General features: G+C 65.7%; 38 protein-coding genes, 2 tRNA genes and 1 pseudogene (1 of these 41 running past the window's edge). 25 read left to right on the forward strand and 16 right to left on the reverse strand.

From position 1 onward, the window contains the following. From KF791_13285 to KF791_13295, 3 genes are all read right to left on the reverse strand, one after another. The coding region (locus tag KF791_13285) for a PQQ-dependent sugar dehydrogenase (protein MBX3733556.1) at positions 1–1,308 on the reverse strand (1,308 nt) is incomplete at its 3' end. Between the two features lie 738 nt (positions 1,309–2,046). Next, positions 2,047–3,465: a DUF1501 domain-containing protein gene (locus tag KF791_13290; protein MBX3733557.1), complete on the reverse strand. Its 1,419-nt coding sequence runs from the start codon at positions 3,463–3,465 to the stop codon at positions 2,047–2,049. Between the two features lie 6 nt (positions 3,466–3,471). Further along, the gene (locus KF791_13295; protein MBX3733558.1) at positions 3,472–5,349 is read right to left on the reverse strand and encodes a DUF1553 domain-containing protein; all 1,878 of its coding nucleotides are present in this window, start codon (positions 5,347–5,349) and stop codon (positions 3,472–3,474) included. 290 nt (positions 5,350–5,639) lie between these two features. On the opposite strand from KF791_13295, the gene argH reads away from it, so the two are divergent. The 5 genes from argH to KF791_13320 all read left to right on the forward strand — a co-directional run bounded on the left by argH (position 5,640) and on the right by KF791_13320 (position 11,027). Then, positions 5,640–7,097: an argininosuccinate lyase gene (gene argH / locus KF791_13300; protein MBX3733559.1), complete on the forward strand. Its 1,458-nt coding sequence runs from the start codon at positions 5,640–5,642 to the stop codon at positions 7,095–7,097. Next, positions 7,043–7,777, forward strand: coding sequence for a 4'-phosphopantetheinyl transferase superfamily protein (locus tag KF791_13305; GenBank protein MBX3733560.1), 735 nt, complete (start codon positions 7,043–7,045; stop codon positions 7,775–7,777). The genes argH and KF791_13305 overlap by 55 nt, the downstream gene beginning before the upstream one ends. Before the next feature lie 176 nt (positions 7,778–7,953). Next, positions 7,954–9,423 (forward strand): sigma-54-dependent Fis family transcriptional regulator, encoded by a 1,470-nt coding sequence (locus tag KF791_13310; GenBank protein MBX3733561.1) that lies wholly within the window; start codon positions 7,954–7,956, stop codon positions 9,421–9,423. A gap of 25 nt (positions 9,424–9,448) precedes the next feature. After that, positions 9,449–10,933, forward strand: coding sequence for an NAD(P)H-hydrate dehydratase (locus KF791_13315; GenBank protein ID MBX3733562.1), 1,485 nt, complete (start codon positions 9,449–9,451; stop codon positions 10,931–10,933). A 17-nt stretch (positions 10,934–10,950) separates the two neighbouring features. Beyond that, positions 10,951–11,027 (forward strand) — tRNA-Met (locus KF791_13320). A gap of 84 nt (positions 11,028–11,111) precedes the next feature. On the opposite strand, the gene KF791_13325 is transcribed toward KF791_13320, so the two are convergent. Further along, entirely contained in the window at positions 11,112–16,241 is a 5,130-nt protein-coding gene (locus KF791_13325) for a hypothetical protein (GenBank protein ID MBX3733563.1), read from the reverse strand. Positions 16,242–17,012: 771 nt separating this feature from the next. On the opposite strand from KF791_13325, the gene KF791_13330 reads away from it, so the two are divergent. The 6 genes from KF791_13330 to KF791_13355 are packed head-to-tail and all read left to right on the forward strand — an operon-like array spanning position 17,013 to position 24,252. Beyond that, positions 17,013–17,789, forward strand: a complete 777-nt coding sequence (locus tag KF791_13330; GenBank protein MBX3733564.1) for a hypothetical protein — start codon at positions 17,013–17,015, stop codon at positions 17,787–17,789. Between the two features lie 60 nt (positions 17,790–17,849). Continuing rightward, positions 17,850–18,515 (forward strand): acetyltransferase, encoded by a 666-nt coding sequence (locus tag KF791_13335; protein MBX3733565.1) that lies wholly within the window; start codon positions 17,850–17,852, stop codon positions 18,513–18,515. Further along, entirely contained in the window at positions 18,515–19,243 is a 729-nt protein-coding gene (locus tag KF791_13340; GenBank protein MBX3733566.1) for a cephalosporin hydroxylase family protein, read from the forward strand. The genes KF791_13335 and KF791_13340 overlap by 1 nt, the downstream gene beginning before the upstream one ends. Positions 19,244–19,274: 31 nt before the next feature. Continuing rightward, positions 19,275–20,438: a DegT/DnrJ/EryC1/StrS family aminotransferase gene (locus KF791_13345; protein ID MBX3733567.1), complete on the forward strand. Its 1,164-nt coding sequence runs from the start codon at positions 19,275–19,277 to the stop codon at positions 20,436–20,438. Then, positions 20,435–21,520: a glycosyltransferase gene (locus KF791_13350; protein MBX3733568.1), complete on the forward strand. Its 1,086-nt coding sequence runs from the start codon at positions 20,435–20,437 to the stop codon at positions 21,518–21,520. The genes KF791_13345 and KF791_13350 overlap by 4 nt, the downstream gene beginning before the upstream one ends. Then, positions 21,517–24,252 (forward strand): hypothetical protein, encoded by a 2,736-nt coding sequence (locus KF791_13355; GenBank protein MBX3733569.1) that lies wholly within the window; start codon positions 21,517–21,519, stop codon positions 24,250–24,252. The genes KF791_13350 and KF791_13355 overlap by 4 nt, the downstream gene beginning before the upstream one ends. Positions 24,253–24,271: 19 nt before the next feature. Here KF791_13355 and KF791_13360 read toward each other — a convergent pair whose 3' ends face one another. The 6 genes from KF791_13360 to aspS all read right to left on the reverse strand — a co-directional run bounded on the left by KF791_13360 (position 24,272) and on the right by aspS (position 30,240). After that, entirely contained in the window at positions 24,272–25,009 is a 738-nt protein-coding gene (locus tag KF791_13360) for a class I SAM-dependent methyltransferase (GenBank protein MBX3733570.1), read from the reverse strand. A 65-nt stretch (positions 25,010–25,074) separates the two neighbouring features. Continuing rightward, positions 25,075–26,301: a Glu/Leu/Phe/Val dehydrogenase gene (locus tag KF791_13365; protein MBX3733571.1), complete on the reverse strand. Its 1,227-nt coding sequence runs from the start codon at positions 26,299–26,301 to the stop codon at positions 25,075–25,077. 512 nt (positions 26,302–26,813) lie between these two features. Next, on the reverse strand, positions 26,814–27,230 hold the full coding sequence (locus KF791_13370) for a PIN domain-containing protein (protein MBX3733572.1): 417 nt from the start codon (positions 27,228–27,230) through the stop codon (positions 26,814–26,816). Then, a complete protein-coding gene (locus tag KF791_13375; GenBank protein ID MBX3733573.1) occupies positions 27,230–27,484 on the reverse strand; it encodes an AbrB/MazE/SpoVT family DNA-binding domain-containing protein in 255 nt (84 codons plus the stop codon). Before KF791_13375 ends, KF791_13370 begins: the two co-directional genes overlap by 1 nt. A gap of 537 nt (positions 27,485–28,021) precedes the next feature. Then, positions 28,022–28,098, reverse strand: a tRNA-Asp gene (locus tag KF791_13380). A 252-nt stretch (positions 28,099–28,350) separates the two neighbouring features. Further along, complete coding sequence (aspS, locus tag KF791_13385; protein ID MBX3733574.1) at positions 28,351–30,240, reverse strand: aspartate--tRNA ligase; 1,890 nt, start codon at positions 30,238–30,240, stop codon at positions 28,351–28,353. Between the two features lie 159 nt (positions 30,241–30,399). Here aspS and KF791_13390 point away from each other — a divergent pair, with 159 nt between their 5' ends. From KF791_13390 to KF791_13450, 13 genes are all read left to right on the forward strand, one after another. Then, entirely contained in the window at positions 30,400–31,092 is a 693-nt protein-coding gene (locus KF791_13390; protein ID MBX3733575.1) for a serine esterase, read from the forward strand. A 34-nt stretch (positions 31,093–31,126) separates the two neighbouring features. Further along, positions 31,127–33,286: an IPT/TIG domain-containing protein gene (locus KF791_13395; GenBank protein MBX3733576.1), complete on the forward strand. Its 2,160-nt coding sequence runs from the start codon at positions 31,127–31,129 to the stop codon at positions 33,284–33,286. 306 nt (positions 33,287–33,592) lie between these two features. Continuing rightward, positions 33,593–34,183, forward strand: coding sequence for a CDP-diacylglycerol--glycerol-3-phosphate 3-phosphatidyltransferase (gene pgsA / locus KF791_13400; GenBank protein MBX3733577.1), 591 nt, complete (start codon positions 33,593–33,595; stop codon positions 34,181–34,183). Positions 34,184–34,203: 20 nt separating this feature from the next. Beyond that, the gene (locus tag KF791_13405) at positions 34,204–34,719 is read left to right on the forward strand and encodes a phosphatidylglycerophosphatase A (protein MBX3733578.1); all 516 of its coding nucleotides are present in this window, start codon (positions 34,204–34,206) and stop codon (positions 34,717–34,719) included. Between the two features lie 91 nt (positions 34,720–34,810). Then, positions 34,811–37,066, forward strand: a complete 2,256-nt coding sequence (locus KF791_13410; GenBank protein ID MBX3733579.1) for a CehA/McbA family metallohydrolase — start codon at positions 34,811–34,813, stop codon at positions 37,064–37,066. Between the two features lie 183 nt (positions 37,067–37,249). After that, complete coding sequence (locus KF791_13415; protein ID MBX3733580.1) at positions 37,250–38,134, forward strand: hypothetical protein; 885 nt, start codon at positions 37,250–37,252, stop codon at positions 38,132–38,134. Positions 38,135–38,447: 313 nt separating this feature from the next. Further along, positions 38,448–39,275 carry a type II secretion system protein gene (locus KF791_13420; protein MBX3733581.1) on the forward strand — a complete coding sequence of 276 codons (828 nt, stop codon included), beginning with the start codon at positions 38,448–38,450 and terminating at the stop codon, positions 39,273–39,275. A gap of 98 nt (positions 39,276–39,373) precedes the next feature. After that, positions 39,374–41,209, forward strand: a complete 1,836-nt coding sequence (locus KF791_13425; GenBank protein MBX3733582.1) for a DUF1592 domain-containing protein — start codon at positions 39,374–39,376, stop codon at positions 41,207–41,209. 94 nt (positions 41,210–41,303) lie between these two features. Next, positions 41,304–42,734 (forward strand): DUF1552 domain-containing protein, encoded by a 1,431-nt coding sequence (locus tag KF791_13430; protein ID MBX3733583.1) that lies wholly within the window; start codon positions 41,304–41,306, stop codon positions 42,732–42,734. Between the two features lie 158 nt (positions 42,735–42,892). Continuing rightward, positions 42,893–44,248: a ThuA domain-containing protein gene (locus tag KF791_13435; GenBank protein MBX3733584.1), complete on the forward strand. Its 1,356-nt coding sequence runs from the start codon at positions 42,893–42,895 to the stop codon at positions 44,246–44,248. Positions 44,249–44,329: 81 nt separating this feature from the next. Continuing rightward, positions 44,330–45,649, forward strand: a complete 1,320-nt coding sequence (locus KF791_13440; protein ID MBX3733585.1) for a Gfo/Idh/MocA family oxidoreductase — start codon at positions 44,330–44,332, stop codon at positions 45,647–45,649. Positions 45,650–45,715: 66 nt separating this feature from the next. Then, on the forward strand, positions 45,716–46,303 hold the full coding sequence (locus KF791_13445) for a D-alanyl-D-alanine carboxypeptidase family protein (GenBank protein MBX3733586.1): 588 nt from the start codon (positions 45,716–45,718) through the stop codon (positions 46,301–46,303). Positions 46,304–46,396: 93 nt separating this feature from the next. Continuing rightward, on the forward strand, positions 46,397–47,635 hold the full coding sequence (locus tag KF791_13450; GenBank protein MBX3733587.1) for an LL-diaminopimelate aminotransferase: 1,239 nt from the start codon (positions 46,397–46,399) through the stop codon (positions 47,633–47,635). Between the two features lie 10 nt (positions 47,636–47,645). Here KF791_13450 and KF791_13455 read toward each other — a convergent pair whose 3' ends face one another. The 4 genes and pseudogenes from KF791_13455 to KF791_13470 all read right to left on the reverse strand — a co-directional run bounded on the left by KF791_13455 (position 47,646) and on the right by KF791_13470 (position 54,061). Beyond that, entirely contained in the window at positions 47,646–50,639 is a 2,994-nt protein-coding gene (locus tag KF791_13455; protein MBX3733588.1) for a CotH kinase family protein, read from the reverse strand. A gap of 344 nt (positions 50,640–50,983) precedes the next feature. After that, entirely contained in the window at positions 50,984–52,918 is a 1,935-nt protein-coding gene (locus KF791_13460) for a hypothetical protein (protein ID MBX3733589.1), read from the reverse strand. A 165-nt stretch (positions 52,919–53,083) separates the two neighbouring features. Then, a pseudogene (locus tag KF791_13465) lies at positions 53,084–53,710 on the reverse strand (cation acetate symporter). Between the two features lie 18 nt (positions 53,711–53,728). Beyond that, positions 53,729–54,061 (reverse strand): DUF485 domain-containing protein, encoded by a 333-nt coding sequence (locus KF791_13470; GenBank protein ID MBX3733590.1) that lies wholly within the window; start codon positions 54,059–54,061, stop codon positions 53,729–53,731. 133 nt (positions 54,062–54,194) lie between these two features. Here KF791_13470 and KF791_13475 point away from each other — a divergent pair, with 133 nt between their 5' ends. Then, on the forward strand, positions 54,195–55,376 hold the full coding sequence (locus KF791_13475) for a VCBS repeat-containing protein (GenBank protein ID MBX3733591.1): 1,182 nt from the start codon (positions 54,195–54,197) through the stop codon (positions 55,374–55,376). Positions 55,377–55,409: 33 nt separating this feature from the next. On the opposite strand, the gene KF791_13480 is transcribed toward KF791_13475, so the two are convergent. Both KF791_13480 and ligA read right to left on the reverse strand, forming a co-directional pair. Next, positions 55,410–56,933, reverse strand: a complete 1,524-nt coding sequence (locus KF791_13480; protein MBX3733592.1) for a YifB family Mg chelatase-like AAA ATPase — start codon at positions 56,931–56,933, stop codon at positions 55,410–55,412. A gap of 93 nt (positions 56,934–57,026) precedes the next feature. Then, positions 57,027–57,671, reverse strand: the 3' end of a protein-coding gene (gene ligA, locus KF791_13485) for an NAD-dependent DNA ligase LigA (protein ID MBX3733593.1). Its footprint extends 1,434 nt past the window's final position; 645 of the gene's 2,079 nt are visible here — the last part of the coding sequence; its start codon lies beyond the right edge, outside the window — the gene reads right to left on this strand; it ends in the stop codon at positions 57,027–57,029.

The raw sequence follows: 57,671 nt of genomic DNA on the forward strand, positions 1-57,671 counted from the left end.
AGGTGCCGGCGTAAGCGTGGCCAGGTCGGTGAAGGCACCGGTGAGGGAAAGCAGGGGCGGCAGGGCCGCGGCGGGGGTGCCCCCGCGACGCAGTTTGTAGATGCGTCCCGCCGTGCTGCTGAGCTGGCACAGATACAGCTCGTTGTTGTGGTCCAATCCGAAGCCCGACAGGCCGGTATACTCATTTCCAGCGTTGGGGTCCCCGCTCTGAGGCAGGGTGCACAGAAACACCTTCCGCGCGGGTGTGCTCGACTCATCCAGTGCCCAGATGACGTTGGCAACATAGTCCCCAAAGATGTAGTGGCCGCCGAGTTCCGCGGCGAATTCCTGCCCGCGGTACACGTAGCCGCCGATGATCGCCGCGCCATCGCTTTGGGGATAGTCCAGGACCGGCCGCCGATTGATCCCCAAATAGGGCGGGATGAGGTCCCCTCGAAGACCCTCGATGCGATCCCACTGGAAGTTGACTCCCGGAGGATCGCCCGGCTCAATGATGTTCAGTTCGTCCCGGTCCCTCGCGCCCACATCCCCGATGAAGATCCTCCCGGTTGGGGGATCCACGGTCATCCGGTGAGGGCTGCGCAGGCCGATCGCGAAAAACTCCTCGAGCACCCCGGGCTGGCCAACGAATGGGTTGTCGTTAGGGATGAAGTAATTGGCCGTCACGCTGCCCGCCGGGAGCGGTTGCCTGGGAATGGGGTGACTGATGGTCCCGCCGCGCTGATCCACGTCAATGCGCAGCACTCCCGAGTGCAGGCTGTGATGGATGCGCTGGTTATGGGCGGAGATGTTGTCGTCACCATTCGTCAGGTAGAGGAACCCATCCCGAGGGTGGAAAAACATCCCACCGCCGTTGTGCCAGACGGTGTCCGAGACCTGATCTATGAGGATCACCGCGCTGCCGGGGACCGCGATGCCTTCTGCGTCGAGGGTATGGCGCTCCAGTCGGTCACGATTCGGGGTTGCACCCGTGGGGCGCCGGGTGGCGCTGCCCTGCACGGTGCCCGGAGGCACAAAGGTGTAATAGACGAAAAGATGCCGATTGGTCTCGAAGCCCGGGTGGTAGGCAATGCCCAGAAGGCCGGAGTCGCCCCAGCCCTGGCATTGGTTGGACAGATCGAGCACCAAGGTCCTCACCGTGGTGTCGGGATCGCTTGCGATCTGGTAGACGCGCCCCTCCCGCTCGTACACCGCCAGGTTGGAGGTGCCGGGCACGGGCAGGATGCCGATCGGGTTGAGGAAGGTCAGATTGGGAAAGGCAACCACCGCCGACCACGAACTGGAGAGGGTCGGCGCCACTGGGGGCATCCGGCCCCCGAGGAATTCGGAAAATGAGGGCCGTTGCTCCAACCCGTGGGCTGCCTCGGCCGCCAGCCCAAGCCAACCAAAGGCAAACAGGGCGGTGGCTTTGTTCAGGCACCCAAGCCAACGAACCTCCGCAAAACGGGAGTTGGTGAATCGTTTCCTTTGGACAGCCTCCGAAATGCCCTTGCACCGGCATTGGTTGCAGGTCCCCGGCGAAGTCCGGAGTTGGGACTTGGGATGGGGCTGGGGCTGGTTCACATAAATTGGGGTTGGGCTGGCGTGAATGACTGGAGAAAAACAGAACTGGACTAAACTTCAAGCGGAACGCGAAAAGGCTTGCATTCGATGCTATATCAGGTGTTGGAATTCTGTTCCGATGACGTGAGCGAAGCCATCGCGAGCCTTTGGCTGCCCGGAGTGCTATCCGACCGGGAATGGAGAGGGAGGCGTTTTGAAAGTTGTCCGAGATCTGGACGGCTTGCCGGCGTGACTCGCGGGTGATGGCGACAAGGCATGGCCCTGAGATTCAATGCGGCATGAGTCGCTCGGATTGTTCGAAGGAATTCTCACCTGCGGTTTCTGGGGAGGGCCGCTTCTGTACCCTGCAGGGCCGCATGGCTTCAAATCCGAATGCTGGGACACGCTCCCGCGCGTCCGTAGCCGCGTCCGCGACGCGTCTGCGGCGGGAAGCGTTGCATTCGGGACTGACCCTGTAGTTCCCCCGCGAGGCGGGTCTGCTGTTCAGGTGAGAATGGCCCGGATCACGTCGCCGTGAACGTCGGTGAGCCGGTAGTCGCGTCCATCGTGGCGGAAGGTGAGCTTCTCGTGGTCGAGGCCAAGCAGGTGGAGGAGGGTGGCGTGCAGGTCGTGCATATGGACCTTCCCCGTGACGGCGAGATGGCCGAAGTCGTCCGTGGCGCCCCAGGAAAATCCGGGCCTGACCCCGCCACCGGCAAGCCAGGTCGTGAAGCCGCCCGGATTGTGGTCGCGTCCCGTCCCGTTCTTCTCGGCATAGGGGGTGCGGCCGAATTCCGCTCCCCACCACACGAGGGTGTCCTCAAGGAGACCCCGCCGATCGAGGTCGGCGAGAAGTCCCGCCACGGGCTTGTCGGTGGCCCGGGCGTGGAAGGCATGGCGCGGGAGATCCGAGTGCTGGTCCCACCGCGGATTCGCGGTGTTGTCGCCATAGGTCACCTGGATGAAGCGGACCCCCGATTCGCAGAGCCGCCGGGCCACGAGACATTGGCGTCCAAACTCGTCGGTGGCGTCGTCTCCGATGCCATAGAGCCCGCGGGTGGCTTCGGATTCGTCGTCCAGATTCAGCAGTGCCGGCGCCGTGGACTGCAGGCGCCAGGCCAGTTCATAGGCCTGGATCACGGCCTCGGCGGCGTCGGATTCGGCGGCATGAAGCGCCTGTTCCCGGTTGAGACGTTGCAGGAGCTCGAACTGCCGGCGGCGGCCCGCCGGATCCGTGCCGGTCCCGGGGAGCGAGCGCAGGGCCATATCGCGGGCGGAGCGGCCGGCGACGCCGAAGGGGGTGCCCTGGTGGAGGGGCGGCAGGAATGCGGCTCCCCAATTGCGCGCCCCCCCGTTGCCCAGACTGGGGGAGAGCGTGACAAATGCAGGGACGTTGGCATTGGCGGTTCCAAGGCCGTAGCTGACCCAGGCACCGACGCTGGGCCGGATGAAGTTGGTGGAGCCGCAATGGAGGAACAGCGTGGCCGGGCCGTGGGCCACGCCCTCGGTCTGCATGCCGTGCAGGAAGCAAAGCCGGTCCACCCAGCGTGCGGTCTGCGGAAAGAGCTCGCTCACCCAACGGCCGCTGTCGCCATGCCGTGAGAACTTCCAGGGCGACCGCATCACCCGCTGACTGGACCCCGCCATCCCGGTGTTGGCGAACACACGGGCGTCGTCAAAGGGCATCTGCTCGCCGTCATGGCGGTCCAACAGGGGCTTGTAATCGTAGGTGTCCACCTGGCTGGGCCCACCCTGCATGAACAGGAAGATCACCCGTTTCGCGCGCGGACGCAGCCCGGGCAGGGGTTGCGCTCCGGATGCGCCGCGGGCGAGCCCCGTGATCGCGGCCAGCGCCAGGCCGCCAAAGCCGCAGGCCAGTTGACGCAGTGCAGTCCGGCGGGGAATGAGCGGTATCGGGCGCATGCAGCTCTAGTGGAGGTTCCGGAAGTCCACGGATCCCATCAAGGCATGGGCCAGTTCGGCCAGCGCCATTTCCGGTGGCAGGTCCTCCCGATGGAGGAACGCCGACGCCGTGTCGCGTTCCCCCGGGCTGGGCGGTCGCCCCAGCAGGGCGCGCCACAACCGTCCAACGGGATCCGCCGCCTCCCGAACGTGCTCCGCGGCGGCGGCGGCCTGTTCCAGGACGAAAGGGTGGTTGAGCAGGAAGAGCGCCTGGGGCGCGACGATCGCGCGCTCCCGGGCCCCGGTCACCCGGCCGGGATCCGCGAGATCGAATGCGGTAAGCGATTCCGGCAGCGCGTTTCGAAACATGGGCAGATAAACACTGCGCCAGGCCTCCGTGGCGACGTATCCATAATCCGCCGCAAGGCCTTCCGGGAAGGAGGATCCGGGCGGACCCGCCAGGTCGAGCTTGCCGGCGACCGCCAGCATCGAATCCCGCAAAACTTCCGCCTCAACCCGCCGCACCTGCCAGCGCCCCAGCCAGCGGTTCCCAGGGTCTGCCCGGAGCGAGGCCGCCACCGCCGGATCTGCCGGATCCCCCGAGCGTCGAAACGCGTGGGAGGTGACCAACCGACGGATCAGTCGCTTGCTGGACCAGCCGTCGGACATGAATTCCACGGCCAGGGTGTCGAGAAGTTCGGGATGGCTCGGGTGGTCTCCGGTGGTGCCGAAATTGTCCACCGAGGGCACCAGGCCCTTCCCGAAAACCCAGTGCCAGATCCGATTCACCCAGACGCGGGCGGTGAGCGGGTTCTCCGGATCCACCAGCCATGCCGCGAGTGATCGCCGGCCGCTGTCCGACGGGTCACATTCCGGGAAAGGGGTTTCGAAGGCCGCGGTCCACACCCCACGGGGGACGGCTTCGACGGGCTGACGCCAGTTCCCCCGGCGCAGGACCGGCAGGTTGGTTGCCCCGATGTCCGCCGGGGTCATCGCCAGGGGCCGCCGGGCTCCGGCCCGGGCGAGGGCCAATGCGGTTTCCAGGTCGGATACGGACGGTTCGTGAGGGTCCGGATCTTCCGGCAAATCGTTGGCGGAAGGGCCCGGAGCACCGCCGCGAGACCGGGCATCCTTGAGCGCAGCTTCCAGCCGCTTCACCTCCTGTGCGGCCGCCGCCCACGCCTCCTCCTCGGCCGGAGTTCCGGGCAACGGTTGTTCGGTCCACTCGGACACGTTGGCGTGGACCAGCGGGCGCATGCCGGAAAGGATTCCCGCCAGCGCGTGATAATCCCGGGCCGGTACGGGATCGAACTTGTGATCGTGGCAGCGGGCACAGGTGATCGTCTGCGCCAGGAACGCCTTGCTGAGCACATCGAGTTGCTCGTCGAGGACGTCCAGCTCCAACTGTCGCTTGTCCTGCTCCTCCAGGTTGGTGTCGCCAAGCATCCAAAAGGTGGTCGCGACCCGGCCGCGCCGCCGGTCCTCAAGCGTTTCCGCGGGATAGAGGTCCCCCGCCACCTGTTCGCGGACAAAGGCGTCGAAGGGGCGGTCGGCATTCCAACTGGCGATGACGTAGTCCCGGTAGCGCCACGCCTGCCGGAATGGAAATCCGCGCAGCGTCACGGAATCGGCATACCGCACGACATCCAGCCAGTGGCGGCCCCACCGCTCGCCGAAACGTGGTGAGGCCAGCAGGCGGTCCGTCAGGGTGGCCACGGGGTCCGGGGAATCGTCCTCCTCGAAGGCCTCCAGGGCCCCAGGGTCCGGGGGCAATCCGGTCAGGACCACGTACAAGCGACGGCACAGGGTGGCCCGATCCGCCTCGGGCGCGGGACGCAATCCCTCCGCCTCCAGGCGCGCCATCAGGAACCGATCCAACGAATCCTGGCAGGGCGTGGCGTTCACGAGGTCCGGTGGGCAGGTGGCCCGGGGCACCTGATAGGCCCAGTGCCCGATCGGGACGGCATCGGCTCCGCAAGACTGGAGGAGTCCGGCGGACAGAGCGACGGCGGTCAGACAACGAACCCAACGGACGGACACCCCTGCATCTAGGCCCTCTTGAACGACAAACTCAAGGCCCGGACGCCCGTGGGATCGGTGATTTTGCGGTTTTGCATGCCCTGGAGCCAGGGCTTGCTTCCCGGCGTGACTTGGGGGGGGGCGCGACGCAAGGTGTGCCTGCGTTTTTGCAAGGCATGAGTCATTCGAGTCGTTCGAAGGGATCCTCACCCGTGGTGTCGAGGTCGGGACGCTTTTCCGCCGGGCCGGCTGCGGAGGTGGCTGCCTTCTCGGAGTCCATCCATTTTGATTGGCGGCTGTGGCGGCAGGACATCCGGGGCTCGCTGGCCCATGCGGCGATGCTGGTCCGGATCGGGATCCTGACGCAGGACGAACTGGAGGCGATCCGGTCGGGCTTCCAGACCGTCGCGGCCGAGATCGAAGCGGGGACATTCCGATGGGATCCCGGGCTGGAGGATGTGCATATGAACCTGGAGGCCGCCCTGACCCGTCGGGTGCCTGCCGGGGCAAAGCTGCACACCGGGCGTTCCCGCAACGATCAGGTGGCGCTCGACATGCGGTTGTGGCTGCGGGACGAAATCTCCGCACTGCGCGGCGATATTGGAGGGTTGCAGCGGACGCTGGTGACCCTCGCCTCGGCGCATGCCCCGGTGTGGATCCCGGGGTACACCCATCTCCAGCGCGCCCAGCCGGTCTCCTTTGCCCACCATTGCCTGGCCTACGTCGAGATGTTGTCGCGGGACGACGAACGGCTCGCCGACGCCCTCAAGCGGGTGAATGTGTGCCCGCTGGGATCCGGAGCACTGGCTGGCAGCACCCTGCCGTTGGACCGCGAATTCGTGGCCGCCGAACTTGGATTCACCGACCCGTGCACCGGCCGCCCCTGCGTGGCCCGCAATTCCATGGACGCGGTGAGCGACCGGGATTTTGCGGTGGAATTTTGTGCCGCAGCGGCATTGCTGGCGGTTCACCTCAGCCGCCTCGCCGAAGATGTGATCCTCTGGGCGACCTCGGAGTTTGCGTTCATCAGGATTGGCGACGCATACACCACGGGCTCGTCGCTGATGCCGCAGAAGAAGAACCCGGATATCGCCGAGCTGACCCGCGGGAAGACCGGCCGGGTCGTTGGAAATCTCATGTCGCTGCTGACCCTGCTGAAGGGGCTGCCCATGACCTACAACCGGGACCTGCAGGAGGACAAGGAGCGGTTGTTCGATTCCGCGGACACGGTCCGGTCGTGTGTCCGGCTGATGGGGGCGATGCTGGCATCCACGGAGGTTCGGGCCGACGCCTGCCGGGCCGCGGCCTCGGATCCGCAGCTCCTGGCCACCGACCTTGCCGATTACCTCGTGCTGCGCGGCATGCCGTTTCGTGACGCCCATCATGTGGTGGGCGCCGTCGTGGCCCTTGCAGAGCGGTTGGGCCGGCCCCTGGACCGGTTGACAGTGGCGGAGCTCCAGTCGGTCTCGGAACGGTTTGGCCCCGATGCCCCCGGGGTCCTCGACTTGAAGCGGGCGATGTCGCGCCGCACTGCGACCGGGTCGCCGGGTGCTCGCGAAGTGGCCCGGCAACTGGCGGGGTGGCGACGCCGCCTGAAGTTGCCGCGCGGGTCGGCACGCACGCCGGGGCGATGATCGAGGTCTGGGATGCCGACCTTTCCGCGCCCCAGCTGCCGGATGTCCGGCTGGCGGCTTTGCTGTCTCCCGAAGAGCTGGCGAGGTGCGGCCGGTTCCATTTCGAACGGGATCGTGTGCGCTTTCTCCGGCGCCGGGCGTTTCGCCGGCTTTGCCTGGCTGCGCGTCTTGGGCTGGCTGCGCGCGACCTCGAGTTCCGCCTGGGAGCCCACGGCAAACCGGCAGTGGCGGGGGCGCCGGAGGACTTTGAATTCAACGACTCCGGGTCCGGTGCCCGGGCGCTCCTGGCGACATGCTTCGGGGGAAAGGTGGGAGTGGATCTGGAAGAGCACCGGCCCTTCGATGAAGACCTCGCCGCGGTGATCGGGCGGTTCGCATCGGACGAGCAGCACCAGCTTCTGGCGTGCGATCCGCTCCAGCGTGCGCCGCGCTTCTTCGAATGCTGGGTCCGGAAGGAGGCTTTTGTGAAGGCGGTCGGACTGGGACTCCACCTGCCGTTGGAGAGCTTCTCCGTGCCGGTTGCGCCCGATGCGGTCGCCGCTGCGGTCAAGTGGCCCGGGGATCCGGTAAGTGGACGACCGTGGTGGGTGACTTCGATCGAGCTGGGCGTCGGATGGTCCGCAGCCGTGGTGAGCGACCGGCCGGATTGCGTGCGCCGGACGCCGTGGTCCTGGCGGTGAACCGGCTCCGGCGCGAAACCGTCCGGGTTGGGGCCTGGCGACCCCGCCCGGCCCGCCAGCGGGGGCGGTGATCATTCACCCGACTCCGAACCGGTCGGCGGCGGTGGGCGGGTGGCGCCCGACGGCATTTCGCGCTCTTGGCTGGACGCGCACTCCCGCTACGGTCGGACCGCACGATGGACAAGCTCCTCCTGATTGATGACGAAGCGGACGTTCAATACAGCTTCCGGCGCATCTTCGATGCACCGGATCTGCAGTTGTTCACCGCGTCGAGCGGCGAGGAGGGCGTGCGGATGATCGAGCGGGTAAAGCCCGATCTGGTGATCAGCGACATTCGCATGACGGGCATGAACGGGTTGGAGACGCTTCGCCGCATCCGCCAGCTCGATCCCAAGATGCCGGTGCTGCTGATGACGGCCTACGGCACGACGCAGACGGCCATCGAGGCCATGAAGCTGGGTGCCTACGATTATCTGCTGAAGCCGTTTGATGTGCCCCGGCTGAAGGAACTGGTGGCCCGAGCCCTCAAGGCGGCACGGGAATCGCGCCAGGTGCCGGCCGCCCAGCCGATGCTGGAGGCCGAGGACTACGAGCTGGGGGTGATCGGGCGCAGCGAGGTGATGCAGAGCATCTTCAAGCTCGTCGGCCAGGTGGCGGCCACCGACGCCACGGCCCTGATCACCGGGGAAAGCGGCACCGGAAAGGAGTTGGTGGCCCGGGCGATCTATCAGTACGGCCGGCGGTCCGACCGGCCGTTCGTGGCCGTAAACTGCGCGGCAATCGCCGAAACCCTGCTGGAGTCGGAACTGTTCGGACACGAGAAGGGGGCCTTCACCGGTGCCACCGCGCAGCGCATCGGCAAGTTCGAACAATGCCACGGTGGAACGATCTTCCTCGACGAAATCGGCGACATGTCCCAGGCCACGCAGACCAAGATCCTGCGTGTCCTCCAGAATGGCACATTTGATCGCGTGGGCGGCAACCAGACGGTCCACGTGGATGTCCGCGTCATCGCCGCCACCAACCGACCCCTTGAGGAGGCGGTGGCCCGCAAGGAGTTCCGAGAGGACTTGTTCTACCGGCTCAATGTCGTGCGCATCCAGATGCCCCCATTGCGGGAGCGTCGCGAGGATATCCGTCTGCTGGTGGATTACTTCCTCCGGCAACTGGCCGGGCGCGAGGGGAAACCCGTATCCATCGGTCCTGGCACCCTGGAGGCCTTGGAGGCCTATTCCTGGCCGGGCAATGTCCGGGAACTGGAGAACGCCCTCCGGCGCGCCCTCGTGGTGGCCAAGGGACCCGTCCTGCTGCCGGGCGACCTGCCCCCGGAAATCGTTCCCCGCTCGGCGGACCTGGCGGCGGATCGCGCCGCCAGGCCGGCGTCGCCATCGGCGGCGGCCCCGCCCGCCGTGGGGAATCCGACCGTGGACGATCTGCCCGCACTGGCCGCATCCCTGTTTCGACATGCCCGGGCCGACACCCGGTTGAAGGTGATCCCGGCGGTGGAACGGGTGTTGATCATCGAGGCGCTGAAGGAAACCCGGGGCAATCAGGTGCAGGCGGCCCGCCTGCTGGGCATCACCCGGGCCACCCTGCGCAAGCGCGTCGAGAAGTTTGGCATCCGCCAGGAGCTCGCAGTGAACTGAGCCGGTCCGGTCCCGCCGTGATCTCATGAGCGTCCCGATTCTCTCCGTGGCCGAGATGCGCGCCTGGGAACAGGCCACCTGGGCGGCCGGTGTGGCGCCGGACGCCGTGATCCGGCGGGTCGGCGAGCGGGTGGTCGCGCGGCTTCGCGGACTGCGCCGCCCCGGGGATCGCGTCCTCGTACTCGCCGGTCGCGGCAACAACGGGGCCGACGCAAACGCGGCTGCGGCGCACCTGCCCGTGGAGTCCACCGAGGTGCTGCCGCTTGCGGATCCCGCTGCGGGGTGGCCCGCCCTGCAAGCGGCGCTCGCTAGACGCCCGCAATGGATCCTGGACGGGTTGTTCGGCATCGGACTCAACCGTCCGCTCGACCCCGGATGGCAGCGCTGCCTTCATGCGATCAATGGGTCCGGTGCCCGCATCGTGGCGGTGGACGTCCCGTCGGGCCTCGATGCCGACACGGGGCGCGACTGGGGGGCGGTCCTCCGGGCCTCGCGAACCCTTACCATTGGGGCTCCAAAGCGCGGCTTGCTGGCGCCGTCCGCATGGGAGGTGGTCGGAGCGCTGGAGGTGCTCCGTGATGTGGGACTGACCGGGGAACCTTCGGGCTCGGACGATCGGGACTGGGTGTTGCCGGAGGATTTTCGGGACTGGCCGCCGGACCGGCCGGTATCTGCGAACAAGGGACTCTTTGGGAGGGTGGTCGTTCTTGCCGGGTCGGTGGGGTACTCGGGCGCTGCCGTTCTGGCCCTTTGGGGGGCGTCGCGGGCGCGTCCGGGCCTGCTGTCAGCGCTGGTACCCGAGGCGGTGCATGGCGCGGTTTCGGCCGCTGTGCCCGTCGCCATGGTCCATCCTTTCATGCCCCGGCATCCGATCCTCGCCGAGGCCACGGCCGTGCTCGTCGGACCCGGGCTGGCGGCGAAGCCCCCGGCGGTGGATGTCCATGCTGAAGTCCTCCGGTTGTGGCGTGAGTTCCCCGGGGTCGTGGTCGCGGATGCCAGTGCCCTGGACTGGCTGTCCGACGCGGGGCCCGAGGTTCCCGGTGCCGGCCCCCGGGTGATCACCCCCCACCCTGGGGAAATGGCGCGACTGCTGGGGACTTCCGTGGCGACGGTGCAGGCCGACCGTCCCGCGGCACTGAGGGCGTTTGCCGGGCGGGGACCTGTTTGGGTGGTCCTCAAGGGCCATCAAACCCTCGTGGGCGGGGCGCAGGGCCGGTTGCTGGTGAATTCCACCGGGAACCCGGGGCTGGCGCAGGGCGGTTCCGGGGATGTGCTGGCGGGTTTTCTGACGGGCCTGCTGGCGCAGCCCCGTCTCCAATCAGACCTGAGGCGCACGCTGGCCCTTGGCGTTTGGGAACACGGCCGGACGGCGGACTTTTTGGAAGCCCGAAGCCGCAATTGGACCGCGACGGAGCTTGCGGATGCCATCGGAGGGGATGCCGAACCGGGTGCATCGGCGCCCCCTAAAGAAATTCCAACGAAATCTTGCGCCGCCGGCAGGTCCCCGTAGGCTCCCCCTCTCGCGACCGCGGGGTGGAGCAGCCCGGTAGCTCGTCAGGCTCATAACCTGAAGGTCCCAGGTTCAAATCCTGGCCCCGCAACCAGTCTTCGGCCGTCCCGTCACCGGGACGGCCGTTTTTTGCTGCCGCCTCTGGGAATCCGGCAAATCGCGAAGCGAGGTTCGAGGTTTACTCGGTGACCAACCGGTAGAACCGGACGGATTCGGATGTCGGAAGCTCGACGGCGAGCACGGCCGCGCCCAACTCGTCCAGCGTGACCGAACCCGTCGGGGTCCAGGGCCCCTCAATGGACGGCGCGGATTCCACGAGTGCATCCCCATGTCGGGCTCCGCGCAGGACGATGGAGAGGCGGGATTCGCCGGGTGGCAGGAGCGCCGTTGCGACGGCGGGGACGTGGGTGACGGCGAGTTCGATTTCATCCCCCTTCCGCTCGACCTCCACGAGACGGTAGCGGGTGCCGGCACCGGTGCCGGGCGCCTTGTCCGTGAACCCATAGACCTGCGAGCGTTCGCTGGAGCCCAACGCCGGGATCAGCTGCGAGGTCAACCGCTCCCAGGCGCCCGAAGGGGTGCCCCGCTCCACGTGGAAACCGAGCGTGTCCACCTCCACGAGGGTCTCCCAGGTCAATTGCACCTCACCGGACGCCGTCGCGGCACTGCGGAAATGCGCCAGTCGGGCCGCGGTGGGTGGCAACTGCGGGATGGCAACCACGGCCTCATCGAGCACCGAGGTGGTGGCATTCAGGCCGGTGGTGAGGACCCGCGCACGCGCGCGGATGCTTCCCGTTGCCGGCAGCGTCACCCCCGTCAAGGCCCAACCCCCGGGGATTCGGTGACCGGGCCCCAGAAGCGTCCAAGTCGTCCCCTCATCCGCCGAGTGCTCAAACCACGCATACGCGGCCTCCGGACGCGTTCCCTGGCGGTGCCATTCCACCCGTGTCGCACTTGGGATGGCCATGGAGTGGGTCCCGGGGTCGTTGATCAGGCGGGAAATGCGATACTGTGAGACACCGTTCACCTGCTCAAAATCCCCCGTGATGATGATCTGGCCACTGACTTCAAGCACGGCATTCCGGACGTCGCCCGGACTCGTTGCCGGGGCGAAGGTGGAATCCATGGCACCGTCCGGCAGCAGGCGAAGGACCGTGGATCCCCGGGAGGTGCCATCCGCGTCCTTCCGGATGGTTGTCGCAAGAATCCCTCCATCCACCTGCAGCACAAGGCTGCTGGTCATGACGTCACTCCCCAAACCCGGAGCAAATCCGGCATCGAGGGATCCATCGGCATGGAATCGGACCAACCTGTAACGAGTGCCGCCTTCTTCGGTGGTGGAGCCGGCCGCCACGATTTTCCCGTCGGCCTGGATCGCGAGGGCGTGGATGCCGCCGTCGAGTCCGGGGGCCGGCACAAACGCGGCGTCCAACGTTCCATCGGGGTGCAGGCGGGCGATCTGGTTCCGAGGGATCCCGTCGAAGGAGTCAAAGAGGCCGCCAATGATGATCTTGCCGTCGTCCTGAAGGCCCATGCAGAAGATCGTCCCGTTGGCTCCGGTCCCGGGTAGAAAAGTTGCGTCCAGGCTGCCGTCCGCCTTGAGCCGGGCGATGCCGGCCGTCCGGCCGTTCGGCGTCTCGGCGCCATCCCCGGCGACGAGAATGCGTCCGTCCCGCTGAAGGACCATGCCCAGGATCGGCGCAGCGACCCCGTGGATGGCCGTTGACGTCACAAAATTGGCGTCTTCAGTCCAAAATCCGAGGGGGTGGCGGACCAACCGGATGATTCCGGAGTCAACGAAGGAATTCGGGTCCGGCGGCTGAAATCCCCATCCGCCACCGAAGGCCGATATCAATCCGCCATCGGCCTCGAAAGCGAGGATGCGGCCCCCGACGCCGCCTGTTCCGTGAAAATCAAAGCGCTGTCCACTGGAATCAAGTGTGATCGTATCCAGGTAGTAGTCGTACGTGTTGTAATCACCATCAACATCATACCACTGCAAAACAACCAAGCCACCGATGAGGACCGATCCATCACCGAGACCGATGGCGCTATAGACCTCGGCCATTCCGCTACTAAGCAAGTCCCCCGTGCGAAAACCGGTATTCACATCACCGGCCTGCACCGTTGAGGTGAGCGTCACATCGTTGCCATCTCCGCCCCGGTAACTGATCGTCAGATGCTCGCTTTCCGTGCCCGGGGCCTTAAGCCGCGAACCTTCCGGCAGCCCGTCAAAGGAGCCCAAGACGTCGCCGTCTCCGTCATTGCGGATGATCACAAAGGTCCTCTCGAGGTCCTGAAACCAGGGAGTGGACAGCGCAAGCGTTGCACCGCCCAGGCTCACAGTGCCGCTGACCCTGAGTTGATCGTGATCGGTGCCCCCCCCATGGGGTTGCAACTGGATGGCTAGCACCGCGCCCTCCTGAAGGGCCAGGTCGCCCAAATCCAATGTGCCGGGAACGGCTCCGGCGGACAGCTTGGATCCCGCCGGAACCTCCAACGCCCCGGCAACCATCCCATGCCCCTGCAACTCCTGCCCGGGGGAGAGGACAAGCCGTCCGTCGGACAGCCCGGTGACGTCCAGCACGGCCCCGTGTTGAATCGTCAGCCGCGCAGAGGCTTGGAGCGGGTTGTGCGAGGGGTGGACGAGCGCCAGGACGCCGCCGGAAACGCTCGTTTCGCCCTGGTGGGTATTGGCTTCGGACAGCGTCAGAGCGCCGATCCCCAGCTTGCGCAGATACATCCCTCCGGCCAGGGGTCCTGCCTGAATCACGGGACCCTGTGTTTCAATGGTCAGTCCACCCGAGATCAGAGCCTCATGAAGCGTGAACCCGTCGGGATCCACCAACGTCACCGTGGAACCGGCACGGAGGGTGAGGGTATCGGCGCCGGTTCCGCTCTGAATCACAAGGTCGGGCAGGATGGCGGCGAAGGCTTCCACGGCGATCGTGTCCTCTCCCGGACCGCAGCGGATGATGATCTGCGAAATCCCCGCCAGCGGAAAGCTCCCCGACGATCCGAGGACCGGATCCACGGAGGCGGTGTGAAACATTCGTCCCGGCGCGGTGAACTCAATATGTCCCGGAGCAGGTTCCCGGACCGTCAACGAACCGCCTGATCCTGTGTTATCCGTGACGAGGATGATGCCACTGGCGACGGCCACGTTGAAATCGGAGGGGACCACCGGAAGACTGAAATCCAGCGTCTGCTCGACCAGTCCCCAGTCGCTTGATCCAATGCGCGCTCGGGCTCGAAGCGTCCCGGAGGTGGGCAATGTGGCCTCCTCCAGGGCCCAGCCTCCGGGGCACCGGATCCCGGGTCCGAGATGGGTCCAATTGGATCCACTGTCGGTGGAGAGCTCAAACCAGACCTGCGTGGTTTCCGGAGCGGTACCTCCCCGCAGCCAGTCCACCCGCGTCGTGTTGGGTATCACGAGATTCTGGGTGGCCGGATCGTTGAGCAGCCTTGCGGCCCCACCGGTGAGCCAGTTGTATGGTCCCGAGGGAAACGCGCTGGAAGCGATGATCCTGCCGTCCGCCTGGAGGATGGGATTTGTGTGACTCCCGGTTCCCGAGTCAAAACTCGGGTCCACGGTGCCGTCTGGAAACAACCGCAGGATTCGGTTGACCCGACGGCCGCGGACTTGGAAGACAGCGGAGACCAGGAGGTTCCCATCCGCTTGTGCCGCCACGACGGAGCTGTACTGCTCGAATCCTTCCTGATCTCTGACGGAAGATGTGAATTCCAGATCGGGATGGCCATTGGGGAGCAGCCGGATCAGTGTGAATTCTGCGGCCCCACCCGGAGGCTTCGGATCCTGGTGGTCGTAGATCCAACGGCGCCCGCAGACCAGTATCCTTCCATCAGCCTGCACAAGCATGGAGGAGACCTTATCGGCGATGCCGGCCGTCTGGGGATCAAATCCCGTGTCCAGGGACCCATCCGCGTTCAAACGGGCGATGCCGCTGCGGGGGGCCCCGTTGAAATTGTCGAAGTATCCACCGACCAGGATTCGCCCATCCTCTTGAACCAACAGCCTGTGAATGGTCGCCTTGTCCTCGATCCCATAGGACAGCACCGGGCCGAACCCCGCATTGAAACTGTGATCCAGGCTTCCATCGGGATGGATTCGGGCGACCCCGTTCCGCGGTGTGTGCGACACATGGTCAAAGTTGCCCGCAATGAGAATCTTCCCGTCGGTCTGCACGGCAATGGCCGTCAGGCCAAGGGATCGAATCGTCTGATAGTTACCCAGCTCCAAATCGAATTCCGTGTCCAGAGTGCCGTCGGGATGGAGCCGCGCCAACCCTTCAAATGCCACTTTGGAGAAGCTTGGGGCGTCACTGCGAACGACCTCCGCACTGACGAGAGACTTTCCGTCCGGAAGCAATGCCATGTGGGACCCTCCAATGGATCTGAACGCGGGAATTCCTGACGGACGGGTGAATTCGGCATCCACGGTTCCATCCGGGTTCCGCCGCTCCAATCCCCCAACCGCTCCGACCCATAGGACCTTGTGGTCCGCCTGAACGGCCGCACTGGAGTAGCCAATGCGGTGCCCCCCCAGATCGCTGGTTCCAGCGGCGACTCCTGCGATTCCAAAGGAGGGGTCCAGACGGGCATCCGCCCGGGTCAGCAGGGAGCCCCCTCCATCCATCTCCGTCTCGACCGCTTGTGAGCCCGCGCCAAACCAAAGTTCGATCCGGGTCCCCGGATGCGAAAGGATGTACTCGGGTGACGAAACCAACACCAGCAGCGCTGCAACCTTGTCCCGGTTGCCGGCGTCTGCAGGGTCGTCGAAGAAGGGGCCTACCCAGACCTTTCGGACGCTGAAACGTTCCAATTCGGCGAGTTCAATCGGGGCAGCCGCATCCTTCAGGAATTCCTGCGCTCCCACGCTGCTCAAATCAATCTGGGCGGGATCCACGTCGAATTCGACGATCAGGCGATCGGACCCACCGCCCTCAGCAATCGCGACAACGGATCCCTGCTGAATGGCTAATTGCGGATTCGTTTCATTCAGGGGAAACTGGTCCGTGTACAGCCGCCCGGTAACATCGGTGACGGCGTAGACGAATGTTCCCGGGGGGGTGGAAGCCGTTGCGGAGGCTCCGTCCGGCAGAAGGAACGATCCCTCCAAGGACCACGAGAAAAATGGGTCCCCGAACTCGGCTGGCGGGGGCTCAGGGTTATCCGCGACAGCCCATCTGGCGTGGAGTTCTCCATAGACGGCGACGGCGTGGGCTGGTGCGATGGCGAACAGGAGGATGCCCAGAAGGGCGGCTGGAAGGATCGGGCTCTTTTTCATGGGGCGGGCGTACGTTGTTGGGCGCGTCGTGGTGCGGGAGTTCGCGGGGTGACACCGCCGGGAGCGGGGACGGAATCCACGGTCGGGACCGTGGAGATCTCCCTTCCGCAGCGCTCTTGTGATTCACGATCCGTCGGGCATAAAGCGACGACGGCAACGTGCACCGGTGCCGCATCTCCGGCCACACGGATCTTGGCGGCTCCACCACAAAAACTGCACAAGCTTGCGCCGGCTGCGGAGGCTCACCGCTGTGGACGGATGAAGTGACGAACTCTGCGTTTGCCCCGCGGATTCCGCGACCGCGCGGCCTACTTGCCTTCTGGGTTCCGGCTGTATTGCAAGTGTGGAGTCGCTGACCATCGGGCCGGAAGGGACCGTTCACTGGGGAGATTCGGAGCGACCCGATTCGTTGCCCTTCGAGTCGTTGACCGTCCAAAATGGCGGTGTGCTGGTGCCTGGCGGGGCGCTGACGCTCAACGTCGCGGGGGATGTCCGAAATTTCGGCCAGATTTTGTCCAAACCCCGAGGCAAGGAGTCCGCCGGTGGGCCGGCCGGCATGGCCCCCCCCGGATTGGACCAGGCGTCCCCGGAGCAGCGGGTGGGCGGCGGCGGAAGCCTTGGAGAACGTACGTCGTGCTGGAGGATGTCTTCGACCCGGGCTGGCGGCGGTGGTCGGCAGCAGTTGAAAGCGTTTTTTGACCGATTTCTATTGCCGAATCAGGCCGATGTGGTAACACGCGTGAACAGTCCGTTTGCTTCCTCCCAAAAATCATGAAAACCAATCTGTCCAAAACGATGCGACCCACCACCCGTTCATTTACCGCTCCGGCACTTGGTACCATTTCCCTCCTGGCGGGTCTTTCCCTGTCCGGAGCGACCGTGGATCTTCAGAACGCAACGGCGACCTTTTCCCAGACCTATTTCGACAATTTCTCGGTCGCCACTGCGATCAACGGAACGTCGGGCGATGGCCTGGGGTGGGCGATCTACGATGGTGACGAGCAGTTTGGGACGACGTCACCCCAGACGGCGGTTTTCGAGACCGGGCTGGATGTTGGGGCTCCGGGTGGGAGCTACCTGGACTTCACGTTGGAGTTTAACAATTGGAATCCGTACCACTTGCTTGGAAGCTTTCGGCTTTCGGCAACCACGGATTCCAGGGCATCGTTCGCGGACGGCCTATCTTCCGGAGGCGATGTGACGGCCAATTGGACCATCCTGAATGTCGTTTCCGTGGGTTCCATGAATGGGACGACGCTAACCGCGCAGGGCGATGGCTCTGTTTTGGCGTCCGGAGACCTCCCGGCGACGGACACCTACACGGTCCGGACCTCGACCAGCCTGGTGGGCATCACCGGGTTCCGATTGGAGGTTCTGGCAGATCCGACACTTCCGACCGACGGTCCGGGACGCCAGCCGCAGAATGGCAACTTTGTGCTCTCCGAGTTTTCGGTCGCGTTGACAGCAATCCCGGAGCCTCGCGAAACCGCCCTGGTTGCTGGACTGCTGGGAATTGGCGGCTGGCTCGTCCGCCGGCGCCGCGCGTAAGACGGAGGCGAAAGCCCGGCGCTGACATTGAGCGTCAATCGGTTCAGGCTCCCGAAAGGAATGCCCGTACCGGAACCGATCGTCCTTTGGGGTGCCACCGGACAAGCACGAGTGCTCGCAGATTTTCTGCCGGAACTCGGGTTTGTCATTGAGGCGCTGATGGATCGCGACCCGGGGGTGCCATCCCTCCTGCCTGGCGTCCCGGTCTTCCGGGTCGAGGGGGCCTTCCGGGACTGGTTGCGCGCACGTCCAACTCCGCCTGCGGCGCTGGTGGCCATCGGTGGGGATCGCGGTGGCGACCGCCTGGGGAACCAGCAGTGGCTCCGGGACGTCGGGTGCCGGTTGGTGACGGCAATCCATCCGCGGGCGATCGTTGCGGCGACTGCGCAAGTGGGCGCCGGCTCCCAGGTGCTGGCGGGCGCCGTGGTGGGGCCCGGTGCGGCTCTGGGCGAGGGCGTGATTGTGAACACCCGGGCCGGGGTGGATCATGAATGCCGTATTGGCGACGGGGTACATATCGCCCCAGGGGCAACCCTCTGCGGACTGGTGGTGGTGGGTGCCCTGACGTTCCTTGGGGCGGGAGCCGTGGTGCTGCCGCGGGTTCGAATCGGCGCCGGCACTGTGGTGGGTGCCGGGGCGGTGGTGACCCGGGACCTGCCGGACAACGTCGTTGCCTACGGCCAGCCGGCGAGGATCATCCGGACCCGACCGCTTCCGCTCGCCTGATGAACGCGCACGATCCCAAGAATCCCGAGTTGATTGCCCGCATGGCCGCAGACGGCACGCTTCGGCAGTTGTCCCGCCAGTGGTTCGACCGCAGTTGCGAGTACCGTTACTCCTACAATTTCCGCTGGATGGGCCGGCCGATCATTCAATACCCGCAGGACATGATCGCGATGCAGGAAATCCTGTGGGAGGTCCGACCGGATGTGGTGATCGAGACCGGGATCGCGCACGGTGGCTCGCTGGTGTACTACGCGTCGCTGCTGGAATTGATCGGCGGGCCGGGCCGGGTGATCGGAGTGGACATCGAGATCCGGCCCCACAATCGGGTCGCGATCGAGACGCATCCGATGGCCCGGCGGATCACCTTGGTGGAGGGATCCTCGGTGGCATCCGACGTGGTGAACGAGGTCCGGAGGCTGGCCGCCGGAGCCCGCACCGTCCTGGTGGTGCTCGACTCCAACCATTCCCATGCGCACGTGCTGCAGGAACTGGAGGCCTATGCCCCCCTGGTGACCCGGGGCAGCTACCTGGTGGTGTTTGACACCGTGGTGGAGGACATGGACCCGGCGCTCGTTGCGGGGCGTCCCTGGTCCCGTGGCGACAATGCCAAGACCGCGGTGCACGCGTTCCTGCAAACCACAAAGCGATTTGAGGTGGACCGCGAGCTGGAAGGAAAACTGCTGCTGACCGTCGCGCCGGACGGTTATCTCCGGCGTGTCGCCGACTGAACCCCGCGCAGAGCCTACCTGTTTGACGTCCATGACGGCTGCCGTTCCCGAAGCCACGACGCGGATTCCGGTCTCCGGTCCGTGGATCACCGAACGTGAAATTCGATACGTCACCGACGCCGTGACGCATGCGTGGTACAGCAATGCCGGCTGCTGGCATGAGCGGTTTGAAAAGGCGTTTGCAGTTCACCTCGGGGTTCCCTTTGCCACAGCGCTGCCCTCCTGCACCTCCGCGATCCACCTGTCGTTGGCGGCGCTCGGGATCGGACCGGGCGATGAGGTCATCGTACCGGACATCACCTGGATCGCCACGGTGGCTCCGGTGCACTACGTGGGGGCGACTCCGGTGTTTGCCGATGTGGATCCGGAAACCTGGGTGATCACCGCCGAAACACTGAAGGACTGCCTGACATCCCGATCCCGGGCGATCATCCCGGTGGATCTTTACGGCGGCATGCCGGACTACGAACCCCTGCTGCGGGTGGCCGCGGATCACGGATTGCCGGTCATTGAGGATGCGGCGGAGGCGGTGGGGTCTACGTACCAGGGCCGGCCGGCCGGGAGTCTGGGGGCAACGGGGGTGTTCAGCTTTCATGGATCCAAGACGCTGACGACCGGAGAAGGGGGTTTGCTGGGGACGCGGGATGAGGGCCTTTTCCGGCGCGTGCTGCACCTGCGGGACCATGGGCGGGAGCCCGGGGACCGCCACTTCTGCAACACCGCGGTAGGGTTCAAGTACAAAATGAGCGCGATGCAGGCTGCGCTTGGTCTGGCCCAGTTGGAACGGGTGGGCGACCTGGTGGCGCGCAAGCGCGAGATCTTTGGGTGGTACCGGGAGCGATTGGCCAACCTGCCAGGTGTTTCCCTGAACGTGGAGCCGGCCTACTGCCGGAACAGTTACTGGATGGTGACAGCGGTCTGGGAGCGGGAGGGGCGGCCCGGTCAACGGGAGGTTCAGGACGCATTGGAACGGCGGGGCATTGATTCCCGGCCGTTTTTTCATCCATTGAGCTCCCTCCCGGCCTACCGGGATCATCCGCAGGCGGTCCTTGCCCGGTCTCGCAACCGGGTGGCCCATGACCTGGACGGCCGGGCTCTGAACCTGCCCTCGGCTCTCAACCTGACCGAGGCGCAGGTGGATCGCGTGTGCCGGGAGTTTCGTGACGTGATTTCCCGGGGCGACAAGGGCGCATGAACGAACCGTTCTTTTCCGTTCTGCTGCCCACCCGAAACCGATCGGAGATTGTCCCGGGCGCAATCCAGAGCATTCTAGGGCAATCGTTCGACGACTTCGAGTTGGTGATCTCCGACAACGACGAGTCACCGGAGGCGACCCGGAATGCCGTGGCAGCGTTTCGGGATCCGCGCATCCGCTATTTCCGGACCTCCGGCGACCTGCCGATGCATGACAATTGGGAGCATGCACGGCGCCAGGCGCTCGGACGCTGGCTGCTGGTGGTTGAGGACAAGCAACGATTGACCCCGACCGCCCTGGCAACGCTTCACGGCATCTGCCGGGATCATCCCGGCTCCCTGGTCTCGTACCCGCCCGTCAACGCCTGTGCCGACCACCTTGCCGGCCCGTCGGGCGCGCCGGACGTCCAACGGTTTACTTGCGAGCAGGTGGTCGAGGAATTCTGCCGGTTCTCGCCGTTATTCTGGAACATCTTTCCCCGCGGGCTGACTTCGGCGACGCCCCGGGCAGTGATGGATGCCATCGCGTCATGCAGTCCCACGGGCATGGTCTTTTCGTGGGTCAACCCGGATTACGCGTACGGATTTCAGGCCCTGTCGCGGGCGCCAGACCTCTGGTTCGTGAATGAGGACATCATCTATGTGCCGCTTTCGGTGGGGCGCACCGGGCGGTATTCCAACGGTTTATCCGGAGCCCGGAAGGAGGCCCAGGCCCGCAAGTTCTTTGCGAGCCTGCCCGTACCGGAATCGGAGTTCCTCGGGGACGTTCCGGTGCCGACGCTTTGGCTGTGGGTGAACCCGGTGTTGTACGACTTCCGGAAATTTTACAGGCGTCCGGGACACACGCCGTCGGTGGACTGGATCGGCTACTTTGCCCAGTGCGGTCACATCATCCTGGTCGGCCGCGAATGGGGGGCGGACATGTCGGACGAAATCCGCCTGTGGTGGACTGCGTTGAAGCGTCGGGGTCCGATCTTTCTTTCCCGGGTGTTATTTCGGATCGGCATCCGGTCCGTGAAGGGACTTGCCGGTCGCTTAAAAAACCGCCTTCGTCACCGGGACCTCGGGCAGGCAGCATCATGAAATCTGAATCGAACATTATCAGCCGCAGAACCGGCGGCCTGGCAGGGACTGTGGCCCTGGTCGGGTTGGTCCTCTTCGGCCTTTGGCGCGAAAGCCTGATCCCATCGCAAATGGCTTTTTCCAACGATGCGCCCCTTGGCCTGATGACGGCGTATTCGGAATATCGGTGGGGCAATTTTCTCGGAGGGAGCTGGGTGCCATTGGTGTGGCTGGGAAGCCCGGCACTGCCCCTGCAGCCCTCGTTCACCAATCTACTGTACTTGGTTCTGGGGCCGATCCTTTTCGGAAAATTCGCCGCTCCGCTGTCCCTGCTGTTCCTTGGCGGGGCCGCCGCCGTTTTCGCCCGGGCCTGCGGATTCTCGCGTCCCGTGGCCGTTTTGGTGGCCTTGGCGGCCGCGTTGAACACCAACTTCGTCTCCCATGCCGGCTGGGGGCTCGGCGCCCGCGCCTCGACCCTGGCGTTCGTGTTCCTTGCGCTGGCGGCGTTGTCGGCTGCGGAGGGTCGTCGCTTCTGGGCGCGCGGGCTGCTGGCCGGCATTGCGGTGGGATTTGCCGTGATCGAGGGGGCGGATGTCGGGGCCATTTTCAGCCTATATGTCGCCGCGTACGCGCTGGTGACCGGGTGGCTGACGTCGAGCGAAGGCAGCAAGAGCTCGAGATGGATCCCGACCTTCGGACGTCTGGCGCTCGTCGCGGTGTGCGCGGGTTGGATCGCCTCCTATGTGTTGTCCACGCTGGTAGGAACCCAGATCCAGGGGGTTGCTGTCCTTGGGGAGACGCCGGCGGCGCGGCAGCAGCGCTGGGAGTTCATCACCGGTTGGAGCTTTCCCAAGCTGGAAGTGGTGCGGATCGCGGTCCCCGGGATCATGGGGTACCGGATGGATACCCCCGACGGGGGCGCGTACTGGGGGAACGTCGGTCAGGATGGGACTCCGCGCCTCCGGTTCAACGGCGGTGGCGAATACGCGGGCGTGCTGGTGCTGATCGTTGCCGGATGGGCCCTGGCCCGCGCCGCATCGCGATCCGGACGGCAGCCCTTCACGGATCGCGAGCGCCGTCTGATTGCGTTCTGGGGTGTGGTCTGCCTGGTTTCCCTGCTGCTGGCCTTTGGTCGGTTTGCCCCGTTCTACCGGCTGATCTACTCGCTGCCCTACCTCTCCACGATCCGGGTGCCGATGAAATTTCTGCACGTCATGCATCTGGGGTTGTTCGTGCTGTTCGCCTACGGGCTCCAGGGTTTATGGCGGTTGTATGTCGCGGTGCCCTCCGTGCGGCGCGGCGGCCTGATGGACCAGGTGGCGGGCTGGTGGCGGGACGCCCGTGGGTTCGACCGGACGTGGAGCCGCGCGCTGGCGGGGCTTGCAATCGGCGCGCTCGGAGTGGCGCTGGTGTATGCGGCCAGTCTGCCGGCCCTGGCCGCGCATATCGCGCATGCGGGTTTTCCCGGGAATGAAGGGCAGGGGATGGCGGGGTTCAGCGTGTTCGAGGTCGGGCTGTTCGCGGGTTTCGTCGTCCTGAATGCGACCCTTCTGGCCCTCGTGTGCTCCGGTCGCTTCAGCGGAGGCCGCGGCGCCATGGCCGCAGTGTTGCTTGGCGGGGTGCTGGTGGTGGACCTGGGCCGCGCCGCGGTACCATTCATTCAGCACTATGACTACCAGCGGCGCTATGCCTCGAACCCGGTGCTGGAATTCCTGGCGCGCCAGCCGTGGGAACAGCGGGTGACGGCGCGCTATTTCCCCGACATCCGGCAGACCCTGACGAGCCCGGACGATGGCACCTGGCCGGCCGTGCAGAACCAGTGGATGGAACAGCAGTTCCCCTACAGCACTCTTCATACGGCCGACATCTGGCAGATGCCCCGCATGCCGGAATGGGACGCCGAATACCTCCAAAAGTTTCGTCCCACGGCCCCGTCCGACCTGGGCCGCATCGGCCGCATGTGGCAGCTCGCGAACGTGCGCTACATCATCGCCGCCCGGGGCATGGTGGCGGAGCTCAACCGCTTGTTTGATCCCGAGCAGCAGCGGTTCAAGCCGGTTCTTGGGTTTGATCTCGCACCCAAGCCCGGTTCGCCCACCGACGGCCGGGTGGGCCTCGACGACATCACCGCGGTGGTGAACCCGTCCGGACAATACGCCGTGATCGAGAACGGCACGGCCCTTCCGCGGGCACGCCTGTTCAGCGGATGGGAGGTGTTGCCGGATTCCGATGCCGCCCTCAGACGGCTCGCGGATCCGGCATTCCGACCCGAGTCCACCGTGGTGCTGGCCGAGGCCCCGGTGTTGCCCGGGGGGGAGACCCTGAATGAATCGCCGGGCGGTGCGCCAGGTGAGGCGGTCATCACGGCATGGGCTCCCAAGCGGGTCACCCTCCGCACAATGGCCGCCCAGCCCGCCGTGCTGCTACTGAACGATCGGTGGGATTCTTCGTGGCAGGCCACGGTGGACGGGCAGGTGGTGCCGATTTTGAGGGCCAATTTTCTGATGCGCGGCGTCGCGGTGCCGGCGGGGGAGCATACGGTGGAGTTTCGCTACAAGCCGGACATGCGGATGCTTTGGGTCAGCCTGACTGCCATTGGCGTCGCCCTCGGCGTGGGTGTTTGGCTCGTTGTCGGTCTGCCTCCCGGCGCCGCGGGAAAGGAGCCGGAGGCGGAAACGCCTCCATTGGACCCCGACCTCCAATCCCGCAAATCTCCAACGCCTGTCGCCCGTGGGGCGCAGACCCGACGTTGAGCTGACGTGGTATCCCGCCTCACCTCAGGGCGGTCCAAACCTTCCGCGGGAAGTGCGGCAGAGCCCGGACCACTTCGCGCAGCATTCGGGGAGACATCTGGGAGGGAACCGTGGCCCGGACATAGGCGCGTGGATGCACCAGGTCCGTCGGCCAGGGGCGGGCCTCGGCCTGGGCCTCCGGAAAATCGCCCAGCCGGTCCCGCCGGACGAATGCGAAGAGATTCTGCACATACCACCAGGCAACGGCGGCATCGCCCCAGAGTTGCGGACGCAGACAGTCGAGCACCGCGAACCCCTCGGCTTCGAATCGCGGGATCCAGTAGCTGGGCCACTGCTCATTGACGTGGTGCGTTCCGCCCTGTCCGGGCACGGCGGCCGAGAACAAAACCACATCTCCGAGGCGGCAGAGGTCTGCGACCAGGCCCTCGGCCCGGGATCCGGGAAGGTGTTCGGCGACCTCGAGGCAGCTCACCAGGTCGAAGCGTCGGTCCAGGGCGAGCGGTTGGCAGAGGTCGCGCCGGAGAAACCGGTCCGCGGGAATCTTGAGCTGGTCCGCGCGCACATAGGGGCCGTCAATTCCCGTCACTTCGCACCCCGCTTCGAGATACTCCCGGGCCCAGGCGCCGGCGCCGCAGCCGACGTCCACGACGCTTCGCGCGGGAAACAATCGGAGGATTTTCGGGACGACCGTCTGGGCCGAGGCGGCTGAATCCTCCTGGAGGCCGTCGTAGTAGCGGGATGAGTAGGTCAGGGCCATGAGGAAATCGGCAGGGCAATGGTGGTTGGACCGAAGTTCTGATTTCCAGCGGGAACCCGCGGACTTCACGGAAACAGGCCGCGCATCTTCTTCGCCTCCCAGACGCGGCCGATCCCAAGACCCAACGCGGCCGCTCGCATGGAAATGTTCTCGCGGCGTGATCGTTGGAGGGTTTGACCAAACGCCGTCTCCAGAATGCGAAACAGCCGGTCCATGACCTCGCCCTCGCCCCAGAAAAACGACTGGAGCCCCTGAACCCATTCGAAGTAGCTGACCACAACGCCCCCGGCGTTGCAGAGGATGTCCGGGATCACAAAGACTTCATCGCGGGCTTCGAGGATGGCGTCCGCCTCGGGCGTGGTGGGACCGTTGGCCCCCTCGGCGAGGATCCGGCAGCGGAGGCGTCCGGCATTGACCTGGGTGATCTGCCGCTCCATCGCCGCTGGCACGAGAACGTCGCAGGACAGCTCCAGCAGGTCGGCATTGGAAATCGTCTCGGCCTCCGGATACCCCGCGAGGGTTCCGTGCGCCTGGGCCCAGGCATCCACATGCGGCATGTCGAGCCCCCGCGCATGATACACGCCGCCGTTGGCGTCGCTCACCGCAAGGATGCGCAGTCCCTGGCGCGACAGGGAGTGGGCGGCGACGGCGCCGACGTTGCCATAGCCCTGAACGACCGCACTGCCTCCGGACGCCTGGATCCCAAGGGTGTCCATGGCCCGGCCGGCGAGGTACGCCACGCCGCGTCCTGTGGCTTCCCGACGGCCCAGCGAGCCCCCGATGCCCACCGGCTTCCCGGTGACCACCCCCGGCACTGAATGGCCGGCATGGACCGAGAACGTGTCCATCATCCAGGCCATCGTTTGCTCATTGGTGCCCATGTCGGGGGCCGGGATGTCCACGTGCGGTCCGATGAAGCCCACCAATTCCTGGGTGAACCGACGGGTCAGGCGCTCCAGCTCGGAGGCCGACAGGCGGCGGGGATCCACCGTGACGCCACCCTTGGCGCCGCCGTAGGGCAGGCCCGCGAGCGCGCATTTCCAGCTCATCCACATGGCCAGCGCCGCCACCTCGCCGAGGGACACTTCGGGGTGGTAGCGCATCCCTCCCTTGGTGGGGCCAAGGGTCATGTGATGTTGCACCCGAAATCCGGAAAAGACGCGCAGATCCCCGCCATCCATGCGCACCGGTACCGCGACCACGAGGGATCTCTTGGGGACCTTGAGGTGTTCTCGTTCGGCCTGCGGGATCTCCAACCGGTCGGCGACCCCGTCGAACTGACGGCAGGCCATGTCGTAGGTGGGGTCGGAATACAGGCTGCCGGAAAGCGCTTCCATCGGCGGCCAAGGAAGCCACAACCGCGATCGGACGCAATCCCGGGTCCCTCGTCCCCGTGTCCAGAGCTTCACCACCGGGTGATGTCGAGGGTACGAGGCTCCGCCGAGCCGTTGATCTGTCATTCGTTCGGAACCGGAGAGGGCGCCTGGATCCAAGGAATTGGAACTCAGGCGTTTTGCGGGAAAAGTGGCGGGAGTGGCGGGGCTCGAACCCGGTTTGCACCGGTGCGGGAATCGTCGTCAGTGTGCGTGAAATCCGCGGATCTACCGGACGATCCTGCTGTTGTGGTGAATGAGAGATAGCACGGTCACCACGCACCCAAGCGAAGAAAAACGACGAAACTCTGTCAGGAATTGTCAGGAACGCATGGCCGCTCAGCGAACCTCCTCCGCAATCCTTGGAGGCGCAGTTTCGGCGGAGCGAACGGGGGGGAAGGTGGAGGCGATGGCGTTCGGTCCAACCATCGTCAAGCCTTGGGCTCGAATCGGACGACGTCGGCAAACCGGTCAAAGTCCCGGTCAAAGGAAGCGACCGGCAGTTTCGATTCAACGGCGCACGCCGCGAGATAAGCATCAACCAGGTGAACTCCGGTTTTCTTGACCCGTTCCAGCGCGTCCAGCAACCGGTCTCTTTCCGCAAGGCGGACGCTCGAACGCTGGACGAACTCCAGCAACAACTCCGCAACCTGTTTTCTGGGTTTCTTGAAAAACGATTCGAGAGTGAAGGCGGTCTCGGCAAGCACCAGCGGTGAGAGCTCCAGGAGAACGTCGCCGCGTTCGGCACTCTCCATGAGGCCCGAGGCCGCCGCGAACATTGGAGCCGGCTCTCCGGTGAAGAACCGGAGCAGAATGTTCGAGTCGAGGTGATAGTGCGGGACACTCATCAACGATTGGATTTACCTGATTCCGCGACCCACGCCGCAGTCGCCGCCTCGGTTTCCTCCCGGATGCTGGTGAAGGGCACCTGGGATTTCAGGGAGCCCGCCAATTCCATGACGCTGGGCATCGGCCGTACGATGGCCGAACCGTCTTTGCGGACTTCCCAAACCAGGCGTTGCCGGGGAGCGATGCCGAGGGCTTCGCGGATCTCCTGTGGAACAGTCGTCTGTCCCTTGTCCGTAACCGTGGAGATTGACATGCGTTTACATTACTACGAATGAATGCATTACCGCAATAGCCGCCTTACCAATCATCCGGTAAGGCCGTTTTCTGGCCTTCTGGGGTGTATTCCGTCGTGGACCGGAACAGGCTGAAGCCCGCACTGCGAGCAAGCAGGGTAGGGAGAATGCGCCTCCTCCCGCCAGCGGCTCCGGCCCTTGGAAATCGGCGAAAGCCGAGTGTCCATTGGGTCCAACCCCGGCTTGAGGCTTCCCCACGCATCGGCCAGCAGCTTTCCGATCGGGGACAGGGCGGGGCGGACTTCCTCCTGCTGCCGGTTCCGGGTCAGGACGACAGTTCGAGCCAGCTTGTCGAGGAAGGGCAGGGAGATGTCTGAGGAGTGGATGCGAACGGTGAAGGCCCCGCAGCGGATGAAAATCGGGCGGGTTCCGCGAGGAGCAGAACGTCTCCGGTGTGCCTCACTTGCGAGATCCGGACTCGACTGCGTTTCCACACGCAATCCTTCACAAATCGCACCCGAAAAATTGGGGCCTTCCTCGTAAGTGCTTGCGGGAGATGGCGGGAGTGGCGGGGCTCGAACCCGTAACCTCTGCCGTGACAGGGCAGCGCTCTGACCAATTGAGCTACACCCCCGCAAAACGAAGGGCTGTCGTTGTACGCGTCAACAGCCATGGGTCAACTCCGATTTCCTGAGAAATTGCCGGAGTGGGGTTCCAGGAAAGAACGCCCGCGCAGGGACAGGAATGACCGGAGAGCCCGGGCCGCGGACGCCAAGGAGGTGGGAGTGGGGGACCCCGCGGAAGAAACGTTTCGCAGCCCGGACGAGAAAACCGTACGAAGCGGGTGGAGGCCTGTCAAAGCGAGAGGGATCGTCCCGGAGAAAAATTAGCGCCCAACATGCCCGGGATCGGGGACGTGTTCGCCCCCGACACCCGCGGGAGCCTGACTACCGGGCGTGGACGCAGGACCGGACGGTGCGGCCTTGGGGCCGCCCCGGATCTCCAGGTGCAGATCGCGAAGTTGCCGGGCGGTCACGGGAGCCGGGGACGCCGTCATCAGATCCACGCCCTTGGCCGTCTTGGGGAACGCGATGACGTCGCGAATGCTGTGGCTGCCACACAACAGCGCAATGAGGCGGTCGAACCCGAGCGCGATTCCGCCATGCGGTGGCGCCCCGAACTTGAAGGCCTCCAGCAGGTAACCGAAGCGCAGCTGGGTCTCCTCGGGCGGGATGCCGAGCACGTCCTCAAACACCGTCTTCTGTACCGCGGGCTGATGGATCCGGATGGATCCGCCGCCCAGTTCCACACCGTTGACCACGATGTCGTAGTGCTGGCCACGGACCTTTTTGGGATCGGACGTGAGCAGCGGGATGTCCTCCGGCACGGGGGCGGTGAAGGGATGGTGACTGGAGTACCAGCGATTGAGTTCCCGGTCGAAACCCAGCAATGGAAAGTCCACCACCCACAGGAAATCAAACCGGTTGGCGGGAATCTCCAGACGTCCCTGCGTCCGCAGCACGTCGGCGCAATACAGCCGGATTCGGCCCAGAATTTCGCAGGCGTTGAGCCACTGGTCGGCGGCAAACAGGATCAGGTCACCTTCCCGGATCTCCAGCCGTGCGGTCAGGGCCGCCTTCTCGGCCTCGGAGAAGAACTTCACAATGGGCGATTTCCACTCACCGTTCTCGACCTTGATGAAGGCCAGTCCCTTGGCGCCGAAGCCCTTGGCGTACTCGGTCATCGTCTCGATCTGCCCCTGGGTGGCGCTGGCGAGGCCCCGGGCGTTGAGGGCCTTGACCACGCCCCCGGACGCCACCGCTCCTGAGAACACCTTGAACGCCGAGGTGCGAAAGTCCTCGGTGAAGTCGGCGAGTTCCATTCCAAACCGGGTGTCCGGCTTGTCCACTCCCCAGCGGTTGAGCGCCTCCTCGAACGAGAATCTGGGGAAGGGCGTCGGGATCTCGAGGCCGAGTGCGGTCTGCCAGACCCGCTTCAGGAGTCCTTCGATCAGGGAGTACAGGTCCTCCCGCTCAATGAAGGACATTTCGAGGTCCAGCTGGGTGAACTCGGGCTGACGGTCCGCCCGCAGATCCTCATCGCGATAGCAGCGGGCCAGCTGGAAGTAGCGCTCGATGCCGCCGACCATCAGCACCTGTTTGAACTGCTGCGGCGACTGCGGCAGGGCGTAGAATGATCCGGCCTCCCTGCGGTTCGGCACGAGAAACTCCCGGGCACCCTCCGGTGTGGACTTGAAGAGCGTGGGGGTTTCGACCTCCAGGAAGCCTTGATCGTCCAGGTATTGGCGCAACGCCATCGCCACTCGGGAACGGAGGCGCAGGTTGCGATACATTTCGGGACGGCGCAGATCCAGGTAGCGGTATTGCAGCCGGAGTTCCTCGTTCACCTTGCCGGCGACCTCCGGGTCGTCCACGGGAAACGGCAGCACGGCGGACGGATTCAGCACGGTGAGCCCCTGAGCCAGCACTTCGACCCGTCCGGTCGCGATGCGGGGATTGTCGGTGCCGTCGGGACGCACCCGCACCCGCCCGGAGATTTCCACGACGGATTCGGCATGCAGATGGGTGGCCGTTTCGAACAGTTCGGCCGGAAGATCGGCGGGATCGAACACCGTCTGGGTGCGGCCCTCGCGGTCGCGCAGGTCGAGGAAGAGGACGCCACCGAGGTCGCGGCGCGAGTGGACCCAGCCCACGAGGATGACGGGCTGGCCGGCATGTTCGGGCCGGAGTTCGTTGCAGTGATGGGTGCGTTTCATTGCGGCGTGGCGGCAGGTTCCCCGGTGAGGGCACCGCCAAACGGAAGCCGCATAGTGCGAATCCGAGGCGCTTCGGACAATGGAAATGGCGTCCGCCGGCGGGACGCCTCCACGCGCGGGCGCTTGCCGGGGGGGCCGGCCTCCCGGCAGGCTGGGCCGGTGCTGACGTCTCGATGGATCCCCGCCGCGGTTCCCGATTCCCAAAGTGTGCTGGTGGTGCTGCACGGGCTTGGGGATTCGATGGACGGATGGCAATGGCTGCCTGCCGCACTGGGCCTTCCGGATCTCAATTACCTGCTGGTGAACGCCCCGGACTCCTATCACGGAGGTTTTGCCTGGTATGACCTCGAGGGAGACTCCGGCCCTGGTGTGCTGCGCAGCCGGCGGTTGCTGATGGACCTGCTGGAGACCCGGGAGGCGGCGGGGTTCCCGGCCGCGTCCATGGCGCTGCTGGGGTTCTCACAGGGTTGCGTCATGACCGTGGACGCGGGATTCCGGTACCCGCGCCGGTTGGCCGGTCTCGTGGGAATCAGCGGCTACGTCTGGGACCCGGGGTCGCTGCTTCGGGAACGGTCTTCGGCGTCTGCGTCGTCGCGGATGCTGTTCACCCACGGGACGCAGGATCCGTTGATCCCCTGTGGCGAGGTGCGCGACCAGGTGGCGGCGCTCCGTGCCGCCGGCTTGGACATTGAGTGGCGCGAATTCCACAAGGCCCACACGGTGGCCGGGGAGGCGGAACTGTCGGTGATCCGGGGGTTCCTCCGGTCCTGTTTCCAGGAGGCCGTGCCCCGGGCTTCGCCTCCGGGGATTGATTCCCCGCAACCTGCTGACGGGCCGACACTCCCGCTTTGACAACCGTGAACGGATCCGCTTGTTTTCCCCGCCCATGATTCGTCTGAAGTCCTTCCGGCGCCATCTGGCGTCTTCGGCGATGCTGCTGCTGACGGCCGGGTCGTTGTCTGCCGCCCCGTTCATCACCGGATTTGCGCCGGATTTTGGTCCACCGGGCACCCAGGTAACGATCGTTGGGAGGGATCTCCGCCCGACCCTCGCCGCTCCCCGGATTCTTTTTGGCAACGTGGAAGCCACGCTGTTGAGTGCGAACAATACGCGGATCGTCGCCATCGCCCCGGCGCAGGTCCCCATTGGTCCCATCACGGTGTTCAATGCCGCCGGGCAGTACACGACCCCGTTTTTCTTCTATGCACCCCCGCGGATTGAGGATTTTGGCACCCGGATTGTCGGCAGCATTGGGGACACGCCGATTTTCGAGAAACCGGTGGTCGGCACCCCGGGCTCGACCCTGACGATCCTCGGCGGGAACTTTTTCGTGCCTGGATTTCCAGGAATTCAGGTGCGGATTGGCAATGACCTGATCCAGGCGACCGCCACCGCTGAAAACCAGATCCTGGCGACCATTCCCCCGATCGTTCAGACCGGGCACCTGTCGGTGCGCACCAGCGTCGGCGGCACGACCAACCTCGCCGACTACATCTATGGCAATCCGCGCATCGAGGCCTTCACGCCGCGTGCGGCGGCCGGGGACACCATCGCGCTGATGGGTCTGAATTTCCTGGTGTCCCAGCCGGGCCAGTTGCAGCTGCGGATCGGCGGGGCGCTGGTGACGCAGTTTGAGGTGGTCTCCAACACCAACCTGAACGCCGTGGTGCCCCTCACCGCCGCGACGGGGCCCCTCTCCCTGACGGCGCCCGGGGGCAGCTTCATCACGACCACGAACTTCACGTTGTTGCCCAGGGTGACGACGTTTTCGCCGAATTTTGGCCCGCCGGGCACCGTGGTGACGCTCGTTGGCAGCGGACTGACGGGAACCCAGCGGATTCTGTTTGGGAACACGGCCGCAACGACGATCACCAACCTCAGCAGCGCCCAGGTGACCGCCGTGGTGCCCGCGGGTGTATCCACCGGCCCGATTACGCTGATCACGGCCGGTGGGACCAACGTGACGGAGGCGCTCTTTTTCGCGCCGCCGCAGGTCAGCGGGTTCACCCCGTCCAGCGGCCCCTCGGGCACGGTGGTCACCGTGTCGGGAGCGAACCTGGGCGGGGCCACGGCCGTGCAGTTGAACAGCATCCCGGTCCCGCAGTTCACGGTGCTCGACAACAGCCGCATCCAGTTCCCGGTGCCGGCGGGCGCGGCTTCCGGGCGGATCGCGGTGGTGACGCCGGGCGGCACCAGTCAGTCGGCGGGCACCTTTACGGTGGCCGGGCTGCAACCGGTAATCAGCACCTTTGCGCCGCGGTCGGGTCCGGTCGGCACCCGCGTGACGCTCATCGGATCCAATCTGGGCACGGTCACCCGGGTCGCGTTCAACGGCGTCCCCTCCGAGTACACCATCCAGTCCGCCGCCTCCATCGAGGCCACGGTGCCGGCGGGAGCCACCACCGGCCGCATCCGGGTGACCAATCCGGAAGGATCCGCCGAGACGGGCGAGAACTTCTTTGTGGGCAGCAGTACGGATTTGCGGGTCACCTTTGGCGCCACTCCGAATCCTGCGGTGGCCTTTGGGACGGTCACGTTCAATGTGCTGGTCGTGAACAATGGGCCACTGCCGGCTGCCGCCACGACCGTCGAGGTGGAGCTGCCGACGGGATTTGCCTTCCTGGAGGCGGTGAGCGCTTTCCCATTCCAGGTGAGCGGGCAGCGCGTTGTCTTCAACCGCGGCACAGTGGAGCCGCAGGAGTTTTTCAGCGGGCTGGTGCGGGCCAATGCCGGCGAGCCGCACGCAAACCGGGTCGCCGTCGCCCGGGCGTCGTCCACCACGCCCGAGTCGGTTCCAGGGGACAACGAGCGCCAGGTCACCCTGACCGTCTCCCCGCCGGTGCTGCGGATCGAACTGCTCGACCCCGCGGCGGCGCTGCTGTCCTGGCCCGCGGCTGCCGAGGGCGCCTATGTGCTCCGGGCCGCGGCGGCCTTGGGGGCACCCTGGGTTCCCGTGCCCGGAACTCCGGAGAACGATGGCGCCACGCTGCAGCTGGAAATTCCGCTGACCGGGTCCGCGCAGTATTTCGAGCTCGACCGGCCGTGAGGCTGTGGGTCCTTGAGGTGCCCGGAGTCGGTGTTTCGGGAGGGCTTCGGAGCGGGTGCGCAATTCATTGATCTCACGGGGTTGAGAGATGCGACGCCCTGCGGCGTCGTTGGCGTCCCGGCCAACGGCGTGCTGCTCGGTGAAACCCCGCCCCACCAGGCTTCGTTCCGGGGGGCTGCGCTCTTCCCTTTCCGCCTTCCAGGATTCCTTCAAACACCGGGAGACGGCGCGGAGCATGACGACGCCGTTTTTGCATCGCGCCCACCGGGGCGTTCGGGCTATGGGGATCCCGCACGTGCCGCCCTCTTGAATCTTCCGAACCAGCTCACCGTTTCCCGCTTCGCCCTCACCGCCGTGTTTCTGGTGGCGATGTTTGTGGCGTTCCCCGGTCATCAGACGGCGGCGCTTCTCCTGTTCAGTGCCGCGGGACTGACGGATTATCTTGATGGCCGGATCGCCCGGGAACGCCGGTTGATCACGGATTTCGGCACGCTCATGGACCCGCTGGCGGACAAGATCCTGACCTGCTCGGCATTCATCGCCTTTGTGGGCCGGGATCTGATGCCCGCCTGGATGGTGGTGCTGATCGTGGCCAGGGAACTGGCGATCACGGGTTTGCGCCTGTTGGCCGCCCACAAGCGGGTCGTCCTCGCCGCCGAGCGCTTTGGCAAGCACAAGACCATTTCACAGATCGTCGCCATCATCGCCGTCCTGCTGGTCGCCGCCGTGCCGACCTGGGGGCGGTTTGGGGACTTCCTGCTGGGCATCCCGATTGCCGGCAGCTCCTGGCTGGGCTGGACCGCGAAGATTTCGCAGTGGGTGGCGGTGGTCCTGACGGCCTTCAGCGGCCTGGTCTATCTGTGGCGCAACCGACGGCTCTATCTGGACGACCTGTGACCCCGCAAGGAAAACACTCGATGGTTGACCGCATCGTGGTCTTCGTGGCCGAGGGATTCGGCTCGGGATGGATCCGTCCGGGCCCCGGTACCTGGGGCAGCCTCGTGGGCCTGGCCTGGCTGGTGTTGCTGCTGCGTGCGTCCCATCCGGCGGTCTGGGCGCTGGGCACGTTTGCCGGCCTGGCGCTCGCAGTGCCCCTGTGCGGCCGCGCCGAAACGGTGCTGAACGTCCGGGACCCCGGCAGCGTGGTGCTGGACGAAATCGCCGCCGTGCCTTTGCTGTGGCTTGGAGTGCTGCTCACTCCCGGCGGATATGTGTTTTCGGGCGCCGTCAGCTCCCTGGCGATTCTGATGGCCCATTTTCCCGAACTGGCCGCCGGATTGGTGGCGTTCCGGGTGCTCGACATCGCCAAGCCGGGACCGATCCGTCGGGTTCAACGACTTCCGCGAGGGGTGGGCATCGTGGCGGATGATGTTCTGGCCGGGCTCGGGGCGGCGATGGTTGCGGGGGCCGTGGCCTGGATGCGTTGGAGTTGACCAATTTGCGGGCCGCCGCTCCCGGGGTCGCACGAATCCGCTGGGCGGGCCGCGTTCCGCGGGTAGACTTCCGGCAACTTCTCCCGCTGCGATGCACTCCCGACGGCTTCACGCTCTTCTCCTTGCCGGCATGGTCTGTGCCGGGCCCGACCTTCCCGCGCGCCCCGACGCGACGGCGGTGGACCTGCAACCCTTCACCGCGCAAGTCCGACGCCTCGTCGAGGCGACTGATGCACTGGGGACGCCGTTGGCCTCCCAGGACCTCGAGCGGATCGAGGCGCTGATGGCGTCGCCCGGGCCGGATACGGTGCGTTGGATCGAGGCGGTGTTGGATCCGCATTGCCTGTTGCACGTGCAGATCAATCCAGAGATGCGGGTGAAGGTGACCAACGGGGTTGCGGTGCCGGAATTGATCGAAGGCGGGTGGCGCACCTTCCTGATCAAGGTCCACAACGAGGCCGGCACCACGGCCCGGTTGCAGGTGACCAGCCCCAATAGCCGGACCGCTTTCAACTCGCCCGCATCCGAGGTGACCCGTCGGTGGATGGACGCCGTGATGCACGAGCGTCCACCGGTGTCCCCCACCCTGACCGGCCTGCCCATTGAGTACCGGATCCTGCAGGTGTACAGCCGGGACTCCGGGCAGCGGCAGGCCGCCTTCTCCTTCAACGCGGGGCAGGGGACCCAGGACCTCGGGTTCCGGGCGGAGACCGATGTGCTGTTCCGATGCCTGCCCGCGCGCGAGGTAACGCTGCGGATCCTGGATGAACACGGCGCGCCGACGACTGGTTCGCTGCGAATCACCGATGCGCAGGGGCGTGTCCATCCGTCGCCGGGACGCCGCCTTGCCCCGGATTTCTTTTTCCATCCTCAGATCTACCGCAACGACAACGAGGTCCTGCGGCTGCCGGACGGGAAATACCGGGTGGAGTTCCAGCGCGGCCCGGAATCGCTGCCGGAACGGACCGAAAAGACGGTCGGGGAGGGGCCCAACCGCTGGGAATTCCAAGTGGTGCGATGGGTGGATCCGGCGGCCACCGGATGGTGGTCTGGGGATCATCACATCCACGCTGCGGGCTGCGCCCACTACACCAATCCCACCGAGGGGGTTCATGCACCGGACATGATGCGGCACTGCTTGGGCGAGGATCTGAAGGTCGGAGCCAACCTCACCTGGGGGCCGTGCTTCGATTACCAGAAGCAGTTCTTCACGGGCACGACCGATCCGGTGTCCCAGCACCCCTATTTGCTCCATTACGATATCGAGGTCTCCGGGTTCGGCTCCCATCAGAGCGGTCACCTGTGCCTGTTGCGCCTGCGCGAGCAGATTTATCCCGGCGGGGACTCCATGGACCACTGGCCCAAACTGGGACTGAACACCCTGCGCTGGGCCCGACGTCAGGGGGCCCTTTGCGGACCGGCCCATAGCGGCTGGGGCCTGCAGGTGGACACCGCCGAACTGCCCAATTTCATTGTGCCGCCGTTCGACGGCATCGGGGCCAATGAGTACATCGTGGATGTCACCCATGAGGTGCCGGGTCCGGACGGCACCCCGGTGCCGGCGGTGGATTTCATCTCCACGGTGGACACGCCGCATGTCTGGGAGCTCAACATCTGGTATCACACGCTCAACTGCGGATTCCGCACCCGGATCAGCGGCGAGACGGATTTTCCCTGCATCTACGGCGACCGGGTCGGCCTGGGTCGCAGCTATGTCAAGCTCGACGGCCGCCTCGACTACCCTGCCTGGTGCGAGGGGATCCGGTCCGGACGCAACTACGTGAGCGACGGGCGCAGTCATCTGATGGACTTTGCGGTGAACGGCACGCCCATGGGGGTGGGGGACAGCGAGGTGCGGCTGGATCGCCCGGGCAACGTCCGGGTCACCGCCCGTGTGGCCGCGCGGCTGGATGAGACGCCGCGACCGGAGGTCAAGGCACGGCCTTATGCGGAGAAGCCCTACTGGGACATCGAGCGGGCGCGGATAGACGGGACCCGCAGCGTCCCCGTGGAGGTGCTGGTCAACGGATGGCCGGTGGCCCGCACCGAGTTTGTGGCGGACGGCGCCACTCGCAATGTGGACTTTGAGGTGCCGATTGAGCGCAGCAGTTGGGTGGCGGTGCGCATTCTTCCAAGCGCCCATACCAATCCGGTCTGGGTTCTCGTGGATGGCAGACCGGTCCGCGCGTCCCGCCGGAGCGCCGACTGGTGCCTGAAGGGTGTGGACCAGTGCTGGTCGCAGAAGGAGCGGTTTTTCGCGGAGCCCGAGCGGGCCCAGGCGCGGGCGGACTACGAACATGCCCGGCAGACCTATCGCCGCATCCTGGCGGAGATGGAGGTGGAGTGAGGACCGCGGGTCGTCACTGAACGGAACCGGACGCGGACTCCGCCGTTGCCGCACGAAGGTGTCCCGTTCCGGCGAACGCGGGCGTTCCTTCGGCTGCCGGCGGAAACCTGCCGCCGTTCCGGTTCATCCCTTGATTCCGCGGGATGGCCATGAGACACCGTTGGCAGGTTCTTCCTCGAAACCATGAAGCTGTCGTTCTGTCTTCGCCTGCTGGCGGGCGTGGTCCTGCTGGGGACCTCCCTGCGTGCGCAACCGGTGACGTTCACGCTCGATCCCGGGCGCAGTGTGGTGACGCTTTCCGGGGTCGTCGCAGGAGCCCAGATTCTGGAACAGGGCCCCGGGAGCCTGACCACGACCGTTGGTGGCTCCGTGATGGTCGAGATATCCGGGAACGAACTGCGCTTTCCGGGCGGCAGCCGGGTGAGCCCGGAAGAGAGCGAGTCCTGGCAGCCGGGGCCGGAGGGTGTGGAGGGTTCCGCGCCAGCGAGCTATGGGGGACGGGCGCAGATCGGCTCCGGCCTCTTTTCGGTGTCGGCCGTCGCGGCGACCCGGCGGATCTCCTTTGATGTCTTCAGCGGCGTGCTGCCTTTGGAGGGCGAGAATTTCAATGCAGACGGGCTGCTCTTCCAGTTTGTGGAGACCAACAATCCGGTACTCGACTACCGGCTGACCGGGCTGATCAACCGTCGGGCGGGCCGGGTGCTCGCCGGGTTGGCCACGAACTCGGTCACCGGGAATTCGACTCTGGTGACGGAGGGGACGGCGCAGATCCTGACGCTTGAGGTGGAGGCAACGTACGTCTTTGAGCTCCTGAACCCGGAGGATTCCTCGCTGACCCTGACCGGCCGTTTGGTGGCCACCCGTGTCCCAACAGACGCACCACCGGAGATCACGATGGATCCGGTGCCTCCCGGGGCGACGTCCATGACGCTCACCTGGCCCGAAGGATTCGCCCTGGAAAAAGCGGCTCAACTGGTGCCGCCGGGATGGTTGGATACCGGCGCCTCATCGCCGGCCGTCATCCCGTTTGCTGGTGATGGCGAGTATTTCCGACTGGTGCCCCGGTAGGCACCGGTGACCTGGCGCTTTGGCCGACCAACCTGTGGACTGCCACAGGTTGGTCGGGGCGGGTTTAGCCGCGCTCCACTTCAATCCCGCTGCGCTCGGGAAAACGTTTCCGAGGATCGCGGGAAGCACCTGCGCATTGGAGCTTCCCCCCGTTCCCCGCAACGATCCCACACGCCCGGCGGGGGAAGTCACGGACACGGTGGAACGTGTCCCTACCACCTGGGAATTGGCGGCGAAATGATTGACCGTGCTCCCCCGTGTCCGTGCCTCCAGCAGACCTTGCGTTTGATTGGAGGGATCGCAAGATGCCTCCATGTCCCGCGGGTTTGGAGTTTTCGCCGTTCGGGCGGCTGGCCGCTGCCTCCAGGGCCGGCGCGCCTTCACCCTGATCGAACTGCTGGTGGTGATCGCGATCATCGCCATCCTCGCCGGAATGCTGCTGCCAGCCCTCGCAAAGTCGAAGACCAAGGCGCACGGCATCGCCTGCCTCAACAACCTCAAGCAGCTCAACCTGGCTTGGGCCATGTACGCCGACGACAACCGCGACCGCCTCGTGCCCAACGGGACCGGAGCGCAAATCGGCTGGATCGAGGGCTGGCTGCAGACCCCGCAGGACGCGACAAATGTCAACCTGCTCCGGGCGCCCAGAGGCATGCTTTGGAACTACAATCAGGCCCTGGGCATCTACAAATGCCCCGCCGACCGGAGCACGGCGCGGATCGGTGGTCGCAACCTGCCTCGAGTCCGCAGCATTTCGATGAACGGGAACATGAACGGCGACAGCTGGTACACGGCCGAAATCGCCCGAAGCCATTTCACGTTCCGCCGGTACTCCGACATCGTCCGGCCGTCGCCCTCCGAGGCCTTCGTCTTCCTCGACGAGCATCCTGACGGCATTGATGACGGCTACTTCCTCGTGTTCGTGAACCGGCGTCACCTCTGGGGCAACATGCCGGCCAATTACCATAATGGCGCGTGCGGCTTTTCGTTTGCCGATGGCCATGCGGAGATCCGCAGATGGGTGGACGCAGACTCGTTGTCGAAGAAGATCGTGGCCAATCCGCGCGGCCCGCGGGACGTTCCCTGGATCCAGGTGCGGGCATCGGCGCCCTTGGATCCCGCGGCACCCTGGCCGCCCTGAAGGCCACCACGGAGGGGTGAATTTGCCGGCCGATCCGGCCGTCCGAACGGCGGCGGATGGTGACCACACGGCTACTCAGAAATCTCGCTCGACGGTGGGTGCTCGCCGCGGTCCTTCCGGTCTGCGGCCTGGCGGACGACTTTCAGGATGCCGTCCGCCCGCTGCTCCAGCAGCACTGTCTCGAATGCCACCGCGGGGGCAGGGCCAAGGGAGGGGTCAATCTCGCGCCGTTCACCAACACCGCCTCGCTCCACCTCAATCCCAAGCTGTGGGAGACCGTCGTCCGTCAGGTTGAGGAGCGTGCGATGCCGCCGCGCGACGAGGACCAGCCTTCCGAGGAGGAGCGCCTGCGGCTTCGCGACACCCTCAACGAGTTGCTGAACAACCCGGATCCGCGCCTCCTGCCCAGGGATCCCGGAGCGCCGGTGGTCCGACGGTTGAACCGCACCGAGTACAATCACACCGTTCGCGACCTGCTCGGAGTCACCAACCGTCCTGCCGACCGGTTTCCGGCGGATGGGGGCGGGGGAGCCGGATTCGACAACAATGCCGACACGCTCTTCGTGCCGCCGATCCTGATGGAGCAGTACCTTGAGGCGGCCGAGGAGGTGCTGCTCGCGGCCGACCTCCGGTCGCTTGGATTCGCAGCACCGGCGTGGTTCCGCTCCGACCGCGAAACCGCAGCCCGCAACCTGGCCGCATTCGGACGCCGGGCGTTTCGCCGTCCTGTAACCGCCGACGAGGTGGAGCGTTGGGTCGGCCTGTACGCCGACGCCCGGGCGTCGGGTCTCTCCTTTGATCTGGCGACCAGGGCGGCCTGCAAGGCGATCCTGGTGTCGCCGCATTTCCTGTTCCGGATCGAGCGGGAACAGCCAGGGGATACTCCGTGGCGTCTGAGCGACCTCGAGGTGGCCTCGCGGCTCAGCTATTTCCTTTGGTCGGCGCCGCCGGACGAACCGCTGCTGTCGCTGGCGGAGCAGGGACGCCTGTCGGATCCCGCGGTGCATGAAGCGCAGGTGCGGCGGATGTTGCGGGATCCCCGATCGGCCGCGCTGGCCGAGCAGTTCACCAGTCAATGGCTGGGCACGCGCACCCTGCACACGACGGCGCAGCCGGACCGGGGGCGTTTCCCCGAGTTCTCGGAGTCCCTCCGGGATGCCATGGCTGCCGAACCGGTGGCCTTCGTGGCGGCGTTGATCCGTGGGAACGGAAGCCTGCGGGATCTGCTCGACGCGGATTACACCTTCGCCAATGCCGAACTGGCCCGGCTGTACGGCATCAACGGCGTGAACTCCGAGGCCCTCGTCCGCGTTTCGCTTCCCGACCGGACCCGCGGTGGCATTACCGGTATGGCGGCGGTGCTGACCCAGACCAGCTACCCGCTGCGGACGAGTCCGGTGCTGCGCGGCAAATGGATCCTCGAAGAGGTGCTGGGGACGCCCCCGCCCCCGCCCCCGCCCTTGGTGGCCACGTTGCCGGCGGATGACCGGGTGCGCGAAGGATTGACTTTCCGCCAGCGTCTGGAGGCCCACCGGGACAAGCCCAATTGTGCCTCCTGCCATGCGCGGCTGGATCCCATCGGATTCGCCCTGGAGAACTTCGATCCCATCGGGCGCTGGCGAAACGAGGTGGATGGAGCCCCTGTGGATGCCGGCGGGGTGCTTCCCGGGGGCGAGTCGGTTGAGGGCCCCGTTCAGCTCAAGGAGGCGCTGCTGGCCCGCAAGCCCCTGTTTCTCCGGCATGTGGCCGAGAAGCTCCTCGGCTATGCCCTTGGGCGCGGCCTGGAATACTACGATATCCCGACCGTGAAGGAGTTGGTGCGAGCCACGGCAGCTGACGGGGACCGACTCAACACGCTGATCCTGGAGATCACCCGGTCCTATCCGTTTCTTTACCGCCGCGGCGAGTCCGTCGCGACCCCCTCCACGGAATGATGTCGTTCAGGAGTTCCTCACGATTGCGTCGCCGTGGCTGTCGCTGTGCCTTGCCGGTCCGGACCGTTCCGCACTACCTTCCACGAAAATCCCCATGAGTGCCGACCTTCATCCGATCTCGCGCCGGACCTTGCTGAAGGGTCTCGGAGTTTCGATGACCCTCCCCTGGCTGGAGGCCATGCGACCAGGCCGCCTGCTCGGGGGTCCCCTGGGCGCGGACGCCGGCGCCAGCGCGCCGCCGGTGCGGTTTGCGGCCCTGTACATGGCCAATGGGGCGCTGATGGACCCCTGGCGGCCCAAGGGGTTGGGACGTGAGTTCGAGCTGTCGCCCACGCTGGAGCCCCTGGCACCCTTCCGGGACGATTTGCTGGTGCTCTCGAACTTGTGGCATCGCGCGGCGAACACCGGCGACGGCCACTACGTGAAGACCGGTGCCTGGCTTACCGGGACCACCATCACCCGAACGACCGGTAGCAACCTGTGTGCCGGCAACGTCTCGGCGGATCAGATGATGGCCCGTGCGGTCGGGAATTTTACGCCGTTGCCCTCGCTGGAACTGGGGATCGAACCGGTCTCCACCGGAGTGGACGTCAACGTGGGCTTTACGCGCCTCTATGGCTCGCACATCTCATGGGCTACGCCCACGGCACCGCTGGCCAAGGAGATCAATCCGCAACTGGCGTTTGACCGGCTGTTCCGGTCCCGGGCGGCGCGGCGCGGCGGTCTTCTCGGGCGGGACGACAGTGTCCTGGACCTCGTGGCCGAGGACGCCCGCCGCCTCCAGCGCGAGGTCGGCCACGCCGACCGGCAGAAGCTGAACGAGTACTTTGAGAGTGTCCGCTCGGTCGAGCGGCGCATCGCTTTTGACCGGCGGCGCAAGCGCGAGGAGTACCTTGAGGATCCATCCGTCCGGGCAGAGGTGGAACGTTTGGGTCGGGCGGTGGACCTGTACGGCGATCCGGCGCGTGTCAGCGAGCGGCGCGACAACCACACGGAACAGGTCCGGCTCATGTTGGACATCCTGGCGCTGGCGTTTTGGACCGATGCCACCCGGGTGGGCACGTTCATGTTCGGGAACTCGGTGAGCGGGCGGAATTTTTCCTTCCTGGAGCCCGGGCTGGGTTCGCATCACGAGAACAGCCATCACGAGGGCAAGGACGACAAGAAGGCGCGTTACCAGAAGATCAACCGGTGGCATGTGGAGCAGTACGTGTATTTCCTCGAGCGGCTTCGCGGATACCGCGAGGGCGACGGGACGCTGCTGGACCGCTCCATGATCCTGTTCGGAGCCGGCATGAGTGATGGCAATGCACACAGTCCGCACGACCTGCCGCTGGTTCTGGCCGGGCGGGGCGGGGGGACGCTGTCGCCCGGACGCCACATCCGCTATGCCAAGGACCATCCCATGGCCGACCTTCATGTCTCCCTGATGCGTCGGATGGGGGTGTCCGTGGATCGGTGGGCCGACGCGTCCGGCGAACTGCCCGGACTCGACGATGCACAGTTTGCCGGGCCGGTCGGGTAGGTCGCGATTCCCCGGTCGCAGTTCCCGCAACGTTCCATCAATCCAGGCTTGCCGGCAGCCCCAGGATGGGTGCCCATGAATGGGTCTCCGCCCCCGGTCGTCTTCCGGGGACGAATTGCCGTCGAGCTTCACCGACAGACATCTGCCGTTTTCCCTCCATGAAACTCCGATTCCTGATTCCGGCCCTCATCATGGCCGGCATGCTCACCGCCTCGGCCGCCCCAAAGAAGGTGATTCTGGTCACCGCCACCAAGGGCTTCCGCCATTCCTCCATTCCGACCGCTGAAAATGTCATCACCACGCTCGGGCGCGCCAGCGGCGCCTTTGAGGTCGTGGACGTTGTCCGCGGCGGACCCAACGGGACCGACGATGCCGAGGTTCGGGAGAAGTTGACCCTGGAGCGCTTGAACGCGGTGGATGGCGTCATCTTTGCCAATACCACGGGTGATCTGGACCTGCCGGACCGGGAAGGATTTCTCAAGTGGATCGAGGCGGGGCACGGGTTCATTGGCATGCATTCGTGTTCGGACACGTTTCACGGGTTTCCCCCGTTCATTGAGATGCTTGGCGGCGAGTTTTTGACGCACGATGCGCAGGTGGGGATCTCCGCGGTGAACCAGGACCCGCAGCATCCGGCGACCCGATACCTGGGCCCCAATTACGACATTTTCGACGAGATCTACATCTTCAAGAACTTTGACCGGAGCAAGGTGCGCGGACTGCTTGGGCTGGATGCCCATCCGAATTACAAGTTTCCCGGGGATTACCCGGTGGCCTGGTGCCGTGACTACGGCCGCGGCCGGGTGTTCTACACCTCGCTGGGACACCGGGAGGACGTGTGGACCAGCGCCGCCTACCAGTGGCACATCCTCGGCGCCATCGAATGGGCGTTGGGACTGGCGCACGCGGATGCGAAACCGCAGGAGACGCAACCCGGGCTGACCCACGCGGAGAAGCGCGACGGGTTTCGTCCGCTCTTCGACGGGAAGTCCCTGGACGGCTGGAAGCTGCGCAACCCCAACGGAGTTCCGAGCTGGTTGGTCGAGAACGGCCTGTTGATCAACCGGTTGGAGCACACCAAGGACAAGGTGACCGGACACGGCACCGACCTGGTCAGCACGGAAACGTTCCGCGATTTCATCGTGCGGTACGATTATCTGATCCCGCCCGGCGCCAATTCCGGCTTCTACCTGCGTGGACGTCACGAAATCCAGATTTTTGATGACTATGGCAGGAAGCCGGAGCTGGGTGGCAACGGTGCCATCTACAACGTGGCTCCGGCGGCGCTGATGGCCTCGCGGAAGCCCGGCGAGTGGCAGAACGTCGAGGCGACGATCATTGACAACAAGATCACGGTGGTCCTGAACGGGGTGACCATCCACGACGGCGTCGTCTGCGACCGGGGCACGGGCAGCCATCTGGATGACAACGTGAACGAGCCGGGCCCGATCCTGCTCCAGGGTGACCACGGCGAGGTCGCGTTCCGGAACATCCGGATCAAGCCGTTGAACTGAAACCCTGCCCGTGTTCACGGGGCCGACGGCAAACGTGTCGCTTGGTTTTCGATCTGCCGGCGGTATCTTTGTCCACAACTCATGAATTCCACTGGATCCGCCCCGGAGCTGCCGCGCCGCGACTTTGTGAAGTCCGGTTCCCTGGCCGCGATCATGGCCGCGCTGGGCGGTGTGCCGATCACCGGAGAGGAGCCTGCGGCGGACCCGGCGGGCACGCTTCCGGTGCCGAAGGCGGACCCAAACTATGCCGAGAAACCGCCGGGACCGCCGGTATCGTTCGGCGTCGTTGGCCTCGGGGTTCAGGGCCGTGAAATCCTTACCCAACTTGGGCGGTTGCCGAACGCACCTGTGGCCGCCATCTGCGACAGCTACCGCGCGTCGCTCAAGCGGGCCTCCGAGGCGGCCCCGGACGCCGCGCAATTCACCGACTACCGGCAGTTGCTCGATAACCCGAAGGTGCAGGCCGTGGTCGTGGCGACCCCGACACCGTTGCACCGCGAGATCGCCCTGGCGGCCATGGAAGCCGGGAAGCATGTGTATCTGGAGGCGCCGATGGCTCATTCCATCGAGGACGGCCGGGCCATTGCCCGGGCCGCCAGAGCGCTCCCCGAAGGGCGGATTTTTCAGGTGGGGCTGCCCTTCCGCGAAAACCCCCAGCACCACCACGTGCTGAAATTTTTCCGAACCGGCGCCTGTGGCACCACGGCGGAGGCGTCGGCCCAGGTCAACAAGAAGCAGTCCTGGAGGCGGGCCTCGCCCAATCCGGAACGGGAGAAGGCCCTGAACTGGCGCCTCGACCCGGCCACCTCACTCGGGTTGGTCGGCGAACTGGGCATCCATTCCGTGGACTGTGCGAGCTGGTATCAGGATGCCCTGCCCACGGCGGTTTCAGGGTTCGGCAGCGTCCGTTTTTGGGACGACGGACGCATGGTGCCCGACACGATCCAGACCGTGTTCGATTACCCGGGCGGAGTCCGCCTCGTGTTCACCGCCACGCTGGTCAGCTCCTTTGGGGGCGAGCAGCAGGTGTTCAACGGCAGCGACGCCACGATCCTGATCCGGGACAACAAGGGCTGGATGTTCAAGGAAGCCGACGCCCCGCTGCTGGGGTGGGAGGTGTACGCCCGCAAGGACGAGATCCTGGACGAGCTGGGCATCGCCCTCGTGGCCAACGCGACCAAGATTCTGGCGCAGGGCAAGAAGCCCGCGGAGGCCGCCAGCGACACGGATTCGCCGCTGCGGTATGCGCTCGAGAAGTTCATGGAGCATGTCCACGAGGGCACCCCGCCCGTCGCCGGCTGGAAGGTCGGCTTCGAATCCCTCGTGACCGTGGTGCGGGCCAGCGAGGCCGTACGGCAGGGGGGCCGGCTCGAATACGATGGTGCGATGTTCGAGGTGTAATCCGGGGGCGTACCGACCCATGCCCATCGGTTGTCCCCCGTGTCCCCACGCCCACCGCGACCTGCGATGAAGCTTCATGAACCGGAGGCATGGGCGGCATCCCGGGACCCGGGTCCGGATGCGCCGTATGCCGATCGGATCGCTGCCATCATCGCCGCGCTTGGGATCCCGCCTGATTACGGAAGCCGCAGGTCCATGGTCCTGCATCCGGAGGCCGGCGCGTTGGTGCCGGCGCGGACCCTTCCCGACGGGCGTCAGATCCATCTGATGCCGCCGGCAGCCTGTGCCTGGGCCGGCATGGTGGCCGCAGCAGCGACGGAGGGCGTGACCCTGATTCTGGTCTCCGGCTTCCGCAGCGCGGATCACCAGCGGCAGATCATCGAGCGAAGGATGTCCCAGGGGATTCGTCTGGATGAAATCCTTCGTGTCAACGCGGCGCCCGGCTACAGTGAACATCACACCGGGCGCGCCGTGGACATTGGCACCCCAGGTTGTCCGCCGCTGACGGAAGCCTTCGAGCAAACCGCGGCCTTCCGCTGGCTGGATCGCGAGGCTGCACGGTTCGGATTCCGGCTCACCTATCCGAGGGGCAATCCGCAGGGGATCCTCTACGAGCCATGGCACTGGTGCCATCACGGCCTGGGAGCCGGATGACCTGACCCACTGACCCAGGGCCAGGCGTGTTTCCCACATGCCATTCCGCTTGGACCCGTGGTCGGCCTTCCGTACCGTGCGCGCCGCGCGGACATGGCCTATCTCAACGAAAACTATCTGAAGCTCAAGGCGGGGTATCTGTTCCCCGAGATCGCCCGGCGTGTGAAGGCGTTTGGCGAGGCGCATCCCGCCGCCGCGTCACGCCTGATCCGCTGCGGGATCGGGGACGTCACGGAGCCCCTCCCGCCGGTGGTTGTGGCGGCCCTCCATCGGGCCGTGGACGACATGGCGCGGCGGGAAACGTTCCGCGGATACGGCCCGGAGCAGGGGTACGACTGGCTTCGGACCGCCATCGCCCGGGGCGACTATCGGGATCGCGGTCTGGAAGTGGCTGACGACGAGGTGTTCGTCAGCGACGGGTCCAAGTGCGACTGCGGGGCCATTCTCGACATCCTTGGCGACCACAACCGCATCGCCATCAGCGACCCGGTGTATCCGGTCTATGTGGACACCAATGTCATGGCGGGCCACACCGGAGCAGCAGATTCCTCCGGTTCGTATGGCGGGCTGACCTATCTGCCATGCACCGAGGCCAACCAGTTCATCCCGGAGCCGCCCCCGGAGCCGGTGGATGTGGTGTACTTGTGTTCGCCCAACAACCCGACCGGCGCTGCAGCAGGACGTCAGCACCTGGAGGCCTGGGTGGCCTACGCCCGTCACCATGGGACGCTGCTGTTGTTTGACGCCGCCTACGAGGCCTACATCACCGAGCCCGGGATTCCACGTTCGATCTATGAGATCCCCGGGGCGCGGGAGTGCGCGATCGAGTTCCGCAGCTTCTCGAAGGACGGCGGATTCACCGGGACCCGGTGCGCCTTCACCGTGGTGCCGAGGACGCTCCAGGCGCGGACGCGGTCCGGGGCGTCTCAACCGCTGCATCCGCTCTGGCTGCGACGCATGACCACAAAGTTCAACGGGGTCTCGTACATCGTCCAACGGGGTGCCGAGGCGTTGTACTCGCCCGAGGGAAGGCAACAGGTGCGCGCGCTGGTCGCGCATTACCTCGGCAATGCCCGGATCCTGGTGGAGGCGGTGCGGACCGCGGGCCTGCAAGTTTTTGGAGGCATCAACGCGCCCTACATCTGGGTGGCGGCGCCGAAGGGATGGTCGAGTTGGCAGACGTTCGACAAGATCTTGAATGAAGCCCACGTGGTGATCACCCCGGGGAGCGGTTTTGGGAGCCAGGGGGAGGGCTACTTCCGGGTCAGCGCCTTCAACAGCCGGGCCAACGCGGAGGAAGTCGCCCAACGGCTCCTGGCGTTGCGATGGTGAGGTCCCCGGCTTAGAACGGGGACATCTGGCGCGGGGTCAGCACGCGGTAAAGCGATCCCGGGTCTTCGGTCAGTGGCACCGCGACAGTGATCGGACCGCTGGTCACCGCGGGTGGAAGGTTCGTCACCAGCGTCCATGCCGGCGCAGGCAGGCCGGGCGCTGATTCCACGGCAAAGGTTTGTCCTGCGGCCGCGGTGAACGTCAGCACAAGGTGCCCTGCTTCCCGGCGTGCCGCGAGGTCGCGCAGATCGGGGGCGGGGACATCTCCGCGTCCCGGAGTGCCGCCCTCGACGGTGCTCTGGTCCCAGGACGACGCGTCGCCCCAGAGCGTCACCGGTCCGGATGGATCCCGATGTGTGAGCGAATGGCCGCGCCCGTCGGTCGCGGGCTGCCAACGGTCGCTGTAGGCAAAGTCCAAAACCGACTCCCCAAACGGGCCGGTGAGAATCAGGGTGTCCAAGGCGTTGCCCAGCCGCGACGAGTAGGGGCCGAGGATGCGGAATCCGTCACCGTACCGCCGGCGCATGGCGTCCGGATGCTTCGCAAGGACCACGTTTTCCCCGGGCCAAAGGTCGCCGGCCGCAGGGGGGAACGCGTACGAGATGCCTCCAGAAAGGCGAAAGCCGTCGAGCACCAGGGTTTCGTGACCAACATTCCGGAATTCGACGAACTCGTAGTCGTCGGCCGGAAACGGATCATCGGGTGGCGGATCGGGCGGGTGGTACATGATCTCGGTGATCCGGAGCCCGGGGATCGTGAGGGCGTAGGTGGCGTGGGACGGCGGACTCCACCGGTTGCCGGTGCGCACGCGCGCCACGACGCGGGCATTGGATTCCAGTGAAACCGGGCCGGAATAGCGGCGCGCCTGTGCCGCCACACCGCCGCCAGGGTTGCGCGGATCCGAACCATCGAGGGTGTAGTACACGGTCCCGGTCGCGGTGATCCGGAGCGTCACGCCGTCGGGGTGGTATCCCGGGGCTGGATCAAGCTCCGGCCAGCGCAGGATCGTGGAATCAATCCACTGCAGCCGATTGCTGATGAATTCCTTGAGGAACCCGATTTCCGCCTCGTAGCTGCCCCCGATGAAGGCATTGGGCCAGACGTATTCGTTGAGAATGCGCCACTTCTTGAAATTGCGATCCTGCGCTTCGGCCAGGAGGTTGGTGTAGCCATCCACCAGCGCGAGCACCCGGTCTGTGGCGAGAGCACCCGTTCTCAGCGACGCCCACCGGTCGGTGTGCCGCTGGCTGAATTCCGGATCTTCAAACAGCCTCCGGTACCAGGGGTAGCTGTCGTCTGAGAGCTGGGGGTGGTACCAGCCGGAGGCATTCCAGCCATCGAGGTAGTTGGCGTTGCCGAAGCTCAGGTTGTAATCCCAGATGGGACCCATCGCGAGCGGTCCACCCCGGGCCTTGGTCATGAAGGTGCTTAATCGGAACCCGTCAATGTTCTTGGCGACCTCGACCAGCCAGTGGTGGTCCACGAAGGCCTCCGCATCAATGAACGCAGCATAGCCAGCCTCGGGATCGCGAAATTGGGGGCCATAAAGCGCGCCTTCAAACTGCCGCATGTAGGTCTGGATCCATCCGAGCTGCGCACTCCCGAGAAATCTCGGTTTGGGCCACTCAAAGCCCAGGTCCTGACCGCGCGGCGTGGTAAAGGGCCCGTCGTTCGGGTCAAGACGGTCCTTCTTGAGGATGTAGCCACCGGTGATTGCTGGCTCGATGAAGTCGGTGGATTCAACTTCGGGCACTCCCGCCCGGTGTCCGCCCCCCTTTATCTTCTCGATCAGCACGTACACCCCTTGATAGTCCGCCCCGTCCACACCGTCAGCCCGGTTGACGTACACTTCCACAAACCGGGTCCGCGGTGCGTAGCGCCCGATCGCCCGGCTCAGATCGTACGCCAGGACGTCCCGAATCAGGGACTTGTCGGTGTAGGGGGCGTAGAGCACCCAGTCGGCGTCCGCCGGCATCCCCAGAAGCGATTCGGCGCGATCGGCACCGGTTTCGTGATTGAGTTCAATCCCATAGGACTTCTTCGGGAACTGGGTGGAGCTGGATCCCCGGATTTCGATGCCGGCCCGCACGTGGATTGCGACCGGATTCGTCCACCCCGCCCGTCCCTCACCGGGCTCGATGATCGTCAGGTGGCCTTTTACTTTGGTGCCTTCCCCGATGGTCTGGCCGTGGGTCTCGAACAGAAGGATCGGCAGATTGGACGTGAACGCCTGCTGGGACGGGGACACTCGGGAGTATCCGGCGCCTGCCACCGGCCCGGGCACGCGGCCCTCCCGAAACACGCGCGCCCGGAGGCGCAGGGTGCGGTCCACTTGGATCGGCCCGTCGTATTCCGGAGACGTGACGGCCGGAATCGAACCATCCAGGGTGAACCGGATGGTTCCTCCTGGTTCCTGGGAGGACAGGTGAAGTTCGAAGGGGTCCATGAATACCCCGCCCGGCACCGAAAATTCCACGCCACCGGCAATCTCCGTCCAGCCCTGGCTGTTTGGTGCAGCGGGGGTCGGCCGATCGAAGTACAGGAATGGTGGACCCACCGGTTCCGGGTTTGGGCCGCCGGAAATGTCGGTGAACTGCTCCGGATAGCCGGGGGCGAATTCGCTGGCGATGGTGACACCATCCGGTTGCACCAGCGCGAGGTACCCGCCGGCGCCCGGAAGTTTGAAATTGGTGTGCAGGGGACCGGCGACCCGCGCGCGATCCTTTCCTGAGGCGAACACCACCAGATAGGCGCCGGCCTCCAGCGTCCGGCCGGGGAACCGCCACCGGCCTGGATCGTCCGGCGCGTTGCTCAACGACCAGCCCGACAGGTCCACCGGCGCGCCGGTGGGATTGTGGATTTCGATCCAGTCGGGAAACGACCGGTCTTCGTCAGCAAGGGATGCGGCATTCCGGGCCACGAACTCGCTGATCACCAACTGACCGCTGAGAGACCCGGTGCCTGCCAGCAACAGCAGTGCCGAGAGGATCCAAACTGGACGCATGTGACGGTAACGTGACAAACGACCGGTGCGTTGTCATGCGGGTCATGACGGATTCTTTCCGGCCGGATGCCTCCGGAGATCCGCGGGTGACCCGGCGCAGTGGGAATCCTCGGCCTTTCGCGCCTTCGGGAGTCGCTGTCGAGGGCGTGCCGCCAGCGACGGGTCGCGCCCCCTGGAATTCACGCTTGGAATCCGGGGGGACGCATTGTCCGGCGGTTTGAGGCGTTCGCGGTGGGGTGAGGCTCCGCCGAACCGCGCGGCCAGGCGCGAGATGGGCTTGTGGGGACCCCAAAACGCGCACGCCAGGAGGCCCGCCCAGGGAGTGAGCCACCGCCTCCGGGCCTTCAGTGCTCGTGGTCGCGTATGTAGTCCTGTCGGAGCCCGAGGGCTTCAGGGGCGTGCAGCACGAGCATCTTCTCGCGGACATCGCCTGGCACGGCATGTCGGGTTCGGAGGGAGACCACGATCATGAGCAGGATGGCCAGGGGAACCGCCCAGATCGCCGGTTGCTCGCAGAGGATGCGCAGCAGGGGATGGGCGGCCCAGAAGTCCACGAGGGAATGGTCGCGCAAGGCGGAGAACCAGCCGGGCTCAGCCCGGCCCAACGCCTGAAACTTCGCGGCTTGGGCGGTGACAAAGGTGGTCCAGCTCGTGAGTGAGATCGCGGCGACTGCCAGGAGCCCGCCGGTCAGCATGCCGGTGGCGGCGCCGTGGGTGGTCATGCCGCGCCACCAGACGCTCATGAAGAGGAGCGGGAAATAGCTGGCGGCGGCGATGGCAAAGGCCTGGCCGACCATGAAATTGATCTCGAAGTTCTCGACCAGCGTGCCAAGCCCGATGGCCACGGCGCCAATCCCCACGGCGGCCACCTTGAACATGCGCAGACGTTGGGCGGGGGTGCTTCCGGGATTGAGGATCCTCCCGTAGACGTCGTGGGCCATGGCGCCGGTCATGGAAACCAGCAGGCCGGAGAAGGTGGACATGAAGGCGGCGAAGGCCCCGGCGCAGGTGATGCCGCTGAGAATGGAGCCCAACGGACCCAAGCGTTCGCCGAGGACCGTGGGGAGCTTGAGCACGATGCCGTCGGTGCCGTTCACCCCGGTGCCCTCGTAGAGCGAGGGCATGAGGTTGCGTCCCATGACGCCAAACATCGGCGGAAATACATAGAACACCCCGATGAGAATCATGACCCACATCGTCGTGCGCTTGGCGGCGACCCCGTCAGGGTTGGTGTAGAAGCGCACCAGGATGTGGGGCAGCCCGGCCGTGCCGCAGACCAGGGCGATGATGAGGGAGTAGGTGTAGAGCAGGGCGTAGGGGCGGGGGTTGATCGGGTTGATCACCGCTTCCCGCGCAGGGAACGCGATGAACTGGTTGCCGTGTTGCCGGAGGACCGTGATGCCGTTGGTCCGGAACGTACGCTCCAGGTGCTTGATCACTTCGTGAATGTGGAGCCCGCGCCACTCGAATTCCGGAATCAAAGGGGGAAGGTTTGGCGAGGTGCTGAGCTGGAAAGCCGCGCCGTGCGCAATGGGTGAGTTGTTGGCGACGAACCGGGCATAATGCACCAGCAGGTTCGTTGTTGCCGTCGAAAAGTCCTCGATCATCCAGTTCTTGTTGGGCCTCTGAAGGATCCGGTTGAGGCGGTCCACAAGGTCCCTCGGGTACAACGATCCGGAGAAGGTGCTCCAGCCCGTTTCTATCGCTGGGACGGCCGCGAGGACCGGGGTCGCCGCCCTCGCCGCCTTGGTGGTCAACGGACCAAAGGGATTGAGCCAGGTGGAATCGGGTGGCGCCTTCGCGGGCAGGGGCAGCCGTTCCACTCCGGCAAGTCCTCGCGTCCGGGAGAAATGGTCGAGCACCGGTTGGTAGTCCCCGGCCGCACTCCGGGGATAGGCGAGGTAGTCGCTTCCTCCGAGATGGGCGAGGGTGATCTCGTGCGCGGCCAATTGGGTCAGCAGGCCGGCCGTAAGGATCTTGCGCGTCCCCAGGCCGGCGATGGGGAATTGCAGTTCCGGCTGGGGCTCGAGGGAGGCAATGCGCCAACCCTGCAATTCACCGAGGAGATGCAGTGCGGCTCCGTAGTGGAGGACCGGGACCTGAGCTCCAAATCCGTATCCCTCATTGCCGGTGGCGGCGCGGGCGAGTTCCGCCAGATCGGCATTCGTGAGCGCCCGGCCGAAGGCGCGGGACCCAAAGTCGGATCTCGAATTGTCGAACACGACGAGTCGTGGGCCATGCGCCTCCCTCTCGTAGTCGGTGAGTCCCTGGGAGTTCATCTGGAAAATGAACTCCGCGGGCGCCGTGGACTGGACGGCCGTCAGGAGTTGTTCCGCGCGCGCCGAGGTCGGCCGGGCTTCCTGCGAGGCGTTCACCCCGGCGGGATTGGTGCTGTGAAGGGATTTGGACTGATTTGCCCCAAGCTGGCTTCCATACCAGCCATACACGCTTGCCAGCACAAAGATGGGCACGGAGATGGCGAACATCTTGATCCAGTACTGGAAAGCCTGGACGAGGGTGATGCCCTTCATGCCGCCCAGGGCGACGTTGAGGGTGATGACCGCCCCCACCACCACCACGCCAACCCAGTAGGGCAGTCCCTTGTGTCCAGCGAACTCGATGTCCTTGAACACGTAGGCGAGGGTGGTCCCGGCACCCTTCATCTGGGGCATGGTGTAGAAAAAGCCGATGAAGAGGACAAAGATCACCGCGATCCTGCGGAAGACGGGCGAGTCATATCGTCCCTCGGCGAAGTCGGGGATGGTGTAGGCGCCAAAACGGCGCAGGGGCCCGGCGATGAACAGCAGGAGGAAGAGATAGCCGCAGGCGTAGCAGACCGGATACCACAGCGCGTCGTAGCCGGCCGACATGACCATGCCGGCCACGCCCATGAAGGAGGCGGCGCTCAGGTATTCGCCGGAGATGGCGGAGGCGTTCCAGCCCACGGAAACGCTGCGGCCGGCGACGAAGAAATCGGAGGCGGACTTGGAGGTTCGTGCCGATCGGAAGCCCATCCAGATCGTAACGGCAACCGTGACGACCGAGAAAGCGAGGATCCAAGGGTCGGGCATGGGTGCGGTGGCCAGTGGTCAGTGGCCAGTGGTCAGTGATTGGCGGGCGGTGGAACGTGCTTCGCGGACTTCGGCGTCCTCAAGGGCGATGCTGCGGCGAATGAAGAGCCAGGCGATGAGCCAGACGAAGGGGAAGAAGAGGACGCCCAGGATGAGCCACGTCAGGGTGAAGCCGCCAACCCGCGTCGCCATGAGGTCCGGCAGGAAGTAGTTGAGCAGGGGCAATCCGAGGAGCGCACCCAGGAAGGTGAGGGCGCAGGCTACCGACAGGCGGAGTTGTCGTCGCATCAGCGTGCGCAGGAAGGCCTCCGAGTGGAGGGCATCGCTACGGGAGGTTTCGGGGGGCTGCACGGACACCGTGTACCGGCTTGCGACCCTGCGGAGCAAGGTCGCCCCTTCGGAAAGTGAATCGCGGCCATCGAGGCCGAGAGCGTGGAATCGTTTTGCCGGGGGCGGCCGGATGGCGAAGACTCAAGGACCGCCTATGAAACGGTTCCTACCCTTCGTGCTGTCGCTCGGATTCGTTGCAGCCCAGGCCGCGGACACGCCCGAGCCGCGATTCCGTGCGGTGACCGTGGATGACCAGATTGCAATCGGGTACGGCCTCGCGATTGCCGACGTGGATGGGGACGGACGTCCGGACATCGTCCTTGCCGACAAATCGCAGGTCGTCTGGTACCGCAACCCCGGCTGGGAGAAGTTTGTGATCGCCGAGCAGTTGACGCCGCTCGACAACGTCTGTGTGGCGGCGGCCGACGTGGACGGCGATGGCAAGGCGGAGATCGCGGTCGGAGCCGGGTGGAATCCCGGCGACACGGTGAACAGCGGAGCGCTGTTCTACCTGCTGCCGCCTGCGGACCGCACTCAGCGGTGGGAGCCGATCGCGTTGCCCCATGAGCCGACCATGCACCGGATTCAGTGGGCCAGGGACTGGCAGGGGCAAATGACCCTGCTTTCGGTACCGTTGCATGGGCGGGGAAATGACCCGGCCAAGGGCGAGGGCGCCGGCGTGCGCATCCAGCGGTACCGCCCGCCCGGGGACCCGAGCCAACCTTGGGAGGTGACGACGCTCGATGAGTCCCTGAACAAGACGCACAATTTCGATGTGGTGGCCTGGGACGACGATCCGGCGCCGGAGGTGCTCGTGGGCGCCCGGCAGGGGGTGTTCCTTCTCGACTGGTCCAGGGAATCGCGATCCAACGTCCGGATTCCCATCGCGAGTGATGTCGGGGGCGGGGCCGGGGAGGTCCGGATGGGGCGCCTGGGATCCGGCCGATTTGTGGCGGCGGTGGAGCCCATGCATGGCAATACCCTGGCGTTGTACCGGCCGTCCCCAGCGGGCGGCACGAATTTGTGGACGCGCCGGGTGCTCGATGAAGCCTTGGTGGACGGCCACGCGCTGGTGTGCGGGGACTTCCTCGGGATTGGGCGGGACCAGGTTGTCGTGGGCTGGCGGGCGATGAACCGACCCGGAGTCCGGGTCGGCATCAAGATGTACATCCCCGAGGACGATCAGGGAGCGCGGTGGCGGGAGGTGTTGCTCGATGACAACGGCATGGCCTGCGAGGATCTCAGGGCGGCGGATCTGGACGGGGATGGACACCTCGACCTCATCGCCGCCGGGCGGGCGACGAAGAACGTGAAGATCTACCTGAACGAGCGGTAGAACCCCGGGCCCCTCGAAACCGGAGCCCGGGAGTCAGGTCCAGAGCTGCCGGTCGAGGGAGCGGTACTGGACGGCTTCAAACACGTGGTCGGAGCCGACGGCATCCTCGCCGGCGAGGTCGGCGATGGTGCGGGCGACCTTGAGGATGCGGTCGTGGGCGCGTGCACTGAGGTGCAGGTCGTTTACGGCGTGTCCCAGGAGGGTGATGGTCGTCGTATCGAGGCGGACGTGTTGCTTGAGTTCCCGGGGGCCCATGCGGGCATTGCAGGTGACTCTTCCGCCGCGGAACCGGCGCTGCTGGCACTCGCGCGCCGCGGTGACGCGGGCGCGGACGACGCTGCTGGTCTCTCCGGGCGCGGCGCGGCTGAGGTCGGTGAACTTCACAGGCGGCACCTCGATGTGCAGATCAATGCGGTCCAGCAGGGGGCCTGAAATCCTTCCGAGGTAGTTTTGGATTTCCTTGGGGGAGGATCGGCTTTCGGCGGGCATCTTGCCGTCCGGCGTTGGATTCATCGCGGCGACCAGCATGAACTGGGAAGGAAAGGTCATGGTGCCGGCCGCCCGGGAGATCGTCACCCGCCCTTCCTCCAGCGGTTGCCGCATGGTTTCCAGCACGGAGCGGCGGAACTCGGGCAGTTCGTCGAGGAAAAGCACGCCGTGGTGGGCCAGGGACACCTCCCCGGGTGTCGGATTCATGCTGCCGCCGAGCAGGCCGGCATCGCTGGCGGTGTGATGGGGGGAACGGAACGGGCGGGTGGTGACCAGGGCGCATCCGGTCGGCAACTGACCGCAGATGCTGTGGATCTGGGTTGTTTCGAGGGCCTCCTCCAGTGTCAGCGGCGGGAGAATGGTCGGCAGCCGCCGGGCCAGCATGCTCTTGCCCGTTCCCGGCGGTCCGATGAGGAGCAGGTTGTGGCCGCCGGCCGCGGCGATTTCGAGGGCGCGCTTCACCGACTCCTGGCCGCGCACGTCGGCAAGGTCCACGTCGTCCGGTGGCGGTTGTGCAAAGAGCGCGGCGACATCCACCCGCACTGGGGCGAGCTCCACCACGCCCTCCAGGAAGAATGCGGCTTCGCGCAGGTTTCCCACCGGGATGACGTCGAGTCCCGAGACCACCGCCGCCTCGGAGGCGTTCTCGCAGGGCACGAGCACACCGCGACAGCCCCGGGCCCGTGCGTGCAGTGCGATGGGCAGGACACCGCGGACCGGTCGGACGGCGCCGGTGAGGGCCAGTTCGCCGACCATGACGTACTCCTGCAGACTGCGGGGTTGAATCTGTTCGGTTGCGGCGAGGATGCCGAGACCGATGGGGAGATCGAAGCTGGGACCCTCCTTCCGCGAGTCCGCCGGGGCCAGGTTGATGGTCGTGCGGCCCATCGGGAATTTGAATCCGGAGTTGGTGACGGCCGTGAGCACCCGGTCGCGGGACTCCTTCACGGCGGCATCGGGCAGCCCGACGATGACGATCGTGGTGGTCCCGAAGCTGGAATCCACCTCGACTTCCACCGGTGAGGCTTCGACTCCCTGCACCGTGGCGGCACGAATCTGGGCGAGCACTCCAGCAGGCTGCCGGCGTCCGCCGACAAGGGTCAAGCCACCGCGCCCCCTGGAGCCCTCGCCAGATTTGGGGGGAGACAGACCCACCGGAGGTCAGTGATCTGCGGACGATTGTCTCTCCGCAAGGGGAGGGCTCGGATCATTTCGGAGGCGTTGGAATTCGTCCTCGGTCAGAACCGTGATTCCGAGTTTGCGGGCCTTCTCCAGTTTGGATCCGGGATCGTCCCCGGCGAGCACGTAGTCCGTCTTGCGACTGACGGATGAGGCGACCCGCCCGCCCATCGCTTCGATGGCTTCGGTGGCCTGCTCACGCGTGAGCGTCGGCAGGGTGCCGGTGAGCACCAGGGTCTTGCCGGAGAACGGACCTGCCGTGGGGGCGTCCACCGGACGGTAAATGGCCGACTGGAGATTTAATCCGGCACGCTGTAACCGGCGAATGAGGTCGCGGTGCACCGGATCCGAAAACCATTGGACGATGCTGCCGGCAATCGTGTCGCCGATGTCATCCACCGCGGTGAGTTGCTCAAGGCCCGCCTGCTCAATGGACTCCAGGTCGGGAAATGCGCGGGCCAGGGCCTTGGCGCCTCCCTGACCGAGGTGGAGGATTCCGAGTCCGAAAAGCAGCCGCCACAGGTCGCGTTCCTTCGAGCCGTCAATTCCCCGGAGCGCGTTGTCGGCGGATTTTTCCCCCATGCGCTCGAGCCCCAGCAGTTCCTCCCGCTTCAGGCGGTAGAGATC

The sequence above is a fragment of the Verrucomicrobiia bacterium genome, from assembly GCA_019634635.1.
Classification (GTDB): domain Bacteria; phylum Verrucomicrobiota; class Verrucomicrobiia; order Limisphaerales; family UBA9464; genus UBA9464.

Excerpts from the sequence above, each read along its gene's own strand:
- KF791_13405 (MBX3733578.1), top strand. The coding sequence starts at position 34,204 with ATGGTTGACCGCATCGTGGTCTTCGTGGCCGAGGGATTCGGCTCGGGA.
- KF791_13440 (MBX3733585.1), top strand. The coding sequence starts at position 44,330 with ATGAATTCCACTGGATCCGCCCCGGAGCTGCCGCGCCGCGACTTTGTG.
- KF791_13430 (MBX3733583.1), top strand. The coding sequence starts at position 41,304 with ATGAGTGCCGACCTTCATCCGATCTCGCGCCGGACCTTGCTGAAGGGT.
- argH (MBX3733559.1), top strand. The coding sequence starts at position 5,640 with ATGAGTCATTCGAGTCGTTCGAAGGGATCCTCACCCGTGGTGTCGAGG.
- KF791_13375 (MBX3733573.1), bottom strand. The coding sequence starts at position 27,484 with ATGTCAATCTCCACGGTTACGGACAAGGGACAGACGACTGTTCCACAG.
- KF791_13445 (MBX3733586.1), top strand. The coding sequence starts at position 45,716 with ATGAAGCTTCATGAACCGGAGGCATGGGCGGCATCCCGGGACCCGGGT.
- KF791_13415 (MBX3733580.1), top strand. The coding sequence starts at position 37,250 with ATGAAGCTGTCGTTCTGTCTTCGCCTGCTGGCGGGCGTGGTCCTGCTG.
- KF791_13290 (MBX3733557.1), bottom strand. The coding sequence starts at position 3,465 with ATGCGCCCGATACCGCTCATTCCCCGCCGGACTGCACTGCGTCAACTG.
- KF791_13395 (MBX3733576.1), top strand. The coding sequence starts at position 31,127 with ATGATTCGTCTGAAGTCCTTCCGGCGCCATCTGGCGTCTTCGGCGATG.
- KF791_13435 (MBX3733584.1), top strand. The coding sequence starts at position 42,893 with ATGAAACTCCGATTCCTGATTCCGGCCCTCATCATGGCCGGCATGCTC.
- KF791_13335 (MBX3733565.1), top strand. The coding sequence starts at position 17,850 with ATGCCCGTACCGGAACCGATCGTCCTTTGGGGTGCCACCGGACAAGCA.
- KF791_13350 (MBX3733568.1), top strand. The coding sequence starts at position 20,435 with ATGAACGAACCGTTCTTTTCCGTTCTGCTGCCCACCCGAAACCGATCG.
- KF791_13325 (MBX3733563.1), bottom strand. The coding sequence starts at position 16,241 with ATGAAAAAGAGCCCGATCCTTCCAGCCGCCCTTCTGGGCATCCTCCTG.
- KF791_13315 (MBX3733562.1), top strand. The coding sequence starts at position 9,449 with ATGAGCGTCCCGATTCTCTCCGTGGCCGAGATGCGCGCCTGGGAACAG.
- KF791_13460 (MBX3733589.1), bottom strand. The coding sequence starts at position 52,918 with ATGAACTCCCAGGGACTCACCGACTACGAGAGGGAGGCGCATGGCCCA.
- KF791_13345 (MBX3733567.1), top strand. The coding sequence starts at position 19,275 with ATGACGGCTGCCGTTCCCGAAGCCACGACGCGGATTCCGGTCTCCGGT.
- KF791_13330 (MBX3733564.1), top strand. The coding sequence starts at position 17,013 with ATGAAAACCAATCTGTCCAAAACGATGCGACCCACCACCCGTTCATTT.
- KF791_13420 (MBX3733581.1), top strand. The coding sequence starts at position 38,448 with ATGTCCCGCGGGTTTGGAGTTTTCGCCGTTCGGGCGGCTGGCCGCTGC.
- KF791_13355 (MBX3733569.1), top strand. The coding sequence starts at position 21,517 with ATGAAATCTGAATCGAACATTATCAGCCGCAGAACCGGCGGCCTGGCA.
- KF791_13365 (MBX3733571.1), bottom strand. The coding sequence starts at position 26,301 with ATGGCCTGCCGTCAGTTCGACGGGGTCGCCGACCGGTTGGAGATCCCG.
- KF791_13450 (MBX3733587.1), top strand. The coding sequence starts at position 46,397 with ATGGCCTATCTCAACGAAAACTATCTGAAGCTCAAGGCGGGGTATCTG.
- KF791_13360 (MBX3733570.1), bottom strand. The coding sequence starts at position 25,009 with ATGGCCCTGACCTACTCATCCCGCTACTACGACGGCCTCCAGGAGGAT.
- KF791_13455 (MBX3733588.1), bottom strand. The coding sequence starts at position 50,639 with ATGCGTCCAGTTTGGATCCTCTCGGCACTGCTGTTGCTGGCAGGCACC.
- KF791_13310 (MBX3733561.1), top strand. The coding sequence starts at position 7,954 with ATGGACAAGCTCCTCCTGATTGATGACGAAGCGGACGTTCAATACAGC.
- KF791_13340 (MBX3733566.1), top strand. The coding sequence starts at position 18,515 with ATGAACGCGCACGATCCCAAGAATCCCGAGTTGATTGCCCGCATGGCC.
- KF791_13410 (MBX3733579.1), top strand. The coding sequence starts at position 34,811 with ATGCACTCCCGACGGCTTCACGCTCTTCTCCTTGCCGGCATGGTCTGT.
- KF791_13370 (MBX3733572.1), bottom strand. The coding sequence starts at position 27,230 with ATGAGTGTCCCGCACTATCACCTCGACTCGAACATTCTGCTCCGGTTC.
- aspS (MBX3733574.1), bottom strand. The coding sequence starts at position 30,240 with ATGAAACGCACCCATCACTGCAACGAACTCCGGCCCGAACATGCCGGC.
- KF791_13475 (MBX3733591.1), top strand. The coding sequence starts at position 54,195 with ATGAAACGGTTCCTACCCTTCGTGCTGTCGCTCGGATTCGTTGCAGCC.